Genomic DNA, 57,671 nt, shown 5'->3' with positions numbered 1-57,671 from the left:
GATGATACTTATTTATCGCGTCTTTCTTTGACATTTATGCAAGAAGTCTGAAAAAACACTTTAAAATCCAATACGCTAGGGTTAAGGGTTATTGGTATAGATAATTGGTTTTGAAAGACGCGATTTATCGCGTCTCAACATCAGGCTTTTGTTGCTTATTCTGAACTGTATTGCTTTAAAATCTGGATTGCAGTAATTGCGATCGCCCATAAAAGTTCAAGAGGTGTAGATTCCACTCTTTTGCTTATAAAGCCAGTTTGGGCTTTATTTAGGCTTGATTTTTGTTTAAGTCCCAAACTAAATCTGTAAAATTATTTTGCCACGCGGATGTTTGGTTTCTCCATAAGTATGTGCTGCTGCTACCTCACTTAGGGGAAAAATTTTCCCTACAATAGGACGCAGATTATTTTCTGTAACCATACGAGCAATGTTCGTTAAATCAGTACCGTCTGGGCGAAGGTCTAGAATTAGCGCTTTTTTACCAGTAAATGGTTGAGCGAAAACAAAGGCTAAAACTCCCTGGAAACTTGGTGCGGTAGTGATGTAGAGCCCTTTAGGATTTAAAATAGGAGCGCATTTGCAAAAATTACGATTTCCTGCAACATCAAAGATTAAATTGTAGCGATCGCTACTTTTGATAAAGTCTGTCTCTTTATAGTCCAGTAAACGCTCAGCTCCCAGTTGCTCAACTAAATTAAAGGCATCGCGGCTAGACACAGCAGTCACATGAACACCTATTATTCGAGCTAGCTGTACTGCAAACGTCCCTACCCCACCAGAAGCACCATTAATTAGCACAGACTGGGGTTGTACTTTATGAAGTAAATTACGTAATGCCTTCCATGCCGTACGTGCAGCAACTGGTATAGCAGCAGCTTCTTGGTCTGTCAAAACTGTAGGTGTGTGAGCTAACCACTCTACTGGCACACTGGCATACTCGGCATAACCCCCTCCTTTAAAACCATTAAGCATGCCAAATACGCGTGTACCTACTCCGAATTCAGTTTCAGTTGAGTTAGTATCCACAACTTCGCCAGCAAAGTCACAGCCAAGAATACGCGGAAAATTCTTCCCGGTTAGTAACTGTAATTGACCACTACGAATTTTGTAGTCTAAGGGATTAATACTTGCTGCTCGAATACGTACTAAGACCTCACCTAGCTTTGGCTGAGGTATGGGGATAAGTTCTACTTTCAATGCTTCTGGCCCGCCAAAGCGACGAATTACAGCAGCTCGCATTGTGTCAGTAGTCCTTAGTTTTGTTTTATCTGTGGTCATGCCAGCAGCTCCTTATTAAGAGATTCAAGATGGCTTTACATTAAAATTCACATTCAAAGATATACTACAACATTTATATTCAAACAATATGCAACTACATACACAATTGCTATGCAAAAACAAGCAATTAAAATGTTGATTTAGCAAACCTAACAAATATACACTCTGGTTATGAGGGAATACCACTAAATTAACGGCAAAACCATTATCTATAAAGCTTTTGGGTGTGAAGTGTGGCTGAGTGGGTGTAGTGAGAAAGAAATTGGCTTTGCAGAATAAAGATATGAATTAGTGTGATCGCCATCGAATGTCCAAGGTGTGCATCAACTCACAATACGGTTCGGTTAAGATCCCCCCGCCTGCGGCGACCCCCTTTTAAAGAAGGCTGTTTCATTCCACAAAGGATAAGAGTTTGTCAATATCATTAGAGATAAATCTCTGGGCTGAGGTGATGGAGGAATAACCATTTCGGCGCAAAATATTGAGTGCGATCGTTCGGAGTACCGATAGATTTGCAGGGGCGTTACCCTTATGTATAGTCGAATGATCTTCATTAAAAATCACATCCTTAACCCAATGAAGACGATTCTCAATCCCCCGTCCGCAAATACCTTTGGCAAAATCAGCCGCAGATTTTACTAGGGCGTGTTTTCAAACTATAACCATAATAAAATGCAGGCGATCGTTATCATGGCTGTATAATTGGCAGCAAGTTTTTCATATCGGGTCGCAATGCGACGAAACTGCTTGATTCGGTTGATAGCGCGTTCAACAACGTTGCGTTGACGATAGATTTCACGGCTAAAAGAACCGCGACGTGGTTCGTTGGAGAGTCGTGGAATTGTTATACGGATACCACGATGCTGGAGGGAATTTTTGGTTTACTGAGTTTGGCCTACATTTGGGCTTAATTTTTGTTTAAGTCCCAATATACCAAGATGAGGTGTGAACCAATCAGAAATCACAAGCTATTCTTTATGGTTCCCTAAATCTTCAGTTTACTTGGATGCAGATATATATTCTTCGCTTTTTATAGAAGTAGTTTCAGGACTACTAAAAGCTGCGAACATCGTGGCTGTATCTAAATATTCACGAAACTTAATAATTTTGCCATCATACAGAGTATAAACATGTACCCAATCGTATTCTAGTGAACTATTGGTTGGTTTAACACGACCAAGAGCGTGTCCAAACACAGCAACTCGATCGCCTTGAGCAATAAATTCTTGTGCTTGAAATTGATGTAGTTCTAAGTATTCACCCACTTTACTAAAAATTTGCGCTATCTGATCGCGTCCGTGATATTTACCTGCAAGCGGAATATATTTTTGAGAGCCAACTATATACCACTCTATATCTTCTGCTAAGGTTGCTAGCAAATAAGCAATATTACCTTGTTCAAAAGCGATACAAACTTGCTCTACTATTTGTACATTTTCTTGTTCACTCATTTTTAGATACCTGGTTTTTTAAGATAATTAATTTTTCACATGAACTGGCCAAACACCATAACCCATCAATGCGGCTGGTAGGTCACGCATGAATGGTAAAAGCATAATTTTTGGTGGTTTAAAAGGCTTACCTGATTGAAAGGTTTTCACAATAACTTGGTTATGAGATAAAGACTGGAACCATTGAATAATTCGTGTCGGTAATTCGCGTTGTCGTTGTACAGTTGCTAGATGACGCTGCTGTAGCTGTTTATTAATTAGAGGATTGCTGAGTACATTAGCTGTTACAACAGCATCTTGAATAGCATAGTTAATTCCAACACCACCAATTGGTGACATCACATGGGCCGCATCACCGATGAGTAATAAACCTGGTCTATACCAACGTTCTACAAGACCAGAAACAACTGGGAGTAATGCCACCTGCTTCCAATCTTTGAGATAATCCACTCGATCTGCCAACATTGGCATTGTCTGAGCAATAGACTGGCGTAATGCTTCTAATCCGCCTGCATGGAGTTGTTGATAATGGCCTTTAGGAATGATGTACCCCACTTGCCAGTACTCAAAACGATTAGTCAGAACTAACAGACAACCCTGTCCAAATTCACCTAATTCTTCTTCTGGTTCATCAGGGTAGCGTGGCAACCGGAACCAAAGAACATCTATTGGTGCCTCATGCTTATTCAATTTTAAACCTGCTAAATGACGAGTGCGGGAACTACGACCATCAGCACCAACTGTCAAGTCTGCGCGGACTTCGTGCCAACCACCTTGACCCCGGTAGCGCACGCCCAAAATTACACCATCTTCCTCAAGAATTTCTTGGACATTGGCACCCATGACCAACTGAAAATTTGGATATTGTTTTGCCTCCGCTGTAATGAATTCTAAAAAGCGTACCTGTTCCATGATCATCATGTAGGGAAACTTGCCTTTAAGCCGACTAAAATCAGCAAAGGTTACAGGACCATCAACTGTTTGAGTGATATATTTATATGTTTTTGTATGACGAAGTTGGAGTAAGCGATCAGCTAGACCAAGTTCATCCATGACTTCTAAAACAGATGAGTGAATCGTATCGCCCCGAAAGTAGCGATTAAAGTCTTTGTGCGCTTCCAACAGCATCACAGAAATACCTTGGCGTGCCAGAAGTAGTGCTAATACTGCTCCAGCTGGCCCACCTCCTACTATACAACAAGTAGTTTGCTTAGTATCAAGAATTTTACAATTTGTATCTAATGACTCAGTTGGATGATCAATAGTGTCTTCACCATCTACAGTGAATCTATGTGTAAAGTTAGTATGCATATAAATTATCCTTTTGCATCACTAAAAAATAATAGTTTTAAACGCTTTAGCAATAAAATTTGCTAAATTATCTGCCGTAATTGCATCTCGTTCTTCTGGAGTAAACAGATTGAAATGGAAATCAAAATGCGGTAATGTAGTTACTCATGCTGGTGCATGACCTAAAGGATTCCAGTTTAGTGCCATGTGAGTGAATGGTGTAGATGCAGCTGCTTTAGAAAAGAGCAACTCATATTCAAATGTCGAGTTACCAATACCATCCAATAACTTTAATTTCAAAGGATATTCTCCCAAATCATCATCATTGTTGGGCAAATCTGACAATGATGCTTTCGTAAATGTCACACCAATATCTGTCGGAATTCCCAGATTGTTCAGTTTTAACCTAGTCCGGACATTTCCATTTCCTAGGGGTTGTACGGCTCCATAAACTACGGAACCAGGACTGAAGCGAGGGTCTTGTGATGCAGTGATTGGTGTTAAAGGTGGCTGATAAGAGCCTGAGGGCATATCTTCTGGATCTGGATGTAAGTGCAGCCCATGAGCATATGCAGATTGCGTTCCTAAAAAGACAGCAGAACAAATTGTTCCGATACTTAAAAAAATTAATTTATTAATTATAGTCATACACATACCTATTTTTTTGATAGTTGTACTATTTATTTACTAACAGATTTTTATTTTTTGCTTTTCTAAATTGAGAATATGTAGTGATCGTACCCAATAATAGCAACCCAAATATACTAGAAAACTCAGGTACAGAACGATGTTTAAATTCAGTAAAAGCCAGTTTATATTCTTGACTAGTCGGATCAAAATTGATACTGTACGCAGTAGGATAATAACCCTTCTTAGAATAATAATTTGGAATTTTTATAGATTTACTAACACTGGTTTGCGTTTCCAAAAACGCTTTAGTACTTCCATAACCTGTTAAACTAACTTGTCCATCAAAAAAAGCATAATCATATAAGGTTGTAAATGGTTTTTGTCCCTGTATAATCGGAGGAAGTAAATCTGAGTCAAAATAACGCGCTCCTTTGCCTGGTTCTACAATTCCTGTAGGCAAAAATCCTGAAGGAACAAGTTCGGGTTTTGGTTCCTTGAGCGCTCTTGCTAGCTGATCGGGGTTACAAGTAGATTGTGGATTATTGATATCAGCATCAGGGCAAATTGATGCGCGCTCTTGGGGACTAATCAAAAAAGCATCTACTGTGAAACGTGGTACAGCAAAAGTTGGTGGGAGCCACGGATAGCCGTGCGGACGATAAGTTAACTCAATATGATTAAATGGTAATGATGAAGCCTCAGAAGGCAAAGACAAGAAAACAGGTATATCAACAGCGGAATCATCAACAGGCAGAGATAATGCTTGTTTGGTAAGTGTGACACCAAACTCTGAAGGATTTCCCAGTTCATCAAATGAAACAAAAGAGCGAACAAAACCCTCTCCTAACGGCTGAGAATCACCAAAGAACTGAGAAGCATTTGCCGTATCTGCTATTCCTAAAACAATCAACATTGCACTTAAAAAAGGCAATGATAAGTTTTTTAAAGCAAACATAAAATACCAATCTTTAGTTAATGAATATTACCTGTAAATAGCGAAAAAATTTGCTCAATTGTGTCGTAGAGGCATTTATTCTGCCAATGCTACGACACAATTCGCTAATTCTGGGAAAACTTAAGCTAAAATAGCATTCGATTTTGCTGGCTCAGAACTCGAATAATTTTGTTCTAAGTTCAAGCTTTGATGATAGATAGATGCAGAATCATTGCTAACTTCACTCACAGGAACTAGACCTAAATGTGGGTCTGTGAGGATTTGCAAACCATTTTCTTTTGGTAACGACCACGAGAATAGTTGATTCCACAAGGACGCAAATATACTATCCATTGATATGGCGTGGGTACTTCCTTCAGCAGAGGTTGATTCTACGCTTTCTAAAACCGCAGAACTAGTTGCAAGTATTTGGGTCATTTCTCCCGTCACCTGCTCACGTAGTTCAGCACTAGCCTTAGCGACATCTCCCATACCAGGTAAAAAGTTCCCAACAGGAGCCTGTGACTCAACACTTGGCTCTGGTTGAGAAGATAATCTAGTTTGGCGGATGATATCATACAAAGAAGATACAATCACCAACAGACGTAAGTATGTATGGCGGAAGCCTCTATCGAAGTAAGAATAGGCTTGGCTTTCTGTCACCTCATTTCGTAGCACACTTGATAAACTAGCTGCTGCCATCGTGGCACTCATGGTTGCTAGGTGTACTCCAGTGGAAAGCAACGGGTCAAGGAAACAAGCTGCATCTCCCAGAATAAAATAGCCAGGCCCTGAGAATTTATCAGCAACATAGGAATAGTCTTGTTCAACTTTGACAGGTGATACTAATTCTGCTGTAGCTAAGATTTCTGCTACACAAGGACAATTAGCGATTCCCTGATGGTAAATTGCCTCTAAATCTGCCTTAGCACGCTCTTCTTTGTAAAGATGTTTATTAATTACCAGACCTACACTGATAGTACCGTCACTGAGAGGGATTGCCCAAATCCATCCAGAACCATCGTTGACAGAAGCACTGACAGTGCTACCACTAGGACGGATCTTATCTACATCTGCATTCTTCCAATATCCCCAGATCCCGAGATTTTGAAACTCTTGGTGATACTGTCGGTTTTGCAGGTAGCGTGTAGACATCAGACCTGCCCGACCTGATGCATCAATGAGATAGTCGAAAGACACTTGTGCAGAACTACCGTCTTTCATAGATTCAGACCAAACTGCACTAGTTGGGCGCTCCCCATCAAAGGATAATTTACGAATTTCTATTCCCTCACAAACATTAACGCCTTGGCTACGAGCATGATCTAAAAGTAGTTTATCAAATTCAGCACGACGCACTTGGTAGCTGTAAGTATTGAGTACTTGTTCAAAATCAAGTTCCCATTTCAAAGATCCCCACTCAAAAAAGGCTCCTGATTTGCGATAGAAGCCGCAAGCATCTATCTTTTCTCGGATACCTAAAAGGTCAAAAACATTGAGTGCCGCAGGTAAAAGAGATTCACCAATGTGATAACGAGCGCCAACTTCTTTTTCTACTAAAGTAACATCAAAACCTTCACGGGCTAGTAAAGTTGCAGCTGTAGAACCAGCAGGGCCACCACCAACAACAAGCACTTGTGTAGACTTAGGTAGAGTAGACATTTGATTTATCTCCAGAAAATATATTTTTTGTATTTTTGAAAGCCTTGGAAACAGGACATGCCCTTGTCTTGAGTTAGAGCAAATATATCAACCAGTGAATTAATGCCAGCTGGTAAATCAAGTATTAACAAGCCTTATTTTACTTACTAGCAATGCTCAGGACAATTGCATATCCGTGTCTTTATTTACTTATCAGAGAGCAATGAAGTTTTTATGCAATATCTCCAAACTATATTTTTTGATGAAATTCTCTGCTGACGTTTAGTAATGGTTGTTTGCGTTTGACTAGAGAAGTGGCAGCTAAAATACTCACAGCCAATACACCTAATATAGTGGCAGGTTCAGGAACTGCAACTGGTGTTTTAAATAACAGGGTTCTAGCTGAAGAAGTTCCCATATTTTGAAAAGAGTATGGTGTTCCCTTGGGAAGATAAATATAGGTTCCAGCAATACCTTGTTTCGTCTCATTCCCGATTTGGAAAGTCAAATCTCCATCTAATACATAAAAAGACAGACTTTCTTTCTCATTTTTGACTACTTGTGTAGAGCCTGCTTGTGGTGCCAGTAGAACATCAAATAGTGAGAACTGGTTGCCTGTTTCTGCATCATTTGCCAAGGAAGTATAGACTCCACCTGCTTCAGTATACGAGTAACGACCAGGAGTATCTGCTTTTGTGATCAGGAAATCTAAGTCAGTTAATCCTTTAGATGGGGTTGCGGGATCGAGTGCAAGTTCGGTTCCATACTTTTGTGAGAGTTGCCCAATGACAGCGAGATCTTGTTCTGGTGGTGGTGGATTAGATCTGTCTATTACTGGTTTATTTTGATCTATGAAAAAGCCCTCAAATCCGGCTGGTGTTACACCTACGAGCATCTGTAGTGGAGTTGAGCCAATGTTGGTAAATCCGTGGCGATTACCTTTAGGAAGGAATATAAAATTCCCTGCTGTTACTACTTTGGTTGTACCTCCAGTAATGACATTAGCTGTACCATCTAGGATGTAGTAAAATTCATCTTGCCGGGTATGTAAATGTGGTATTGCTCCGTTGTTCGGTGCAATCACATCTTTAAAAAGCGAGAAAACATTATTAGTTTCGCCATCATATGCCAAAAAAGTTGTAATGCCACTTGTGACAGAATAAACTGGACGATCTGGTGCTTCTGGTGATATCACTAAAACTTGCTCAGTTGTTGCTGTGGAAAGTGGTGTAATTTCGTGGGGAACAAAGGGAGAGTGTCCCGGATGCGCTTGCACAACTTCTAGTCCGAAACTAAAGCTGGCAATGACTGTTCCAGCAATTAGTGATGATAATTTTTTTCTATCAATCATCTGATGCTATTCCTTTAACTAATCAATTTTCTAGAGAGATACATATTCAAAACTCAGTGAATCTAAATTAATAAGTCGTCAGCTAGATTCAACCACAGTCTGAAGGTGTTAGAGGTTGTTTGAAAAGTGTCAGCTTGAGCCTTAAATGCAACTCACAGAAGCGAACGCAAGTCCCAGAACCCCGATTATCTCGTTCAACTTCTCGATAGCTAGAGTAGTCAAACATACGTTGGATGACTTTTCAAACATCCTCTTAGACGAAAACAAAGTAGTTATTGTTTAAGCTTAAATTTGTGACACCTTGCAAACTACCAATCGGTTCTAGTGGCTGATTTGCTCTGTCTAAGAAAATTTTGGTAGACTCTTGCCCTGGAGTAGAACTAGAAACTAAAACATATTGACCATCGGTGATGGTTTTAAGTTGAATAAAATCTTGGTAAGGGTTGAAGTCAGTGATGATAGCTACACCGCCTGCCAACTCAGACCCACCACCATCGTAATAGACATGCCCTGCATCCCCCAGGACAAAGGTATCTCTGCCTGCACCACCTGTGAGCGTATCAATATCACTCTTGCCAAATTGATATGTGGGATCAAAGGGGTCAATACCAATTAAAGTATCGTTGCCACCTCCACCATTTAAAACATCATTGCCTTGACCGCCAATAATTTTGTCTTCACCTTCCTGACCCAAGATAGTGTCATCTCCTGTCCCAGCAACAGAATAGTCCTGCCCAGTTCCGGCCTCAAGATAGTCATTTCCTTCGCCTCCTATAAGTATGTCGTTGCCATTTCCGCCAAATATGGTGTCAGTACCGTTTACACCATTTAGTTTATCGTCACCTTCATTACCAAAGATTAAGTCATTGCCAAGATTACCTGTAGCAATGTCATTACCGATGCCACATAATATCGTGTCATCAGCAAGGCTTCCTATGATTGCGTCATCTCCTGTGCCACCATCGAGAAAGTTAATTCCGGCATCAAAACCTAAACGACCAATCAACAGGTCGTTTCCCTCACTTCCCAAGAGGGTTTGATTGTCTGGCCCACCATAAAGAATATCATCACCAGCACCACCAAACAGGATACTGTTTGAGAGTGTACTAACAATTAAGTCTTTCCCTTGCCCGCCATCGAAGTAGGTAGTTGCAGTACCTCCTAAGAAATCATTTGTTGCTGAACCAAAAATTTGTTGATTATTGCTGCCGCCAAGGGTTACGCTATCGCTAGGTTTAGCCCTCAGTGGACCTGTATTTTGCTGAGTATATTTAAAATAGCGATCGCTCAGATTTAAGTTAGTAACACCTTGAATAATAGCTATCAATTCTAGGGGCTGATTTGGTCTTTGTAAAAAAATCTTGCTGGATAATACGCCTGACACAGGGCTTGGTTCTTCTGTCAAAACATATTGACCGTCTTTGACGGTTTTAAGTTGAATAAAATCTTGGTAGCGGTTGAAGTCATTGATGATAGCTGCACCGCCTGTCAACTTAGACCCACCACCATCGTAATAGACATGTCCTGCATCCCCCAAGACAAAGGTATCTCTGCCTTCACCACCTGTGAGACTATCAATATCACTCTTGCCAAATTGATATGGAGGATTAAAGGGGTCAATACCAATTAAAGTATCGTTGCCACTTCCACCATTTAAAACATCGTTGCCTTGATCGCCAATAATTTTGTCTTGACCTTCCTGACCTAAGAGAGTGTCATCTCCTATACCACTAAACAGTTGGTCATTTCCTGAACCGCCACCTAGCAAATCATTAGCTTCATCACCGGTGATAAAGTCATTACCTTCATTGCCAAATAATACATCATCCTCAAGACCACCAAAAATTTTGTCATCTCCTTCTCCGCCTCGGATGAAATCTTTGCCCAGAGAACCCAGCATAATATCGTTCCCTGTTTCTCCATCAATATAGTCATTACCAGACTCACCACTGATGAAGTCATTTCCTGTACCCCCTAGTAGAATGTCGTCAGTATGACCATTGTCTGCGGGTGGATTAAAGAGAATATTATCCCCTGCTCCACCCACAATTAGATCGTTACCATCACCGCCACTTGCAAAATCATTACCTGGTAAAAGCAGTAGTACATCATTACCACTGGCACTAAAGATTGTGTTATTGTTTAGAGTGCCGAAAACAATATCATTGCTAGGTGTACCAAAGAAGAGACTTTTGACGGGAGTTTCAGCTAGATAGGGTTTCTGCACTAGATGCGATTTGTTCATTTGTGCCATTCCTTCCAAATTATGGAATTTTTCAAAGTCTTAAAAACACTGGCTTTGTAGCAAAATTACACTTCATATTGATACAACATTAGAATTAAACCATATGTTTAATATCATGTTTATGTAAAGCTTATAAGTGTTTGTATCAAAAAATTCACAAAAGCTTTGAGAGATAGAAGCATAATCATTTCGACATAATTTCTATCTTTTCGTAAAAAACTTGATGCTGTTTAGATCTCCACAAGGTTATTTTTTAGGAAAAGATTACGCTTATTTACCAACAACTGACTCGGCAAAAATAAAAACTTACACTCTGTCAAGGCTAACCTTGAATATTTCAATTCATTCAATAACTACCAAAAATCTTTAGCGTTTCTGTACAGCTTGTTAATTCTTCTAGGGCAGATTGCACAGCAGCCTCCCTAGGATCAGCTTCTAAATCCACGAAGAAAAGATACTCGCCGAGCGATCGCTTGGTCGGACGAGATACAATCCGACTAAGATTAATGCCCCGACTAGCAAAACAAAACAACGGTTTCACAAGTGCGCCAGGAACATTGGTGGGAACACTAAAAGCCAGGGAAGTTTGATTTCCACTCTTTGATGATTCTAAACCTAGCACCCAGAAACGGGTATGATTTTCTGGATAATCATTAATTGGGCAAGCCAGAACTGGCAAATTGTAGAGTTCGGCTGCTCTCAAAGATGCGATAGCGGCGGCTGTCTTGTCTTCTGACAAACAATGGAGTGCCTCTGTGGTAGCGTTGGTCGGAACCAGTCCCACAGATGGTAGAGACCGCTCCAACCACCCCTGACATTGGGCGAGGGCTTGGGGATGAGAATAAACGGTGCGGATAGTTGCCAAAGACTTCGCACATGAAATTAGGGCATGGGAAATCGGTAAGACTAAGGAGTGTTGAATTTGCAATGTAGGCAGTTGCCACAGAGTATCCAACGTGTTAGAGACACTACCTTCAACAGAGTTTTCCACTGGTACGACTGCCAGATAAGCCTGTCCTCGGGCTAACGCTCTTAATGTTTCGGCAATACTAGGATAAGGATATAGCTGGGTTGTTTGTGCCAGTTCCTCTGCCAACTGATTAGTATAAGCTAAGGCAGCAGCTTCTGCGTAAGTTCCCTTTGGCCCTAAATAGGCAACTGATACGACCATTTTTCTAGCCTTCATTATAATACCATCTTAAGGAATACACTTACCGAGTTAACAGGGGAATTTTATCTTCCTGTTGGTTATGGTAAAGTGCAGGAGCTGGAACAGTCCCAAGTTTGACATCACCCCAGCGCATGACGGTGGCAACAGCAGTAGAAGCAGAACCAATAGTGTAAACAAGCACTAAATCGTTTTCTTTGACTTTGCCCATTTGTGCGCCATAGTACATATTGGCGATGGGAAGTACTGGCCCAATGTTTGCATACTGCGCGTAGAGATTGATTGTGCGCTCAGGATCAATGCCTAAGGCGCGCACACACAAGTTTGCATACCAAGCAGTGGGTGTATTGAAAGCAAAGAATTGAATATCATTGAGACTGACTCCAGCAGCTTCAACCGCACCCAGACTGCAAGCACGCACAAACTCTACACCTGTACCCCGGATCTGCTGGCTGGCGTTTTTGCCATTCTGAATACGCATCCGTGGGTTGCCTTGAGCGTCTAATGTGAGTTCATTAAAGAAGGCTCCGCAGGTTGCAGCAGTATGAATGATTTTAGTTCCTAAGACTCCTTGGTTAGGTTTGAGCGCGCTGACTACAAAGGCTCCAGCACCGTCGCCCATAAACCAAGATAAAGTATCGTCTTCATCTACAAAGCGAGAATATATGCAAGAGATGACCACTAATACATTGCGGTACGCTCCAGTTTGCACTAGGGCATTAGCAGTCTGGAGAGCCACCAAAGCGCTAGAGCAAGTAGACTCAAGATTCCAGGCAGGACAACGCAAGCCCATTTCCCCCACCAAGAAGGAAGCATTCCCGGGGGCAATCCGTTCGGGGAATAGGGAAGTGACTATCATCAAGTCTAGATCATCGGTGGACATCTCTGCGGCAGCGATCGCATCAAATGCCACGCGCTTCTCCAAAGTCATAGAAGACTCATTTGCTGCTAGTACCCGGCGCTCATTGGCTCCACGGAATGGGTCTGACATATAAGGTATCATTTCTTGGTCAAACTCGCAAGTTTTTTCATTGGAGTTACTGGCGGAAAACAACTTGGCTAAGGCTTTTTGCTCGGCAACATTTACTAAGTTTGGGTATTTATTTTGCCAATAGTCGTTTGTACGTACAATGCTAGGGAAGGTTAGTGCAATTGAGCGAATGCCTACTGCTGGGTTAATCATCACAAATCTCCTGTTGATTACTTAGTATTTGTTTCTTTAGCACCTTGTTCAATCAAACTCTGAATACGGTTGCCAAACGGCGCGTGTTGTGTATCATTAATGATGACATCAACAACGAACGGCACGTTAGCAGCGAATGCTTTCTCTAAAGCAGACTGGAGGTCAGTTTCCCTGTCAACACGAATGCCATCGGCTCCCATACCTCGGGCAATTGCTACAAAATCCGTTGGTGGCATCTGCGTATCTACACCTTTAAATCCCAACAATGTCATGCCTTGAGCGCACATGTTATAGCTTGAGTCATTCAAGACAATCCAGACACAGGGAATCTGGTATTTGACAGCGGTGCTGACCTCATTGTTCATTAGCATCGCACCATCCCCAAGAATAGCGACGGCTTTGTTATTTCGTGCCAATGCAGCACCCAAGACACCAGTGGCCGCATGACCCATCGAGCCGAACCCAGTGCTAACCCGATAGCGATCTGGTCTAGTAAATCGCAGTATGTGGGTGCCCCAAGCAAAAGAGTTTCCTGCTTCGGTCATCACTACTGCATCGCCCCGATCAATAAATACTTGTTGAATTGTATCCATCAGTATATCTGGGCGCACTAGACCTTCGGCTTGGGGTAGGAGTGGGACACGCTGAGGATTAGGAAATACAGGGCTGTGTCCAGAACGCTTAGGAAAGTACTTGAGTAGTTCTTTGACGAAGACTTGCACATCTGATTGAATGGATAAAGTCTCAACAGATGGATATGCGGTTCCCGGCACTTCTGGGTCAATGTCTACATGGACAAATCCTTTTGCGGGAACCATCGCTGGACTCCAGAAGGAGGTAAACTCACCAAGGCGGGTTCCCAAAACCAGTACACGCCCTGGACGTTGCTCTTGCATATATTTTACAACCGAGTTATGCCCGCCAAAGCCAGTTACGCCCAAGTACTGCGGATGATTTTCAGGAAAGATGCCCTTACCACGCGGCGAAGACATGATGGCAACTCCGGTTCTCTCCGCCAGTTGGCGGATTTCCTCGGCTGCGCCTCTAGCGCCATAGCCTACCCAAATGGCAAACGGACTTTCCGAAAGTAACTGTACAGATTTGGCGATCGCATCCTCTCCGGCAGTGGACAGAGTTTGCGAGAAACTCACGCGAGGCAATGATGCTCTGAAGAAACTGGATTGGATAATTGTGGGGACACTCAAATGAGTCACAAATCCCCCTGGGCGTGCCAAACCTACAGCAAGTCTGCGAGCAATTTCTGGCAATTCATCACCAGTCTCAATACTAGTAGCATAGTTGAACAGCGAGCCAGAAGTACAAAAAACTTCACTTGGCATTGTGTAAGTACTAGTTTCTTGGAAAGCCCAGCGTCCACGTTGTGGGGCAGCAGTAGCAGCAGATAATAAAATCACCTTCGCACCATCCCAACGTGCCGCGAACAGTCCAGTCAGAGCGTTAGTAATGCCTGGGCCTGTGGTAGTAAACACAACAACAGGGCGATTATTTGCAAAGTACGACTCAATCGCGGCAAAGGCTGCTCCTGATTCGTGGCGGAAGTGTAGCACATCGATGGAGCTATGTTCTAAGCTTGCCCAGAGTGAGGCAATCGCACCACCAGAAACACCAAAAGCATGGCGTACTCCTAAATCTTCTAGCATTTTGACTAGAGCATCTGCAACTGTTAGCCCAGTAGATTCTGATTGGCTAGACTTTTCATTCGGAGATAGTACTAAAGAAGAGCCTGTATGTTGCGCGAAAATGGTATTACTATTAGATTTTTTAGTCCAGATTTGATTCGATTTAATATCAGACTGTTGCATGAGATGAACCTCTTTTTAGGTTACTTGAGTAGTTGGCTAAAATTCTGATTCAGGTGGTAATAGTAGCGTATTGAGGAATTAATTTCTGACGTAAAACTCGCTTGAGGACTTTCCCAGTCGGATTTTTGGGCAGTGAATCCACAAAGTTAATCACACGGGGAAGTTTATAAGTTGCTATCCGACGAGAACAAAAATCAATAATTTGTTCTTCTGTAACTGCGTAGCCAGACTTAAGTACGATGTTTGCTTGCACTATCTCACCCTTGAGCCTATCTGGAATTCCGAATACAGCAGCCTCGGCAATTGCAGGATGTTGATATATGACATTTTCTACTTCACTAGGATAGACCTTAAATCCAGAAATGTTGATCATATCTTTTAGGCGATCTACGATGTAGAAAAAGCCGTCTTCATCCATCCGACCAATATCGCCAGTATGGAACCAACCATTTTTAATGACTTGGGCGGTTTCAAAGGGGCGATTCCAATAACCAAGCATAACGTTTGGACCCTTAATAACGATTTCACCCTCTTCGCCTGGTTCTACTGGATGACCATCAGCATCAACAATCTTCATTTCTACATTCTCAATTGGCATCCCAATCGAACCAAGCTTATATTTCAGGTCGTGGTTATAACAAGCACATGGCGATGTTTCCGTGAGACCATATCCTTCATGAATAAATTTTCCATATTTCTCTAGCCAATTCTGGGCGACTTCCGTCGGCATGGGTGCCGCTGCTGAAAAGTAATAACGCACATTCTCAAGGCGATAGGCAGAGGTATCTGTATTTAGCAGATTGATGTATATCGTCGGCACACCAAAAAACATTGTCACTTGATTTGTGCTGATGTTTTCCAGAGCTTGCTCAAGCTTAAACCGACGTTGCAGGATGATACTTGCACAAACGTTAAGTCCAGCGTTGAGAATAGCGTTTTGACCAAAGCAATGAAATAGTGGTAAATAAAGTAGCAATCGGTCGTCCGGTTGCATTCCACAACAACGGTTGTGAGAATACATATTAGAAATGATGTTGCCGTGAGAAAGAGTAGCTCCTTTGGGGAAACCTGTGGTGCCTGATGTGTAAACGATGCTTGCAGGAGCGTGGCGATCCAATTCGACAGCACGGGCGTAAGGAGAAGCATTTTCCATGAGTTGTACTAGGCTAATTCCCTGAGTGACGCTACCTTCTGCAATTAAAATGTGTTGCAGTTCAGGTAAGTCTGCCTGTTGCACTTGTTCGCTTTGCAACTGAGTGGTAATGACAGCTTTGGCGGCACAGTCGTTGAGAATAAAGCTGACTTCAGCACTTTTGAGCATGACGTTGACTGAGACAGCCACTGCGCCGATTTTGAGAATGCCAAGATAGGAAATGACGAACTCTGGAATGTTTGGCAGAAATAGGGCCACGCGATCGCCTTTTTTGACCCCCAATCCACGTAAACCATTGGCCATACGATTGGCTAGCTGGTCAAGCTGATGGTAGGTAAAAGATGTATCTTCAAAAATTAGGGCGATTTTGTCAGGAAATAAACGTTGACCCCGCTCAACATGGTGTGCGATGTTCATACTATAACTAAATTAGAAATTTTTTATGGGGAGCAGGGAGTAGGGATTAACCCACTCTCTACTCTCTTTTTTTCGTTACTTTGCACTGCCCATTGCTCATTCGTTGGCGCAAAGACTGTTGTTAATCACGGTGACGATTTGCCCACCACAAGCAATATCATCTGCAATGCGGACAATGTGTTCGTCTAGAGCTTGTTCGTGGTCGTTCCAAATGTAAGGGCGGTCAGCTGAAGCTGGTTGTCCAACAACATCGCGCACTGCCATATACAAATCTCTAGTTGCTGGTGAGAGAGTAGCGCGGGCATCATAATGGTCAGCAACGACGTAAGTACGTAAATCAACCGCTTGCACCCCAAACATCAGAGCAATTGCCATGTATTTCTGGAAGATTTCTACTGACTGGCGCGCTAAGTTTGCAGAAGCAAAACCTTGGCTGTTGATATTTTGGTTAAATTGTTCGGCATGGGTAGGAAATCTGTCTGCGATCGAATTTCCATAGAAGGTTAACAATGGCATGATGGAGTTCCCAGATATTTGCAGACCTTTTAGCCCCATGTTGACACTGCGCTCTCGGTTCCCCACTAAAGATGCTGGCAGTCCATTGTTAAATTCTGGCGCTACCAGGTAGGCTATTTGCACATCTAAATGTTTAGCCAACAACCCGATGTAGTAGCGCAGCTGATCCATTCCTACACCGATGTACTGCCCTAAGAAATTACCGCCATGATAGCTAACTTGGTTCTCAACATCGATTAGCGGGTTGTCGGTGACAGAATTAATTTCTACTTCGATTTGTTTTTTAATCTGCTCGATCCCATCTACAATCGGCCCCATATATTGTGGTAAACAGCGCAGTGAATAACGGTCTTGAATTGGATCTCCACCCCGATAGTTGTGAGAACCATCTAGTTCTTCGCGGACTAAGCGTGAACCTGCTAGTAAGTTCAGCATTTGGTTCGCAGCCCATTTTTGCCCTGAATGTGGTTTGAGTTGATGAATAAATGGGTGGAATGATTGATTGGTACCATTCAAACCTTGAATTGCTAGGGCATGTGCCCCCATTGAGAGAGCTAATAAAACTCTGGTGTCGTAGACACAATTGGCAGCAATACCTGTCATGACTGAGGTGCCATTCATCATTGCCAATCCTTCTTTAGGAAGTAATTGCAATGGCTCTAAACCCAGATGACTCAACGCTGTCGGCGCATCGATTTCTTCGCCGTTAAAGTCAACAGTATAGCAGCGGTCTAAACCAACCAATGCCCCAGTGATGTAGGATAAAGGCACTAAATCACCGCTTGCACCAATAGATCCAAATTCATATACATGGGGTGTAACACCAGCATTTAAGAAAGTTTCCATACGCTGGATAAGTTCTAGACGAATACCAGATGCACCATGCAAGTGGGAGTTAGCACGCAAAAGCATGGCGGCTCGGACATCAGCTAGCGGTAATTTTTGTCCGGCTCCAGTTTTGTGATACCAAATTAGGTTGTTCTGAAGCAGTGCCGCAGATTCAGGGGAAATGACAACATTGGCCATGCCACCAAAACCACTTGTCACGCCATAAATTGGTTGACCAGATTCCACAGCATCACTAATGTAATCACACGATGCTTGAACTCCTTGGACAACATCTCGATTATCGGTTAGGCGTACTTGAACACCATGACGGGACACACTAGCTACTTCGTCTATCGTTAGGTCTTGGTTGCCTACAATTACAGTTTTGCTGGAATTTACTACGGAGGTTGCAGAAGATTGAAAGGTCTTGTTTTTGTTGAGTGATGTTGTATTCATTGAACTTCCAATTATTATTTAGATTGCACAGATGATGGACTGATTGGATGTCCTTGTTGGGAGTTGTGCCTTTGTTGCTTTGTCAGAGATATTTCAGGGAAATGGCACGCTTATAAAGCACTACTGGCGGTGGCAGAAACTCGTGCAGCAAACTTGGGGGTAACAGTGGTGCTATGTTGTTTAGACCAACGACCAAAGAACTTACCTAAAGAAGCCATTTCTAGCATTAAGTCTTCAAATGCTTCCGGTGTTAAAGACTGAGGGCCATCTGAAAGAGCCTTAGCTGGGTTAGGGTGAACTTCAATCATTAAGGAATCTGCGCCAGCTGCGATCGCTGCCAAGGTCATCGGTTGGACAAACTCTGATTTCCCGGTGGCGTGGCTAGGGTCAATCATAATTGGTAAGTGAGTCAAAGTCCGCAAGACAGGGATTGCAGATATATCAAGGGTATTCCGTGTATACTGTCGGTCAAAGGTGCGAATTCCCCGCTCACACAAAATTACATTGGGATTGCCTGCTGCCAAAATATATTCAGCTGACATCAACCAATCTTCAATTGTGGCTGACAGTCCCCGCTTCAATAAGACTGCTTTACCTGTAGTGCCTACTTTCTTCAGTAGGGAGAAATTCTGCATATTGCGGGCACCAATTTGGATCACGTCTGCTACTTCAACAATCTTGTCTAAATCAGCTGCATCCATGACTTCTGTGATAATACCCAAACCAGTAGCTTCACGAGCTTTTGCTAACAAACCTAATGCGCTTTCGCCATGTCCTTGGAATGCATAAGGTGAAGTCCGAGGTTTGTACGCCCCACCTCGTAGGAACTGTGCCCCTGCTGCTTTTACTATCTGTGCTGTTTCAACAATCATTTCCTCATTTTCAACAGAACATGGCCCAGCAACTACAACTAAAGGATGGGTTTGTCCAAAGGTAACAGCTCCATTAGGTGTGGGTACAACCACTTCACTATGTTCTCCATAGCGGAATTCTAAAGAAGCACGTTTAAATGGTTTTTTTACTCGGATCACTTGCTCAATAAAAAGGCTAAGATTTTGAATCTGCCTAGTGTCAATTTCTGCCGTTTCACCAACTAAGCCAATTACTGTTTTGTGTTGACCTTGACATACTTCTGGGGTGATTTCATAACGACTAAGTTCTTTAACAACACGTTCGATTTCTGTTGATGGCGTACCTAATTTCATAACTATAATCATTGCTTTAAATCTCCTAATTGCAACTATTGATTGAGTTGTAATGTCTAAACTTAAGAATCTTGTTTCTTTAACCCTTCCAATAATAATCAGTCTATTATTTGAGTTTTATGCAAGATTCTAGAAACTTTCTATTTGGTTATAATTTATCGAATTAATTATCCAAAAGTGTTTCTGAGCTTTATTGCTAAATTCCAAAGTTTTTCCCCGTATAAGCTTCTCGATTCGACGGCTAATTATTGAAATTTATCTTGTGTTAATTTTTGCAGCATTATCTACCAAAATAATTGCCAATACGTCTACATATAAAAACACTAAGCTTTTTAGTAGTGTGCTGCTTGGTTTTATATTTACCATCTTTTTCAAAAAAATACAAGTATTCTTCTTTTTATTTTTAATTTTTATAATTTTCAGGATATTGCCTTATTTACTTAACTTACCACATTCAAAAAAATTGTTTTTAAATATTTTTCTTTTCTTACTTATTTGAGCTTGTTCGTTTTTCATGCAAATCTAAAACTGGAGAATTTTTCCAGTTTAGGAATTTACCAAAAATAGATTTTCAAATAAAACGTAGATGTATAGAGGCTTGCTAAAGGCTAGCACTGGAAGAGATTGTAAAATAGTGAATGGCACTTTAGAAGACGTTTTAACATCAAAAAAATCATGGCTATGTAAATTATAAACTCACTCATTTCTGGCAACTTTTTATAATCGCAAGCTTCAAACGAGCATATTAGAAATATGAGTTTAAATGAATGTAGAGACGTAGCAATGCTAAATCTCTACAAGGTTTATGGATAACACATATTTAATTTTTGGAGATATCTATTGATTCTACTAGATGAAAGTTAGCTCAATAATTCAGGCTTAGGTAAGTATCAGAGGCTCCCCTAACTACTGTTAGCTTTACTAGTTTGTAATAAAGTTAATTCTGAACGAAGTTTTGCAATATCTAGCTGAAGTTTCTGATTCTTTATTTGCAGTACTTCTAGTTGTGCTTTATAAGTATCACGCTCCGCTACCAATTTTTGTAGTTCATTCGGTTGAAGTGGAGAAGAAAGTGGCAGATGAGTGGTTGTTTGTTCAATACTAGAAACCTCAGCCTTAGGTAAGACTAATGCCTCTACTTGATTTGTATCCCTCTGTTGACTAACTGAAGAATATTTTTGTTGCTCTTCTTTTACTACTTTAGGATTTCTATATTTTTTAATGAGATTTTTAGCAACATCTGGATCAACTACTTCGCCTGCCTTCAAAAGATTTATTGCTTCATCTATAGCAGCTTCAGATGTACTAGGAGCAGCTAGTTTATAGAGAGCAGTAGGAGTAATACCATTAATCAAATTTCCGATAATCGGAATTTTGGACTCAAATGCTCTGGCAACGTGAATAAACTCATAGGCTGAAGTTTTTCCCATTCCGAACTCTTGTCGTAGCCAAGGTAGAAACTCGCCATGTTCGGTAATTTTTTGAGCTTCTAACAAGTTGACACCAATGCAATAAATGTCCATAGCACTTCGTTTCAGCCTACGTCGTGTGTCTTCTGCTAGAATAGCTAGACGTTGTTGTTTTTCCTCTTTATTTTCAAGGTCTGAATTGTTCTTAGGTTCTGAAGGTCGGTCAATAATTTTTTCTGACTGTGTAGGTATTACTTGGATTTCTATAGGAAAATCTGTTGACTCATGCTTACTAATTTTCATACAATCTATTCCTGCTAGCATTTGTATTTTTTCCCAGAGAGATTTTTGCAAAGCAGTTTTTTCAGCTTGTGATTTTATGTTTAAGGGAACTTGTATTAAGTTACTCAGGTCAAGCTAATAACTTTACGCAACTTCTTGTTACATCTTTACAAAAGTACATAATCGACTACTACCCCAAATACTATTTTAAAAACGCTAATATGTTGTTATTTGCCAGTTATGCGGCTTTTTTGCGATCTGCAGAACTACTCGTACCAATTGACGATGAAGATGTACTTAATATTTAGAAACGAATTGCCAAGTACGCCTTTTCTTAGAAAGGGCTATGGATGCGGGTGATTTTCCCAATTGGCAGATGCTTTACACCGACTTCTGCAACTGGTGTAAGCGCGATCGCTTTTTTATCATTCATAATTGAGCCATTTTGTAAAGTCGCCAAACTCCTACTTCACTATGGCGACAGCCTGATGAACAGATCGGGTAAATTAAGATAAGTAAAGAAAACGCTTTGAACTAAATGGCAGCTCTAAGCTTACAAGAAATTTCTACTCAGCTAGAAAGTCCGAATTTACGCGATCGCATGGTAGCCCTTGCTAATCTGCGTCACGTTGCAGCTGAGGATGCAGTACCTTTGATTAAAAAGGTACTAGACGACGAATCTTTGCAACTGCGATCGATGGCAATATTTGCTCTAGGAATCAAGCCAACACCAGAATGTTATTCTATTTTGGTAAAAATTCTCGAAAATGATCCTGATTATGGTATGCGCGCTGATGCCGCTGGTGCTTTAGGATATTTGGGTGATGCCAGAGCCTTTGAGGTACTTTCACGGGCATTTTATGAAGATACTGATTGGCTAGTACGTTTTAGTGCAGCTGTTTCTCTAGGTAATATTAAAGATCCCCGTGCCCGTCAAATTCTTCTTCAGGCATTGGATAGCAAAGAAGTAGTGTTGCAACAAGCTGCAATCTCTGCACTGGGAGAAATTCAAGACATCGAATCTGTAGATAAGATCCTGCGCTTCGCCGAATCAGATGATTGGTTAGTTAGGCAGCGTTTGGCAGAAGCTTTGGGAAATCTTCCCACTCCCAAGAGTGTCTCAGCTTTAAAATACCTGGAAAAAGACAATCATTTCAACGTTGCTGAGGCAGCCAGAATTGGCCTGAAGAAGCTTGAGGAAATAGGCAATCAAGCTTAATATTAAAGCCTCCTGCTACCTTTTAATAATAATTAAGTGGGAATTTTAGCATTTTGATGCAGGGTAATTTCATTCATGAATATTGAAGAGTTTTTTCAGTTAAGTGCTGGTAAATGGTTTTCTCATCGTACTAGTCAACATTTGGCTTTTAACCAATCGGAACATAGCAAGTCAGATATCATCATTGAGGCGCTGGCAGTAGATCATCCAGAAGCCGTCAAGCTGTGTCAAAATTACAACATTAATCCTAGTTCTGCTTCCTGTGCTACCAAAATTACCTGGAACGGCACAATGGACAAGGATCAAACAAAACATAGTGGTTCAACTGTATTAGTTTCAGTACCTGATGCGGATAATCCGGCCCAAGGCAGGTTACTGCGAGAAATAGTTGATGTCAATAAAACTCCAGTTGCCGGACGCTATAAAATTGACAGTGATGGTGCTTTGATCCTAACTACAGAGGATGAAACCATCTTCTCAGAGGAACGCCTGTGGTTTGCTAGCCCCAATTTGCGAATGCGGGTAAATGTCCTCAAGAGTTTTGGTGGATTTAGTATCACTTCCTTCACTTCTGAGATTCGTATGGGTGGCTTTCCACCAGCCGAGAAGGCTTCCGAGGCGGTTAATTCAGTATCTAGTTAGTTTGATCGCAAAACATTCCGCCCGTTTCTGACTATGGTGTACACACAAGTCAAATTACCCCCCTTAATCCCCCCGATGCATTGGGGGAAAACCGGAAAATCTAGTTCCCCCCTTGGAAAGAGGGGAAACAGGAATCTAGTTCCCTCCCCTTAGAAAGGGGAGAGTTAGGGTGGGGTAAAACTGACGCGAAAAACCAGATTCATAAACTACTTCAGACTTGTGTGTACACCGTAGCCGTTTCTGGGGGAATAAAGTAGAGATGAATTAGCGTTAGCGTTAGAGAAAGTTTTGATTAAGCCTGTAATACCTTAAACCACTTATTCAAAACTGTGCTGATGGTTTTCTTAATCTGATGGTTACGACTCCACTTTTGGAATGCCATTTCATACTCTTCGCCTTTAATTTGAAAGGTATTCCAGACATCAAGCCCTACAGGCAATCCGCAGAATAGCAAAATGTAGAGCGACCAAGAAATTCCGCCACCAGTGATTAAATCAAGCAGTATAAAAAAGCCATTGAAAATTGCATATTTGCTTAAACGCTTCTGAAATCTTCTGATACGGTAGGCGTCAAAAGCTTTTCGCTGTTGAACTTGACCCTGTTGTAATACCCAATCGCGTTCTGCTAATTTTAAAGACTCAGGTGAAATTTCTAACTCAGCAGCAATTTCTAATATATGCTCATAAGAAAATTCTGTGTCTTTATCATCTGCTTGACGAGCGATCGCTAAGTGCAGAATTTGTTGGACATCTTCTTGTCTATACGAGCGGATGCTTTGAGGTTCAAACGCCGTCATAATTCTTTCTCTTATATTACTTTCAATAGAAATTTGCTGCCCGATAGATTTTAAGCAGCTACGCCAGTACTATCTCTATTATTCTTAGATTAACAAATCTAGATGCTGTCCGGCATCGAATGTATGGGATTTTTAACTTTGGGCATCGGGTACAAGAGGCAGAGGGGCAGGGGAGCAGAGGGGCAGAGGCGAAAAACTTACTGCAACTTCTCCCTTGCTGCCCTGCTCCCCTGCTTCCCCATATCCCTAGCAATATAAAGACTCTCCAAATATCCAGATATGATCAAACGCAGCAGAGCATAATAACGAAATAACAAGTATTAACAAGGATGTAACTCAATGGTTAAAGAAAATGGATCGATTCGTACCCTATCAGTTGATATTGGCGGTAGTGGCGTTAAGGCTATGGTTTTGGATATTACGGGAAATCCTGTAACGGAAAGGGCGCGTTTAGATACACCGCAACCTGCGACACCAGAGGTTGTAATTAATGCAATTGTGGTGTTAGCAGCGGCTCAAGGTGAATTTCATCGCGTTTCGGTCGGTTTTCCTGGTGTGGTACGATGTGGAGTCACAGAGACAGCGGTAAACTTACATCCAGATTGGATCGGATTTGATTTGGAAACAGCATTATTAAAACACTTAAACAAGCCTGTACGGGTGATTAATGATGCAGATATGCAGGGGTTTGGTGCGATCGCAGGTAAAGGTGTCGAATTGGTGATTACTCTGGGTACGGGGTTTGGTTCGGCTTTATTTCTAGATGGTAAGCTAGTACCAAATATGGAAATGGGGCATCATCCGTTTCGCAAAGGAGAAACTTTTGAGCAGCAGTTGGGGCGTGCAGAGTTAGAAAAAATTGGTGAGAAAAGATGGAATAGGCGTTTAGAAAAAGCGATCGCATCTTTGCAACATCTGTTTAATTATGACTACCTTTACATTGGCGGTGGTGAAGCTGTGAGAGTGAATTTACAGCTACCGTTAAATGTCAAACTTATCCCCAATATCACTGGTTTATTAGGCGGTATTGCTTTGTGGCGAGATGAAAAAAGGTAAAAATTTTTTCAATATCCACAACTAAGAGTACTAAGCGATATCTAAGGGCAGCCTACGCCTACACGCTTTTTGATTAAGGTACATCCTTTCTCAAAGTTTCAAAATGATCCCTCTTTACATCCTCAAATACCGAATAATAGTGTTGACAATAGTTATCTATGAAGCCCACTGTGCTTACTGCTTGTCTGCGCGGCGTAACATCCCTGTTACTTACTGTTTCCGGTTTTCTTTCTGAGAAAACTTTCCCCGTAGTAATAAAAGAGGGATAACATCACTCGATAACTGACTTTACCACCGAACCGCTCAGTGGTGCTGTGTCGAATGGTACTAAGAAAAGCTCTAAGCTATGCAGGATAAGCGCTACAGATTTTAAAGCTATTGAACAATGTCGGGATGGGGCAGACGATTGTCCTTGATGCAGTGCTGCTCCCCTCGCCGCCTTCTCTACGAGACGCTCCGCGAACGGCATCGCTGTTTTCGTTCAGCGCCCTTTGCGATCGCCTGCGGCGGGCGGGTACGCCATCGCTGTGCCTGATAGAGACAGTGGAATTAGATGTACGGGTTGCCCAAAATTTATTTTAGATAGGAAAAGCTTACTCGTTCATGAAATACTTTCATTGATACGAATAAGCCAACAACATAAATACCACTGTGACACTACGAGTACGAATTCTCAAGGATAAATTTACTCAAAGTTTGGGATTGCCTTTTAAAGAGCTATTATCATCTTCTGTAATTGAGCAAGCCATGAATGAGCTAAAAATTAGATATTATCAGCGATTGTTTGACCCAATCGTAACGATTTGGGCATTTTTATCTCAGGTTTTGGATAGTGATAAAAGTTGCCATAATGCAGTCAGTAAAGTCATTACTTATTTGGCTGGCTTGGAAGTAGAAATCCCCTCTCTTCGAGACGCTCCGCGAACGACGGATACAAGTGCCTATTGTCAAGCTCGGTCAAGATTACCAGAAACATTATTACAAAAACTTTTTCATAAGACTGGGGAAAGTTTGTCAGAAAAAGTGACAACAGAATATTTATGGTGTGGTCGAAACGTCAAGGTGATAGATGGGTCTACAGTATCAATGCCAGACACTATTGAAAATCAGAAAGCATACCCTCAGCCCAAGACTTCACTTGCCTGGATGTGGATTCCCCATTGCGAAAATTGGTGTGATATTCAGTTTGGCAACAGGTGCTGCTGTTGCTTTAATTATCGATGTTCTGAACACCCATGATATTCAACTAGCAAGAAAGGTGTACAGTTTACTCAAACCCAATGAGGTGCTTTTAGGAGATAGAGCATTTTGCGCTTATGCTGATTTAGTTGCGATTAAAAAATGTGATTGTGATGCAGTATTTCGTAAGCATCAAGCCCGGAAAACATCCATGAGAAATCCGAATTGTTAGCCGCAACTTCAACAAAACGTCTTCAAATTTATCGCACGTTACTTAAAGTTATTGCTCACAAAGCTGTGAGCGATCGCCCAGGTAGAAGTGAACCACGAGTCCGCAAACGTCGCCCAAAAATTTACCCCTTGATGACCAAACCCCGGCACGAATTACGAAATATGAAAGCAAACAGCTTAATTTACAAGTGTTTCAGCTTTTCTTAGTTCCATTCATCTGCCGCCGCTTATCTTATCGGTTTCACGATGCGTTTAATGTTGCGATGTCTTGCTCGATAACGTTGTTCAAATACTTCTCTGTCGTAATTCAGTTTCTGTCGAGAAGCAATAGGAGTCACTCATGGAACGGTATTTAGGTGCATTTGAACATTCATTTTGGCTCTACAACCAGTTTTATCCAATGGATTTTGCCACCGTTGCGAAACTTCAGGGGCAGTTCAGTGTCGATCAACTTTCGACGGTACTCAGGCAAGTTCAGCAACGCCATCCGCTGCTGCGAGTCCGCATCGCCCCTGACGCGATCGGACAGCCTAAATTTGTCGAAACCGACGACGAAATTCCGCTGCGGCTGGTCACGAGAACGGACAAGTGGCAGTGGCAAGCAGAACTCGAAGTCGAACTGGCTCGCTCGTTGGATTGGCAGGTTGCATCCTTACTGCGAGTCGTGCTGCTGCAATCGGGGGCTGAATCCGAACTGATGATTATTTGCCATCATGCGATCGCAGATGGGTTATCTGGCGTTTATCTGATGCGAGATATTGTCCAAGGATTAGGAGGCAAAATATTTGAGCGATCGCACCTTTGTGCGGCATTATCGCTCGAATCAGCGCTTCCTGGCATCGAACCCTGGAAAGAAGCTACTCCTAAGCCCACGGACTATATACCACCCCTGTCTCGTCGTCCCCCACCCCACATTCGCACCGTTGTCCTCTCTCCCGAACTCACCCAGCAACTGATCCAACGCAGTCGAGCCGAACACACAACCGTACACGGTGCAATCAGCGCGGCGTTCTTGCTCACGCTCACTCAGCAAGACGTTAAACCCAGCGATGTGATGCGATGTTTACACCCGGTCAACGTGCGATCGCATCTATCCTTGCCGATGCCAGATGGAGTTGGGCTTTATTTTTGCTTGTGTATGACGACTCATTTTCTTCAGGCGGATTCTGCGTTTTGGGACGTTGCGCGATCGGTCAAATCTCAACTCTCACAAATCGACATTGCCCAGCAGTTAGTCGAGGAGCGCCAACTCCGACAACCCGCAATGGCGAATCTCACCGATGCCACTGCCTTTGCTGAAGCAGCGCGATCGCAATATCCCTGTCAACTAACCATCACAAATCTCGGGCGCATCGAGATGGCTCAACAATACGGCAACATTCGGATTGAAGCACTCCATGCACCTGCTGTCATGCTAAGTGTGGTAGGGCGGATTGTTGGAGTTGCGACCTTGGGCGATCGCCTCGCCCTCACGATTTCATCTACACCACTGATGGATGTGGATCGGGCCCAGAGTGATCGGGCTGCAACTGCCTTTTTATCGGCAGGAGTGAAGCGTTTAGAACTTGCAGTAGTACAGGAAGTTGCATCCAAAGCTGCCTAGCGCACATCACGCAACATTCTGAAGTCACAACCTTCCGCAGCTCATCAATCACAAATTCGCCAGCACCATAAGAATCTGACAAATCATTGTAAGAATCTGAAAGAAGTTGGGCAATGGAACTCATTACGATTTAGATAGAAAGAACCAAGAGAATTCCACCCAGACAGTATCGCAAATAGAGCAATATACAACTGCGAAAGACTTGTACCACACAGATTGGAGTTGCTACAAACCCAATTGCGATCGCAAGAGAGCGGGCGGGTACGCCATCGCGACAGTCACATTAATATTAGAGATCAAATCATGAACGAATGGCACGCTTGAAAAGCTGAAACCCTTTTGGTTTAAGCAGTTTGCAATTGCTTGCGTAATTCATTCCTTGGTTTTGTCATTAAGGGGTAAGCTTTTGGACGACGTTTACGAACGCGTGGTTCGTTTCTAGCAGGGCGATCGCTTCCATGACACTGCATCAAGGACGACCGCCTGACTCCTCCTCCACTGTTCAATAGCTTTCAAAGCTATAGCCCTTATTCCGTATAGCTTAGAGCAATTCTTAGTGCCATTCGGTGCTGTGTCTTTAACCAAAGAGGGACTGCATAAAATTTAGTTAAGCTTCAGCAATATCTTTGTTAAGCCATCGCCTAACAGCTCAATAGATTCTTGCTGTTTCGGATCTTTTAACGTGCCATCAGCATTAAAGGCTTCGTAAGCTTTGGGTAAGGCTATCTGGTCAGGAAGTACTAAAACTTTGATGTTTCCCAAAATAGACCGCAGGTGAACCAACCCCCGCAAACCACCAAGAGCACCTGGGGAAGCGCTCATAATAGTAGCAACTTTACCTGCAAAAGCAGCTAACGGTGCTTCGTTTGGGGCTGGACGGGATGCCCAGTCAATGGCATTTTTCAAAACTGCTGTGAGTGAGCTGTTATATTCCGGCGAAGCAATCAGCAATCCTTGATGAGAAATTAGCAAATCCTTGAAAGTACGGGCGTTGGCTGGTAGTCCTTCTTGAGCTTCCAAATCTTCATCATAGAGAGGTAAAGGCAAATCGCGGAGGTCTATATAAGTCACTTCTGCACCTGCTGCCTTAGCGCCAGCCGCCGCGATTTTTACCAATTTTTTGTTGTAAGAATCAATCCGGGTGCTGCCTGCAAAGGCGAGGATTTTAGATGTAGATGCCATAATTCTAGGTTGAATGGGAAGGATTAACCTGTTCAGCTGCATTATCCTGTTTTCAGGCGATCGCTATTTACTACCTTTAGAGTTTCTTTACAAACTTTCTCTCAGATTATGGCGAATTGGTCAGATTCTTATCTAGGCAAGTTACGACAAGTTGTAGGCGATCGCCTACTTCTATTATTTGGCGCACGTGTGATTATTGAAGATAGCTTGGGGCGCGTTTTGTTGCAAAAGCGGAGTGATTTCAAACTTTGGGGGCTACCTGGCGGTTGTCCTGAAGTAGGTGAATCTGCTGAAGAATGTTCAGCACGAGAGGTTTTTGAAGAAACTGGTTTAACGGTTAAGCGTTTTGCAGCTGTGGGATTTTCTTCCAACCCAGCCTTTGAAGCTGTAACTTATCCCAATGGCGATCGCGTCCAAAACTTCATTTTAATTTTGCGAGCCGTTGAATGGTCAGGCAGTCTCGGTTGCTTAGATGGAGAATCGCTGGCGCTGGAATTTTTTGATTTGGCGGACTTACCTACGTTAATGCCAAACGATCGCCCCGTTTTGGAAAAGTTTCAAGAATACAAAAAAAGCGGCGAATTTCTGATGTTTTAAAGCATTTTTTCCAAGAATTGCTTGGCGCGATCGCACTGAGGATTTTGGAAAAACTCGTCAGGAGTAGTATCTTCTGCTAAACTTCCCTGGTCGAGGAAGATAATCCGATTGGCAACTTCTCTGGCAAAGCCCATTTCATGAGTAACGATGGCCATTGTCATTCCCGATAGCGCTAAAGCTTTCATCACTTCCAGCACATCCTTAACCATTTCTGGATCTAGCGCAGAAGTGGGTTCATCAAACAAAATCATCTCTGGTTCCATTGCTAATGCCCTGGCGATCGCTACTCGCTGTTTCTGTCCCCCAGATAGTTTGGACGGATAGACAGATGCTTTTGGCTCTAAACCTACCTTAGCAAGCAATTCTAAGCCGTGTTCTTCTGCTTTTTGCTTGTTTATTCCTTTCACCTTTATGGGCGCGTAGGTGACATTTTGCAGCACATTCATGTGGGGAAACAAATTAAAATGTTGAAATACCATCACCAAATGCTGGCGCACCTTAGCAATGTTTGCCTTGGGCTTGGTAATTTCTTGGTCGTGAAAGTAGATTCTTCCTCTAGTGGGTTGTTCTAGCAAGTTTATGCATCGCAAAAATGTAGACTTACCTGAACCAGAAGGGCCTAGTATGGCAACCACTTCCCCCTGATAAAACTCAGTGGAAATATCTTTGAGTACGTCGAGTTTGCCAAAGGATTTAGATAAGAATTCCGTGCGAATTACTACATTACTCACTTTCCCGTAACCTCTTTTCTAAAGCGGATGCACCCAAGGTCATACCCATTACCAAAACATAGTAGATTAACCCTGCAAATAGCAGTGGTTCAAAATAAATATACTTATTTGCACCAACGATTTGGGCGCTGCGTAATATTTCCACCACCCCAATGGTTGACACCAGCGCGGAATCTTTGAGCAATCCGATAGTTTCATTTACCAATGCTGGGAGAATGTTCTTTAATGCTTGGGGCAAAATCACATCCCACATCATCAACCAATAGGGAACACCCATAGACATCGCCGCTTCACTTTGCCCTTTATCCACCGCCTGAATCCCACCCCTGATGGTTTCCGACATATAAGCGCCAGAATTCAGCGTAAAAGTTAGCACCCCAGCCTCCAATGCGGAAATGTCATAGCCTGTAAGTTGGGGTGTTGCGTAGTAAACTAATGCCAACTGTAATAGCAAAGGTGTACCTCGAAAAACAGAAGTGTAGGCGTTAGCAACCCAGGTAAGCGGCTTGATGCCGAGAATTTTTAATAGAGATAGGATTGTTCCCCAGATTAACCCCAAGGTTACAGATAATAGGGTGAACAACAAAGTTAAAGGGATTCCCCGCAGAATAAAGGGAATATCTGGAAGAATTCTGGTGAAGTCAAGATTCAATCCGCCTTTGGCAGGAGTTGAGGATACAGGATTGGCGGTAACATTCTGTGAAAACCATTTGGCGACAAGTTTATTCAATGTGCCGTTGTCTTTCATTTGTTGAAGGACTTTGTTAAACGGTTCTACAAAAGAAGAACCTTTGGGAAAAGCGATCGCTGATCCACTTGCCTCCTCTGAAGGAATAGTATTAAATTCTAAATCTGGGTTAGCTTGAGCGAATCCCTTAGCGACGGTATCTTCAACAATTGCTGCATCAATTCGCCCAGATTTGATTTCCTGAACTACTTCCGGCACTTTGTTGAGTTGCTTTAGCTGAATACCCGCAACTTTTTTAGCAATTTTCTGAGCATTTTGTTCTTGTATAGTTCCTAGTTGTACCCCAACCTTTTTTCCTGATAAGTTTTGGGGCTGTTTCAGGTTGCTACCTTTAGGAGCGACAATTGTATCTTTGGCTTCGTAATAAATAATTGAAAAATCAATATTTTTCTGACGTTCTGGAGTCGGAGTCATCCCAGCCATTACAAAGTCAGCGCGATTTGCTTGGAGTGCAGGGATTAATCCATTAAAATCGGATTCCATTATTTGAAGTTTAAACCCTAGTTTTTCAGCAAGGGTTTTGGCAATATCTATATCAAAGCCAACGATTTGGCGATCGCCTCCTTTTGTATCATAAAACTCATAAGGGGGATAATCTGGGGAAGTAATCATCGTCAGCGTGTCTTTCCCTAAAGGTGAAGCAGCTTTTAGAGAATTACTATGTCCGATGATGCTGATTCCTACTACTGTTAGAACCAGTATCGTTAATAGCCATACTTTTTTTTTCATGAACTTGGTATTTCTTTAGAGACAGCCTCTAAGAAAGAAGGGTCATATTAGCAGCTAGCCAAATATTTTAGTGTATCTAGAAGTTTTGTGCAGAAGCTTTTGAATCTGAATTTATTTTTTAAACTACTTTATCTCTGAGCAGAAAATCTAGAAGACGGCGAACATAAGCACCCCACGATTCAGCACCAGGTGGAAAAACTGATGCATAAAGCATAATACTGCTGATTGTGTCGAAAAATAAATCAGAATCGGCATCTGCCTGAAGTTCACCTCGTTCCTTCCCACGTTGTAGCACGATCGCAAAAGCTTCCCGTCGAGGCTGTAGATATTTTGTCCAATACATCTGAGCGAACTGAGGATTGGTTAATGCAGTGCTAACAATCATAGCAACAGTCTGTTTTCCTAAAGAATTGAGTGTAAGTTGTGCAGCACTCTCAATCAGAGAATCGATGTCACCCCAGAAACTCCCTGTATCAGGTATCACAACTTCTTGTCTAAGACTTTCAATCGCATCTGCAATTAACTCTTCCTTAGAATTATATCGTCGATAAATCGTAGTTTTGCCTACTCCAGCACGGGCAGCGATCGCATCAACACTCATCTGAGTAAAACCAACCTCTATGAGTAAATCAATTGTCGCTTGCAGAATTGCCTGATGAGACTCAACACTGCGAGGTCTTCCAGGGCGCTTTTTAGCAGGTTCACTCATATAGCAATAACTTCATATTAATTTTTATTTCTGACAACTACCAATGTGATTGACATTTGTATTTAATATTATCGATACTAATGGTATCGATAATATTATTCACAGACCTATGTCTTTGCGAACTCGACCCCAATATACCAGCAAAAATAGCACTCAAACTTTACGTCAAGGGCTAGAGGAATACTACACGGTCAATTTCGATCTCACTCATCCCAGCACTCAACCAGAGGATTTTGCCAAAATATTGCTTGCCCATGATGCTAGTCACGTCATTTATGGCTGTGACACAGATATGTATGATGAACTTAAGATTTTGCCGCTAACATTTTGGACAAGTGACTTCAAATTTAGAGATTGGTTGCGTGAGCGCCAAAATCCATCTGTAGATGTGATGTATGAAGACTTGATCAAACGTCATGGTATGATTGGTTTGTACAGCTCCATCTTTTTGGAATTACTGCGATTAATGCCAGAGTTGATTTCAATGTGGCGAAAAACTCGCAATCATCAGATTTTCGTCCCGTTTCTTAACTTTGAACCAATGTTAGACCGTTCACTGTTAGAAATTCGTCAAGAGTTTGACCTTTTACCTTTCATTAAATAGACTTCTTTGTTTGGTCGCCTCCAGCAGCTTGACGCTGGCATAAATAGCATCAATATAAGGTGTGGGAATTTGAGTAAGTTTTCCCAATTCTGTGACTGCGCCAACAATAGCGTCTATCTCCGTAGCGCGTCCGGCTTCAATATCTTGTAGCATTGAGGTTTTATGGGCACCAACGTTTTCTGCGCCATTAATTCGCTGTTCCAAAGTAATGCCAAACTTTATACCCAAATTTTCTGCGATCGCTTGAGTTTCTGTCATCATTTGCCACGCTAATTCGCGGGTGAGGGGATAGCGGCAAATATCCTCTAAAGTAGCACCAGTTAAAGCACTGAGCGGATTAAATGCCACATTACCCCACAACTTGATCCAAATTTCGGTGCGAATTTGATTGCGGATTGGTGCTTTGAATCCTGCCTGTTTTAAAGTTTGTGCCAATAATTGGATGCGTTCTGTTTTAGTGCCGTCGATTTCACCAAGAGTAAAGCGATCGCCTTCAATATGTTTAATTACACCTGGTTCAATTATCTCAGTTGCTGGGTAAACCACACAACCGATAGCACGTTCAGCACCGATACTAGCTTCAATAATCCCATCTGGGTCAACAGATTGAATCCGCGTACCTTCATATTCACCGCCATGCTGACGAAAGTACCACCAAGGAACGCCATTTTGGGCTGTCACCACCATTGTATGAGGATTGTACAGTGCAGGGAGAAAAGGTGCGATCGCGGGTACACTGTGAGCCTTAACAGTTAAAATTACTACATCTTGTGTCCCTGCTGACTGAATATCACTAGTTGCCAAAGTTGGGGTAGCAATTTGGCTGGAACCGTCTGCCATGAGTAACTTCAGCCCATTTTTTTGAATTGCCTCCAAATGATAACCACGCGCGATTAGTGTCACCTCTTCACCTACCAGTGCCAGTTTTGCCCCTAAATATCCACCAATCGCACCAGCGCCAACAATACAGATTTTCATTTTGTCAAAAGAAATATTAAGTCGTAGAAGACGGTATCCAGTCGTTTGTGATCTAGACAGAATACCTTGAACTAGCTTACCTTCAACATCAACCTGTGGATGTAACAGTACCCATCGGTGAAAGGTTAAGATAAAGCACCTTTTGTCAATTGGTTAAAATACTCAAAATAGTTTTTGTGATAATGATAATCGTGTGTGGGTAGAGAATGGGGCAGGTAGGGAATTAAGTTGGGTTATTTCTAATTAATTGCAAAAGTATTGACTCAAGACTTTGTAATGCTGCGTTTGTGGTGCGCTGATGTTCTTCAAAATTCCGTTGATGTTCTTCAAAATTCCGTTGATGTTCTTCAAAATTACGCTGGTGTTGTTCGTGGCTATCGCGTAATTCAAGCAGTACGTCATCTAAAATCGCACTACGACTCAGAACTCGGTCAACGTTGTTGGCGAGTTCATTTAGTTGTTGTTGGGTGGCGGCTTGTCGCTCTGCCACACCTAAAAGGATTTCTTCGATGCGGTCGATTCGGTTTGGGAAAGGTGCGTCGGTCATTTGCTTTTTCTTCTGAACTCCTACAATTTTACTTTTTGATTTGATTTAAAGAAATGTCGTCAAACAGGCATACACCAAATAAAGTTCTATCGCGGTCATTGTCTAAGCCATGACTGAAAATTAGCTGTATCTCCATCAGTGAGAGGTTAGAATGATTGCACTAATGTCTGCGATGGTGCAGGAAAAGGAGACAAATCCAGCTTTGAGACTGGCTTTCGCAGCGCTTTGACGACTCCTAAATCTTGATTTTCTTTTGCAGCGAAGTACTTAATAGGGTCATCCGCCTTACCTTTGTCATAGGCGACACTAAAATGGTACAAACAATCGAAAAATCATCTCCAAACCGATATTGATTAACCCTCAAACAGCTACGCTTTGCAGCGCTGACAGCAGGTCTTGATGAACAGATTTTGAGGCAGCTACGAGCAATCCAGGCATACTATACTTTTGACAAGTATGCAGTGGCGGTAAAGTCGAACCGTCCAGAGTAGTTACAATCCAGCCAGCCTCTTTTGCAATAAAAGCGAGTGCAGCACTATCAAGAAATTTGCCCGATTTAATGACTGCTCCACTCAAATCGCCACTGAGAATACCATTGAGATTGGGAATTTGAATATCACTAGAGTAATCAGCCGCTATATCGATTACTTGATATCGATCTTTTAATAAATGTGCGATGGAATTCATTCCCCATCCCAACAAAATAGAAGGTTTGGCGGATGTTATATCTAATGGGGCACAAGCTTCTAAGTTCATCTCCAGCGTGCCTTTAAAAGCACCTTCACCTCGAAGGGCGTAAAAATAAATATTTTGGGCAGGAGAAATGGCAATTACTGCTTCAAAGTCATCTGCATTTAGAATACTGAGAATAATTTGGTAATTAGAATGTCCATCCATATAAAATTTCGTGCCATCAATCGGGTCAAGTGTTACTAAGTAATCACCTTCTGAACCGAGTTCGGTAGCCCGAAAATATTTGGTATTATTAGAACTTTCATATTCTTCACCATAAAAGCGAATATCTGGAAAAGTTCCTAGTAATACTACTTCTACTAGATTTTGAATAGCCACATCTGCATCAGTAAGTGCAGCACTAAAAAAGTTGTTTGCTTGTTCTTTGGCAGGAAGTGCAGCAATTTTTGGTTGTAGAAAATGGGCATAGGCTGCTGCTACTTTGAGATGGGGGAGTAAAGTCTCTAAAATTAATCGAGTAGTTGGGGTTGTGGACATTGCAGCAAACTCCTTTTAGAAATAATCTACCGTTGGCAGGGCGATAGAATTCTATATCTAAATAAAATTACGGTATCATTTTGATGCAATGATATCACCGTTGCTATATTACTTTAATCTGTATGTCTCAAAGAGCCTATAGAGAGATCGCAAGTTTTCTCGTAAATTTAAGGGTTTAAGACCGAACGTCAACACTTAGTACAGCATTTCATTAATTCATAGCGAATTAAAGAAAGGCAATACCCTACAATGCCAATGCGTCGGCTTGCATTGTTAATGCGGCGGCCGCCTTGTTAATGCGTTCTCCTGCATTAAAAACGCTACGCTTTTACGCAAAACTGTACTTAGTTAAAGTTACCCTACAAAGCGATCTAATAACCACGCCAAAGCAGCATCAACATTACTAACCTGCTCCCCTGGCGGTATGGCTGGACGATTTACCATCACAATCTTCACGCCCATTTCTCGCGCTGCAATAATCTTGGGCTTTGTAGCATTGCCACCGCTATTTTTACTGACAATGGTATCAATGTTATTCTGAATCAGAATTTGTCTCTCATTCTTGAGGGTAAAGGGCCCGCGATCGCACAATACCATCCCCGACGGTACTAAAGCATCATCGCCAGGAGGGTCAATCATCCGCATCAAAAACCAAATTTTCTCCAAGTGAGCAAAAGCGGCTAGTTCTTGTCTACCAACTGTCAAAAATACCCGCTGTGCCTGGTTTTGCAGGGCTGTTGCTGCGGCTGCAACACTATCAACTTCAATCCAGCGATCGGCACTTACTTTTTCCCAAGGCGGGCGAATTAACATCAGACGGGGTATTCCAACTTCCGTTGCCGCATCTGCTGCATTGAAGGAAATCTGAGTTGCAAAAGGATGGGTTGCATCAATTAATAAGTCGATTTCCATGACTTGCAGATAGCTAGCCAATCCAACCGCACCACCGAAGCCTCCAACTCGCAAATCGCCCAACGGTATTGACGGTTCGCGGGTGCGGCCAGCCAGAGAAGTGATTACTTCTAACCCTTGGATAGTTGTAACTTTGGCAGCTAGTTCTGCTGCATCACCCGTCCCACCCAAAATTAAAACGCGCATCATTAGATATCTTGCAAAAGTCCCTAACACCCCACAGCTTAATCCCTCCCCTTAGTAAGCTACGGTGTACACACAAGTCCTTCTGACCCCCTCTAGCTCCCCCTTAGCAAGCAGGGCTGTTTCATTAGACCTCTTGCATAAGTCGAATAGACCCCCCTTAATCCCCCCGATATATTGGGGGGAAACTTGAAACTTTGCCCCCTCCCCTTCACAAGGGGAGGGTTGGGGAGGCGTGATTCAAGGATTTTTGCAAGAGGTCTATTCCATTTCAAACAGGATTTGTCAAGATGGTTAGCAAGAAAATTGTAAGTAAGGGTGACGATGAGATGAACATTTAAGCACTTAAATACCAGTAAAATAGTTCATTATCTCAGCACGCTGGTAACAAAATAACCAATTTTTAATTGCTAGAACCCTTGATTTTTAAAGCTCTTTGGGGAATGAAACAGCCCTGCCCTTAGCCTTGGGGAGAACCGGATATTTCCCCCCAAGGCATCGCGGCGCGGGGATTAAGGGGGGTAAATCCAGGGAGTGGGGTTCAAATTTTGTGATTTCTGCAAAAGGTCTATTGAGATAAAGGTGGAATCTTTGCTAAAACGCCCTTTTTCATTGCTTCTGGACGCTCTGACCAAGGCAGTAAACCATCTGCTTTAGCATAGTATTGACTGGCACATTTCAGTACCGCAGAAGCACTCCCATCAACGGCTAAATCACCAAATAAATATGTTAATTTGCCTTTGGCACTAAAGGCGACTACACAAGAACGATTACAAGCACTCATGCATTCAACTTCCTGAATCGGAAATTCATCTCGTAAGTCCCAATCTTGTGCAAGCTCCTGAAGTTGGTGTAGAAGTTTTTCACCACCACTTTCACCTAAGCGTTTTCCATTTTGCCAAACACTGGCACAGGTTTTGCAAACAAATAAAGTATGTTCAGCAACACCCAAGGGACTAGTTGGGGAAATATTTACAGTAGTAGTCATCTGTACCTCGCAGATATGTGAAACTAATAAATCTATTTCGGCGGGCATCCTGACTCACTCAATTTGAGATTTTCGATTTAGTTTTTTAATCTCAAATTGGTTCACAGTTGCGGGACAGCGCCGGATTTGCACCGAACTTTCCCCGTTACCTCTGGTAGCTGACTCCCACCAGAACCGAATAACCTTATCGATCATACACTAGCGTTATCGGAGAATACGAAACAATAAGCTTTGCGCCAACACAGCAATTTTCATTATGATAATAATTATCGCTATCATTAAAAATTATACAAAATTTCCAGTAAAAGATATGGTTTTTGTATCTCTTTAATTTTGATGAATTAGGAGCTTGCGAAGGCGCTTGCATACGAAAATGGAGAAGCAGTTATTAGACAAAGAACTTGTTAAAAAATAGAACCAGGAAATAGCGATCGCACTCGAAGAAGATGTTTGTTTGAGTCGCTTGCAGCTGAAAAAGTTGAGAAACACCTGTCGTTTGACATCGCCGGAAGTTTGCACCCAAAACTTCAAAGGAATAAGAACATGACATTGAAAAACTGGAATCGCCGCGAATTATTATGGGGCGCAAGCCAATCAGCATTGGCATTACTCGTTCTCGGTCGGGCATCTGGGCAAGTGGTGGCGGCAAGCAAACCGACCTCAGTGCTGGTTCTCGGTGCGGGTCTGTCTGGTTTATATACAGCATTGTTGTTAGAAGCCAAGGGTTTCTCTGTGACGGTTTTAGAGGCACGCGATCGCGTCGGTGGTCGGGTCCATACTTTAGACGATCTCCCCGGTAAGCCAGAAGCAGGGGCACAATCTTTGAGCGAAAAATATCGGCGCTTGTTAGCATTGGCGGAACGCTTGCAAGTCCCAACGGAGCCAAGCCTTGGCTTAGACAAGGAATCGCTGCTGTATATTAGAGGACAAGCAGTACTGCCAAAAGACTGGGCTATTTCTGCCGCTAACCAGTTAGCAAACAGCGAACATTCTCTACTTCCCCAAGAATTGCTAAGTCATTATCTCCGCAAACACAATCCCCTAGAAAATGCGATCGCTTGGCTCAACCCGAAATATTCATTTCTAGATATTCCCCTAGACAAGTATCTCCGCGCTCAAGGTGCCTCAAATGAAGCTTTACGATTAATCAACTTTAATCCAGGTTCTTTATTCAACAATATAAATACTACCTCTGCGCTATGGGCATTACGGAATGACCAGCGCGCCCAAACTCGCAGCCAGCACCCAATGCATATACAGAGTGGTAACAGTCGTTTGCCAGAAAAGATGGCAGCCTCTCTCAAGTCTCCTGTGCAGCTAAACAAAGTGGTAGAGTCGATTCGTTCTCAGGCAACGAGTGTAAAAGTTTACTGCTCAGATGGTTCAAAGTTCGATGCTGATTATGCTGTGGTGACGTTGCCGTTTTCGGTGCTGCGCCAGGTAGAAATAACCCCACCATTACCAAAAATACAGGCACAGGCGGTACAGGAATTGCCCTACACAGCAGTGACGCAAATTCGCTTTCAGGTTGGTCATCCATTCTGGGAAACTGATGGCTATCCGCCGATGATGTGGACAGACTCACTACTTGAAAGTGTATTGCCGGTTCGGGATAAGCAGGGGCGAGTGCAAAGCTTAGTCTGCTGGGCAAATGGAACTAATGCCAAGCAGTTGGATGCCATGAGTGCAGACGCATTAGCCAAATATGTTTCGTCGCAACTGACGCGAATTCGCCCTGGAACAGAGGAAAATGTCGAGATTCTGCGCGTTGTTTCTTGGGGACGCGATCGCTATGCTCTGGGTGCTTATTCCCACTTTGCCCCCGGACAAATCCGGCGCTTTCAAGACAAAATGGCTAAACCCTGGCAGCGAATTCATTTTGCAGGCGAACATACTGCGATCGCATCTCCGGGGATGGAATCGGCACTGGAATCGGGAGAGCGAGTCAGCAGCGAGATTTTGGCTCGCATTGGTTTGTTATCGCCCCAAGCATGACAATCAAACTGGACGACAACCAGATAAAATACTGTGCATATTCACTACTTGTCCAATAACTGCGATCGCAGGCGCACCAAATCCAGTTTCCTCTACCTGTTTGACAATTGTCTCTAAAGTACCAATCAATTCTTCTTGTTCTGGTCGTGTACCCCAGCGCACCAAAGCAATGGGCGTTTCTAAATTCAACCCAGCTGCACTTAATTCTTCCACAATATAAGGCAGATTGTGAATTCCCATATAAATTACAATCGTTTCGGAACCGTGAGCGATCGCACTCCAATTCACTTGCGGTCTATACTTACCCACCGCTTCATGGCCAGTGACAAATGTCACTGACGAACTATACAGCCGATGCGTCAAAGGAATACCTGAGTATGCTGCTGCTGCAATCCCCGAAGTGATACCTGGCACGACTTCCGTTGAGATTCCAGCTTTGACTAATTCTTCCATCTCTTCGCCACCGCGACCAAATATAAAGGGATCGCCACCCTTGAGTCGCACTACAATTGCATGATCCTGCGCTTTATCAATCAGCAATTGAGTTGTTTCTGACTGCAACAACGAATGTCTCCCCGCACGTTTACCAGCATTAATTTGCTCGGCTTGGGGATTAATCATTGCCAAAATTGCCGGACTCACCAAGGCATCATAGATGACTACATCTGCACATTCCAACAAACCTTTCGCCTTCAAGGTTATTAGTCCTGGATCTCCTGGCCCCGCACCTACTAAATAAACCTTTCCCAAATACTTGTTCCTCTCTGTCATTGTGCGGTTCATCTATCTGTTAAATCCCAAATTAGCTCGGCTAATTCTGCACTTGCTCCCAGTGGTTTTGCCAGTTGGAAATTCACCGCAGAAAATTGTAATTTTAGCTCCTCTATTGAGGTGGCGATCGCATCGGTTATTCCACCAGCGAATAAAAAGTATGGCAATATTGCAATTTCCCGATAACCAGCAGTTACCAACTCTTTCACCCGTGATTCTAAACTAGGAGGCCCAGCCCAATAAGCAGTCACAGCTCCCAAACTCGCCGCCATTGCTTCCACAGTTTTTTGCGAACCTGGGCGACGGCTACCATGAGCTAAGAGAATCCATGCTTCTGCTTTTATAGCAGCTATTTGCTTTGCCAGCAATTTCTCTAAATTGGGATGAGAACCTAAATATGGTTGCAACTCAATGATCATATCTTGACCAGCAGCCTGTTGTGCGAGTGCTACTTCGGCGGGAATGTCTGTCATGACATGCACTCCCGGCAGTAGAAATAGCGGTACAATTTTAAGGCGATTCTCATTTTGAGACAGTGGGCAATCGCCAAAAGCGCTTTTAGCAAATTGTTGAATCTGCTCGTGTAAAGGCTGAGGACTCATTTCTAGAGCAGCGATGCCAACCAAATGTTCCCTATTTACTGAGTTGTGGTTTATTGGCAATTTGTGACGTACAAGCCTAGCTAGTTGCTGCATAGCAATTTCTGGGCGCGGGTCACGACTTCCGTGAGACAATAGCAAATAGGCAGATGACATCGGCAAAGCTTGAACTCTCAGTTACTATCCTTATTTTAAGATGAAGCTGGGGATAATTAAGTAATCTGGTAATTATTGAAACTGCGATCGATTGCTAACAATGCCTTCGCCAAAAAAAGAGATGAAGAGAGAGCTTATGTAGTAGAGTTGTTATCTTCCACAACGACAACTCAAAACTTTCTTCCAATTTTTATGCCTTATCCATCGTTTCTTCATCAACAGCTTTAACTATTACATTTGCATACCTTTGAAGAATGTAAGCAGCTTGGAATACATCTAAAATTGCACCTTGAAGCTGATTTATATTAATTTGTAAACCTTCTATGTTAGAACCTCGAAAATCTGTATTTTTAAATTTAGCATCAGTAAGGATAACATTATTCATTTGGCAATTTAGAAATTTTACATTCATTAGAGAAGATTCTATAAATGTAGAATCTTCAAGGATACAATTTTCAAAAATAGCATTATCAAATTTACTTGAATTAAATTGTGATAATCTTCCTTGACAGCCTTTAAAAATAACATTTTTAAATCTAGACTTTATTGCTTGAAATCCCAGCAACCTACAGTTAATAAATTCAACTCTATTAAGTGAACCTTCTTCCCATTCAGTATTGGCAAAATCACTTTTGGCAATTCTAACATCTTGTAGAGTAAGTTTTTTAAAGTAAGTATTTATAGCTTTAACATTATCAAAATATGCATACTGAAAATCTACTCCTTTAGTTCCCTCAATCTGGAAATTTGATAAATGTACATTTTTATAGCTCTCTAATTCATATAATTGATTATCTGGTATACCCTTATTCATTGTTTCATATAAAGGTAAATTAGGAGGATCAATAGCTTTATGTTTGCTAGGCATATTTTTTTACTTGAAATAATTTAATTTAGAAAATACGTTATAAATGCTCTAATAGTCAAGTAAAATTATTCAACATCGCCACCATCAAAGTGCCTGTTGTCAATGCAAGCACAACTCGCTTGGGAAGATCAGTTTGTCTGCGCAATCCCCAATAATCCAGCATCGCCCCCAGCCAAACAGGAATTAGAAATGCAGCAAGTAAGAACAATAGCTCTGTTCGCGGCATATTTTGACTCTTAAACTGTGCGTTGGTTACAAATCCTTCTGGAATAGCCACAAACCATTGGTGTCAGCTTAAGCCCAAACCCTTTTAATACCTACTTTCCAGCCTCAATACGCTTCAGTTAAGGATAATCGTAGGTTAGGTTTCACTTCGTTCAACCCAACATCAAGCATTAATTGTTGGGTTTCGTTCCTCAACCCAACCTACGCAGTCTTCTTAATCACTTTTATATTCTCCCCTTACTCCTTATTGTTCTTCGGCAGTGTAAGTATAAAATTGATTAAAAGCTCCTACCGTTTCAAATTTGTACGAAGGTATCCAGGAATTTATTTTTAAATCTGTACGGTAAACACTAAAAATAACGTAATTTTGTCTTTCTGTAGTCTTGGCAATAACTTCTTGGATTTGCGGGCTAGCCGAGTCAACCAATTTATCGCAATTAAAACGGATTAAATTTTCTATAATATTCGTAGTTTTTTTACATACATCGGTTTTTAAGTATTTTGTCAGGCGTTGAACTGCATATTCTTCATATTCAACCTGACCGGGATTGGTTTTCGCCATTGTCACACCCAAGGCGGCGAGGCCTACTGCTGCTCCAGTATACGCGATGATGGTCAATGGTTTCATATTTCCCAAGTAAAATTCATTGTAATCGTTAGATTCCAGAGACTCTAAATCAACTAAGTCCGTTCCTTGAACAAAAACTCTTGATCGATTGCCAAATTATTGCTATAATTCAAATTGTTGAATGGCGAGCGTAGCCAAGTGGTTAAGGCAGTGGTTTGTGGTACCACCATTCGTGGGTTCAATTCCCATCGTTCGCCCTACATAATTTCATATTGATATATAGATTCCTATATAAAGATCGGTTGTGGTTCTGAACATTCATAACCATTACTTTAGCAACGATCTGTCGTCTACGAGTTCATAGACTTGCAAGGATTACAAACCTACGACAATTCATTATTTTATCAATAAGTTAATGTTTATAAGCAAATCTACTTTCTAAATGAAAATTAGGTGTGCAATGTCTTATGATAAGCTACTTCTCTACGAGATGGGCTAAGGATAGAGAACCTGTTACTACGCTATCGAACTAAGCAGATGCTCATACTTTTCTGGAGCATGAGCTATTTATATTAAGATTCCCGATTTCTTGGAGAAGTCGGGAATTTGAGTGTCAGAAGTTCTTGAACGCACATTTAACTGTTAAAAAATGCCTAGAAGAATGATCAAAGTCAGCCCACAAAAGGCAAGTAAAGAGATAATCAAAATATTGCCTATACTGTGGTCAGAAGCTGTTAACTTATCTGTATTGGTAGCCATATAAATCGACCAACATTTAAACAACTTTTGCCTAAATTATAACTATGGCAAATAAACATTAGTCTATCTTGGAACAAAAATTGATTTTAATTAATTTAAGTTTAACTATTTAGTTAAATTTTCAGCAAAACCATTAATTTTTGTTTCAACTATTTAAAAAGAGATTATAGCAAGACTATTACTTATTCCCCAAATTAACACAATATAGGAATCATATAGAACTCATATCTGATTTCTGAACAAGATTTCAGATCAAACCCTGATAAAACAGGCTTTTGAGTCTCAGTATGTTTTCAACAATCAAATCGGAGTCCTATATTTGATTTTTGAAATTATTTACCTTACACACAGCAGATTTCAAGTTGGTGAACTACACAAGCTAAGTCTCAAAGCCTAGTGCCGCAAGGCGGAAGTCAAAAGTCAAAAAGCTTGTGTTGTCAGCTTTTCCCTGATTGTGAATGGTATCTCTATTTACGCCGTGCTGTACTAGTTTACTTCTGGTAGCGCAGCCCATTGTGACTACTGAATTTTGAATTCTGCTGTATGTGCTGATAATCAAAATATACGCAAATAATAAATGATATAGTAAAGATTAAATCAAGCAATTGAGGGTGTGATAATTTGTGCCCTAACTATTATGATGCAGTTATTTACTAACATCTATCAAAAGAAATAAAAATTGTATTCCTTTAGTGAGATCCAAAAATACTGAGTCATAGATACTTTAAGTAAAGTAGAACATGATTTAAGTGCCTACTGAAAAGTTGATACTTGTAGGTACACAGATAAAAATAATTTATCTGTGTTGTTTCGTGTTTATATGTGTTTAACAAAAGGTCGAGGCTTATTTGTCTCGCCTAAAAAGTTAACAATGCAAACATCGTCATTTAGTGGAGTTGCTATGTCTGAATTGCTTCAAGCAGTCTTAGATAGTGAAGAAAGAAGTGATTTACGTTCCTTTATTAGTGAATTACGCCAACAAGAAAAGAAGTACTTGCTGCGGAACGACATACTCAATGTATATAGTGAATATTGTTCCAAGTCCGAGAAACCTGAGACTTTTTACACTTCCTCTGAGTTGGGAAAACTCATTTACTATACTCAGGAAATAATTCAGGAGGACTCAAACTTTTGTTTCATCATCCGTTCTAAGATTGCCAGCCAAGAAGTTTATTGGTTGACATCAGACTTAAGCATTGAGCCGATGACGGTGCAGGATTTGTTGGATCTGCGCGATCGCTTGGTGAACAAATTTCATCCCAACGAGGGCGACTTGCTAGAATTGGACTTCGGCCCGTTTTATGACTACTCCCCAACCATCCGCGACCCCAAAAATATTGGTAAAGGGGTACAATACCTCAACCGCTATCTTTCCAGTAAACTATTTCAAGACTCCAAACAATTGTTGGACAGCTTGTTAAATTTCTTGCGCCTGCACCACTACAATGGTGTCCAGCTGCTAGTCAACGATCGCATTCAATCACAGCAGCAACTTTCCGAGCAAGTTAAGAAGGCTATCGGTTTTGTTAATAATCGCCTCGAAGATGAACCCTACGAACAATTCCGCTTCCAATTGCAGTCAATGGGTTTTGAGCCGGGTTGGGGTAACACCGCAGCGCGAGTGCGGGAAACTTTAAATATTCTCGATGAATTGATTGATTCTGCCGATCCCCAGACCTTAGAAGCTTTCATTTCTCGTGTTCCGATGATTTTTAGAATCGTCTTGGTGTCAGCTCACGGTTGGTTTGGGCAAGAGGGAGTTTTAGGGCGTCCCGATACCGGTGGTCAGGTAGTTTACGTCCTTGACCAGGCAAAGAGCCTAGAGAAGCAGCTACAAGAAGATGTTCTGCTTGCGGGTTTAGAGAAATTGAATGTCGAGCCAAAGGTAATTATTCTCACCCGCTTGATTCCCAATAGTGATGGCACCCTTTGTAATCAACGGTTAGAAAAAGTCCTTGGTACCGAAAATGCCTGGATTTTGCGAGTGCCTTTACGGGAATTTAACCCTAACATGACTCAAAACTGGATTTCTCGGTTTGAGTTTTGGCCTTATCTAGAAACCTACGCCATTGATTCCGAAAGAGAACTACGGGCAGAATTTCAAGGCACACCTGATTTAATAGTTGGAAACTATACAGATGGGAATTTAGTGGCATTCTTGCTGGCGCGACGGCTAAAAGTTACCCAATGCAATGTTGCCCATGCTTTAGAAAAATCTAAATACTTGTTCAGTAACCTCTACTGGCAAGAATTAGAAGATAAATATCATTTTTCCTTGCAATTCACAGCTGATTTGATTGCCATGAATGCTGCCAATTTTGTGATTAGCAGCACCTACCAAGAAATTGTCGGAACACCAGATAGTGTGGGACAGTACGAATCTTATAAGTGCTTCACTATGCCAGAGTTGTACCATGTTACCAATGGGATTGAATTATTTAGTCCCAAATTTAATGTCGTACCACCTGGAGTAAACGAAAATAATTACTTTCCCTATACTCGGACTAAAGACCGCGTAGAGAGCGATCGCCAACGCCTTGCAGAAACACTCTTTACTCTGGAAGATCCCACGCAAATCTTTGGCAAACTCGACGATCCTAACAAGCGCCCTCTCTTCTCAATGGCGCGTCTTGACCACATTAAAAACCTCACAGGTTTAGCTGAATGTTATGGTCAAAGTAAAGAATTACAAGAGCATTGCAACTTAATTTTGGTAGCGGGTAAATTACGCGTCGAAGAATCAGGTGACAACGAAGAACGTGACGAAATTATCAAACTCTACCAAATAATTGACCAGTACAATCTCCACGGTAAAATTCGTTGGTTGGGTGTGCGCCTCTCCAAAACCGATTCCGGTGAAATTTACCGAGTCATTGCCGATCATCAGGGAATTTTTGTACAACCAGCTTTATTTGAAGCTTTTGGTTTGACAATTTTAGAAGCGATGGTTTCAGGATTACCGACTTTTGCCACACAGTTTGGTGGGCCATTGGAGATTATTCAAGATAAGGTAAATGGCTTTTTGATTAACCCGACAAATTTAGAGGAAACAGCCACCAAAATTGTGGAATTCATCACTAAATCCGAACAAAGCCCTAACTATTGGAGTGAAATTTCCCAGCGAGGAATTGACCGAGTTTACAGCACCTATACTTGGAAAATTCACACTACCAAGCTGTTATCATTAGCACGAATTTATGGCTTCTGGAACTTTACCTCAAAGGAAAATCGGGAAGATTTATTGCGCTATATCGAGGCTTTGTTTTATTTAATTTACAAGCCAAGAGCGCAACAGTTATTAGAGCAGCATAAGTACCGTTAGTTTGTCATTTGTCATTTGTCATTAGCTAAAGACTAAAGACAAATGACTAAAGACAAATAACTAAATTGTTAGCGCACTCCAAGTTCGTTGACCAACTACTCCATCTACTCCTAAATTTCGCTGGTTTTGAAAGGCTTTGACAGCAGTCTCTGTTAGTGCGCCAAAAATCCCATCTACTCTCACAGCATAACCGTTAGACACTAATAGCTGTTGTAAGGCTCTGACAGCAATACCAGAACTACCGAAATAAAGAGTCGGTAGAGGTTGGCTACTAAACTTCTGGAACCGTCCTGTAGCCTTTGTACGGACTTTACCTCCAGACTGAAAAGACTTCTTAGGCTTACCTAACTTAGAAGAAACTAGTCCCAGATTCTTTTTGCTGATTTTCTGAAGTATATGTTCTTTTTCTAGTTTCAGCGCTGAGAGAGAAGCCTGGGAAATCCCATCTGTCTGCATGAATTCAGGTGGTGTGACTTTAGCAGTTATCTCTAACTGACTCTGTTTTGACTGGTTTACCTCATTTTCCATCTGAAATAATTGCTGCTGTGGCAAATTGGCCCCAGATGCTTGTCTTATTGTTAACACGCCCGTCATCATCAGGCCAATTTCAGTCATTTTAGTTTATTTTACTTCAACCAATATTTATTTTAACCAACAACATTGTTGCTGTTCAGGATAGTACATACTAACCAAACAAAAAAGTCATGTACTAATTTTTCCAGATAATATTTTCATGTTCATATTTGCTCACCTCCGATTCCATTTAATCCGATTAATATACTTAATCAAGCCATCAAGTTATCAGACATACTATCTAAATCAATGGTTTAGACAATAACATACTATACGATCATCTGGGAATGCCATCAAATAAATTTACCTAGTTATATTTGGATCGTGCTTGGTGTGCTGATGTTGCTTTTATTCAGCCAAATTGCCCGAATCTGCTAAGTTTATCCTCGCTGTATATCGCTTGTCGTGTGGACGCGATCGTGTAAAGTTGTACCTTAAATTGTGTATTGATTATCGGTAAATTCGCCTGCACAAAACATTTGCCAACAACGATGCGGACAATAGGCATCTTGATTCAATGCCGCAATTGAAATATATTCAGTTTGATTCATAACTGAGGTGGTTTTTAAATAATTATTAGAATTATGGAGAATATAGCCGCCGTGTCATTCCCATTCCCATAGTTGTTTTGCGACCAATTCCTGCATACAAAGCAAAATTAGCTAAAGCGTTAAGTTGCTTAATTTGTATAGGTTCAATTTTTCCCAAAATCTTGTAGTTAACTTCGCCAAGAATGCCAATAAATTTGCTGCGGTAGTCGGCTAATATTTCTGTGTGAATGTTGACAAAAGAAGGAAAGATTGACTCGATCGCAATGTGATTAAATTCTATGCCACTGTATTTATTCCACCGCGAAAGTAGAGAATTAAAGACAGATTCTCTGGTAGGAAGGGTAGTATCATACTGTCCTTGACGGAAGGCGGTAGGCGTGCAAAAGCTAAGGTTAATGGAAGAATTGCACTCGCTAGCTTCTTCGTATAATTGAGCATAAGTACTGGCATTTGCCCAAGGTTGGATAGATTGGGGTGTGCCTTGAATGCTGGTAATATACAAGTCAGCCGGGCCAAGATGCCAAGGATGATTAGGATTTAGATTTAGCCAGAGTTGGGTAAGTTTGCCAAATAGAGTGTCATCTAATAAAGAGATGCGCCACCAACAAGGAGTCCCGGTGGGAATGGGTTGTTGATATGAATATTGCAATTTAGATCCCCCTTTACCACCCTTTAAAATGGGGGAGTTTATATTACTAATTTGTAGAGGGGAGAGGGTGAAAGCTTTATCAGCAGTGGAATCGTGCAAGCGATCGCCTAATGTGCTATCTACAGAACTAACAAGGGTTAAAAATAGGGCGTGGAGATGTCTACCTGTAAGATACTGTGGTGGAATAGGCGATTGAGGTAGCAAATTCAACACTAAACTATGAGGCATACTTTCTCTTTTTGGTTGTAGACTGAGTGCTTCTTGACTCAACAGTAAACTCAGGGATTTCCTGAAGTTCAGCTTCACTCAAACTATACTGTTCACAAACTAAACTTAAGCGATTTCCTGGGGTTTTGACAGCGTTAACCGAATGGGTTAAATCACCTTGAAAATAAACTAAAGTATTGAATTGGGGCTTAATTTGCCCAAGTTGGCGTTTGTGCGATCGCAATACCAATTCTCCCCCTTCCATATCCGCAGGTACGCGCACATAGAGAACACTGACAACCGCAGGTGGTTCAATGGTTTTGGAGTAGGAACGCAGGGAGCGATCAATATGCGGATCGACGCGGGAGCCTTCCTTTAGCTGTAAAGGATTGAGGTAAAAAGCATTACAATTCGGCTGGAGAGCTAAATCTAAGTAAGGCTTGAAGTAGGGAAACTGCTGTTCTACTTTTGGTAATCCAGAACGCTGGAACACTACAGAAAATCCTTTAGTGGCGACAAAATCGCGGTTGAGGTTGTTGATAGCAAAGTAAGGACAAGCTTGGATTTCTCCCCACAAGTTGTTTAGGTAATCGCTGGGGAAGGCGTTGGTTTGTTGTTGATAGTGTTTCACTGGGGATAGAGGAGCGATCGCTAAATGTGGTATCTAAAATTTTAAAGACTGTCAAGTGATGATAGTAGTATTCTTTTAGGTGAGAAAAACTACGTATAGAGAAAGACCAATGAGAATTGATGATTACAATGCAGCAAAGGCACTAACTGAAAAACTCAAAGAGAACTTACCCATTAAAGCACGAGCAGGGAAGGAGTTTTTGAAGACATTAAGGCAAAAAGGGGAAAACGCTGATCCAGACAGAGAATTTGAAATTGATTTCGTTGGCTATTCAGGAGATGAAGGTGGGATTATGTGCGGACTAAAAGAGCCGAATAATCCCGAAAGTAAAGAAAAATATGTTTCTTCTATTACTCACCTAAGAATTGACTCTAATCATCCCCTAGCTACTGAAGTGCAGGCTTACCAACGCCAGCGAATTCGTAAGTTAATGTTGCAAAACTCCAGAGGTTTTAAAGCAGAGCTAATGACACTAGAGCCAGCAAAAAATAAAAACCGTGGTAAAGGTTTTGGGAAGTAATTAACTCCGAAAACGATATTCTATCCGAGTCATTCTGATATAGAATTCCCGTTCTAGGTCATCTTTGCACTTCTCTACAATGACCAGATTGTGACTCCATCCAATTTCTCGCACCAATGGTGCGAGTTTTTCATTGTTGACATAAAATTCATAAAAAAGCCTCATCCGCCAGAGGTTAGCAGTAGAGAATCCACTAATTCCTGGAAACTCTGCTTGTAAGTCTTTTGCTAACTGTTCTACTACGGATTTTCCCCAAGTAGCGCCCTGCTGTTGAGTATCGGTATGATGTGGGGAGAAGACCCTAATATCTCTAAGTTAATTAAAGCGATCGCTCAACGTAAGTTACTCATCGGTAACAATAACGATTGGAAAGAACCACGCATCAGAGCATTACATAGATGTATCAATGCGTTGACAGACATCGGGCAAATTGAACAAGCCCAAATCATTGCAAACTTACTTCTCGAACGCAGCGAATTATCATTACCGTTGCGAAGCGAAATCGAACGTTTTCTAGAGAATTTGCCCCCAGCTTGGCACTTAGAAATAGACCGCTATATCTTGCGCAAACAGCCCTTTCAGCTTTCCTATCAAGATGCAGCAGAGCGTGTGTTTAATTTTACCGTTCGCTATGCCAAAGTTACACCCCACGAAAAGAAGGACATAGTTGCATCAAATGCAAGAGCCAAATATTAACTACAATATCAACTTTAATACAAGATAGAACTAGTAGTTGATATTTAGTAAGATTACGAAAAAATCTTGTCTTTTCCCACTGCCTATTTCCTGTCCTAACCAAGGTTTATAAAGCTGAAAATTGCTATAACTTAAGTTGACTGACTCAGAAGTTTTACTTTTACAATACTTCTAAGTAAGTTTTGAGTGACGATCACCTTTTCCTATGCTTAAAAACTACAAAGTTGTACAAGAATCATTATCTAATACATTTTTTCACAAAGCGCAATTATTTATTTTGATGAAATGCTAATAATGCAAGCAGCAACATTTTGCCAAATTGGTTGAGTATACGGTATATTATTGATTATTTGTTCTAAATTTTCAGTGTTAAGTAAAATATTGTGAAATTCTTTATCTTCTTTCAAGTCATTTAAACTAACAATTTGTCTTTTGTATTTTCTGTCTTGGCGTTTGTCAAATAAATAAGGATTAAGTATATCAAGCCATTGCTGTGAAAAAAGATAATAATTGATACTATACTCTGAGTCTATTGAAGTTGGTTTAAATAGCTCAAGTACTTCTTCATATAGACTCTTTTTAGAGGCATTTTTAGTTATCTGTAATTGTCTTTCAATTATAAACTGGACAACTTCTAATGCTCTTCTTCTCTTATTTGGTAAGAGTTTAATTTCATTGTTTTTAAGAAGCTGAAGACATCGACTTAGAACTTTAGTTGTTGTGTCAGTCCACATCTCTGGTTTAATTGATGTGTTCAATTTTGCTCTTAGTTCTCTACATATCTCTGGTAGCTCTGAATAGATACAATCTTTTGAATCAATAAAATACCATCTGGGTGGTGATAATTTGCCTCCTCTCGTTGCTATAAATAACCAACTTTCTTTAGATTCTAATATACTTATTTTGACTTTTATGCTTGCATTCACATCTTTAAAATATAAATAATCCTTTTTTTGTATAAGTGAATTTTCTCCTTCATATAAATCATGAACTGGTTTAAAGGCATCTTGTATCCCTTCCCAAATATAGTCTTCTTGCTCAAGTTCTTCCAAAGCCTCTACAAAGTCTTTAGGACGTACAATTTGATCCATGTGTTTATCTAAAATTTGAGGTGGGATGTCAAAGTTTAATCCAATTAAACTCTCTGCATCTAAAGAAGTTTTAATTAATTTTTTATCTGTCCTCAGCGCAAATTCATCAGAGTCAGATGGCCAGAAAACTTGAATTTTTTTATGAGGACTGTCCAATCTATCAATTCTACCAATACGTTGTTCAGCTATTCGGAGAACAGTTGGCATATCTAAAAATAATACAGCAGATGCCTGCTGTAAATTAACACCTTCTGACATACAGTCAGAAAGCAATCCCAAAATATTTTTCTCTTTTGAACCTAGTTCAAATTTTTTTAATGCTGTATCTTTTGTTGTTGTTCCAGTCACTATATAAGTTTCGATATTTGTGTGATTTTCTGTAATCAGCTTTTTCAAATAATCTAGAGTTATTATAGTACTATCAAATGCAATAACTAAATTGTGATTTTCAAAAAGTTTAACTAGTTTATTGACTTTTGAATTTTCGCGTGCAGGTGAGATTTTTCTTACTAACTGTGCTATTTGTGTGTATATTTTAATTTCTTCATCACAAAGTTTTTGATATTCTGCTAAATTTGTTAGCCAGGATGGGAGCAAATCATCAGAAAGCTTATTGTCAGGAAGTTTTATTTTATAGGTTTCTAATTTTTCAATAATGTTTCCAGAGTGTGTTTTAGAAGTTGTAAATTTGAATTCATCTAGAACTACTTTTGTTCCTTCTATAAGTTCTATTAAAGCTACTCTCGAAGACCTCAATGTTGCTTGTACAGCAAATATTGCTAGCGTGTTTGCTGTATTTAACCTCATCTTAATATAAGCTTCCTCTCCAATTTCAAAATAATAGTCAGTCTTTTCTAACTTTTGTAAATATATAATTCCCTTTAACTGTTTAGCAAGATTATTAATTTCTAAGGCTATTGATTTGTCCTTTGTTGTTTCTTTAGTAGCATAAGTGTGACTCTCAGTTTTGGGATATCGACATAATCTTCCGAATTTATCTTTATACTTCTCTGGTTCTTGTTCAATTAAATTTTTAAATTGCTTTTTAGTTCTACGTAGAATAAATTTTTTAATATATTTTCTTAAATTCTCTGTTTCTTTAGCATTCTTCAATAATCCACCTTTTTTCAGTCTTTTTAACTGATTTAATTCATCATTATCTAAGTTATCGACATCAAGCATTTCTATCAAGCGTAATAAATCTCTGACTTGCTTGCTAATAGGTGTGGCGGTAGAAAGAATAACATAGTCAGCTTTATGCTTTGAAATATTATCACTTCGCTGAGATTTTGAATTTAAATAATTATGAGCTTCATCTATCGTTAAGATATTAGCTATTTGAATTTCTTTCAAAATATTTTTATGTCTAGAGTTATGAGAATGGCTTAATAATCCCATTGAAACCTGTGAACTCTGAGCAAAGCCTATATCAACAGATTCTTGATGCCAATTGTTTTGTACTATTGGCGGACATATTGTCAATATATATGATTTATTCATTCTGTCAGACTCCCACAACCAGTAAAATAGTAATAATTGAAGTGTGCTGATGAGCTTAGTCTTACCAGAACCAGTTGGATCGGCAATCAAGACACAACCTTGAGTTTGTAATATATATAATGCTTGTCCTAAACCATATCTCTGTGCAGGCCACAAGCTAATATTATTTAATTTTTCATATAGTTGAGGAAATTCTTTGAACCAATTGCATTCTAGGATTTCTGCGATCGCTCTTGCCAAAGCTTCTTCCCACGATGTTATTGACATTAATTTTTCTAATAAACCTATGATTTCATCTTTATAGTCTTGCCCCAATTTATAATAATTTTCCGCAATCTGATCCATTCCTTCATACTGTTGTTTTTCAAAAAGTATAATAGAATTCTTATAAACCCTGACATTAGCTTCTAACTGTTGGGATAAACCATTTTTGCTAAAATTAGAGGAACCTGAAATTGCATGACTTTCGCCAATATAGAGTTTTGCATGAAAATTATCCAAAATTTTAAAATGGAGTTTACCAGTTCTAATATACTCAATAGTTTTAATAATGTTTCCGCCCTTCAATAAAGAATATCTACGCTCTAACCAATAGTCTTTTATTTCTTTTTGTAAATCAACTATTTTCCAAAATTTTCTGGGGCGGTTATCAGGCTCTGAACCAAGAAGAATACGCACAGAATTAATTGTCGACATATCAACCTCAGTATTAAAAATATCTATGATATTTCCCAGCGAACTAAATCCTGTGTTTATTAAATAATTTTCACTTGAATTAATATCTTTAATAACTTCTTGCTTAACATTTCTCTTTTCACTAGGAAGATTAAGAGGAAATAATGCATTAGGAGGCCATTTCATGTTAGTGTTTTCGTTATCTAAATTAGACTGTGGTTCAGATTCATTACCTTTTGATTTTTTAGCCATTTTTATTTATTATTAATATTTGTGACAAAATGACAGGCCAACGGAGTAGTGCCAAGCCCAAAAATTAATTTCTATTAATTATGAATCTTGCCTCTCCGACTCTTGAATACTTTCAAAATCAGTAAACAAAACACTGATTTGGTACAATAGTACTATAAAAGTGGAATCATACAAAAAAATTAGTCACTCGCACATAAGATTTAGTGTGAGTGACCATCGCGCTCTCTAGAATTCTAATTTTTTAGAATGTTATGCTAGGTTATAGGTAGTCTACATACTGCTGGGCATTAACGCCAGCATTCCACTACAGGCAATTGCTTTTCTACGTGCTTTTGTTGTGGAAGAGCGATTCGGACTATTGGGACTTTGTAAAAAAGTGAAGTTCAATGCAAAATCTGGTCAATCATCTGATTTGCTTGAGAACTATAACCGCCACCAAATAAATTGAAGTGATTCAATATGTGATAGAGGTTATAAAGTGTTTTTCTCTGCTCATAACCTGGCTCTAAAGGAAAGACTTCGTTGTAACCCTTATAAAACGCTGCTGGGAACCCACCAAACAATTCTGTCATGGCGATATCAACTTCGCGATCGCCAAAATAAGTTGCTGGATCAAATATCACTGGTTCTCCCAACGCAGTACATCCAGCATTTCCGCCCCATAAATCGCCATGTACCAACGAAGGTTGCACTTGACGATCTGCTAATAGTTCAGGAATCACCGCTAATAACTTATCTTCTTTAGGGAAATTACCTCCCCTCCGCCTTGCTAATTGAAATTGATAACCCAGGCGATGTTTAACATAAAATTCCACCCAGTCTGCTGTCCAAGTATTAATTTGTGGCGTGGAACCAATAGTATTGTTAATTTTCCAACCAAAACCTTGACTGCTACTAGCTTTGTGCATCGCTGCCAACTTCCGCCCCATCTCTTCCCATCGCGGAGCGTCTCGTAGAGAGGATTCAGTATTACCGCTACCAAGTTCCAACCATTCCAGGACGATATAGCTAGAATTATCAGCAGTACCCCAGCAAATTGGTTTGGGGATGCGAATACTAGCTGTTGCGAGCATTTGCTCTAAACCCAACGCCTCAGCTTCAAACATTGCAACTTGAGATGCAAGGTTTTGTTTGACGAAGTAGGTTATCTCACCATTAGAGACAGCATAACCTTGGTTGATGCACCCGCCACCAACCGATCGCCGTTGCTGACTTTGAAATTTTTCGCCAGTCACCTGGCTAATATGCGCGTCGATTTGAGTCCACATGATTAAATAAAAGTTAGGAGTTAGGAGTTATGAGTTATGAGTTAGAAGTAAGGAGCTAAATAAAACTTAGGAGTGAGGAGTCTCAATCATGGTTTTTTACTCATAACTCCTCACTCTTAACTCTAAAAGGGCTTGACGAAAACTACACCATAAGCATCTGGAGATAGATACTCTTTGGCTGCTTGCATCAAGTCTGTTGCATCTTGGCTCTGAATTATCGCTGGGTAGTTAAAGGCGGGTTCCAAATCTCCCACCAAAGATTGATAATAACCATACAACCCAGAGCGATCGCTTGGTGTTTCGTTACCAAAAACAAATTTGTTAGCTACTCTGAGCCGTATACGGGCAATTTCTGATTCTGTTACCAACTCTGTTTGTAGTTTGCCAATATGTTGAGCGATCGCATCCTCTACAACTGGTAAATTTTCCACTGCACATTTAGCTGAAATATAAAATATCCCTTGTAGCTCATTGCTCATGTTGCTCACAGAAATTGAAGAAACCAATCCCCGTTCTTCTCGTAAATCCCTCACCAGTCTTGATGTCCGTCCGTGTCCCAAAATTCCTGCTAAAACATCCAATCCATAGGTGCGATCTAACTGGGTCATTCCTGGAACCCGCCAAACCATCACTAGCCTTGCTTGTTGCAGACTTTCATCGATAAATTCTCGACGGACAATTTCTGTAAATGGTGACTCAGGAGGGAGTGGGGAAGGTGGTGCCCCCTCTGGGGATAAGGGGGAATGTGGGGCCCCCTCTGGGGATAAGGGGGAATGGAGAGTTTTATTAGCTTTTGTAAATCCTTCAGTAACAGTTGCAATTAATTCTTCCACGGGCAAATTGCCCACAGCTACAGCAGTAATTGACTGGGGTTGATACCAATTAGCATGAAAATCTCGCATCTGCTGGGGTTTAAGTTCAGCAATCACCGATTCTGGCCCCAATACCGCACGGCGATAGGGTAGATAATCAAAGGCTGTCTCCATCGCCCGCCGATATGTACGCCGTTGGGGATTATCCTCTGAACGTCTAATTTCTTCTAAAACTACCAATCGCTCACGTTCAAAGGCATCATCAGGAATACTCGCATTCGATACTACATCTATTTGTAGTGGCGCAAGCTCGGCAAAATCTTTGGGGGCAGTAGTTATATAGTAATGAGTATAGTCTTGGCTAGTAGCGGCATTGGTAACAGCACCCCGTTCTTCAATTCGACGTTCAAATTCGCCGCTAGCCAGTCGTTCTGTTCCTTTAAAAATCATGTGTTCTAAAAAGTGAGCCATGCCGTTAATGGCATCAGGTTCTACAGCAGAGCCAACTTTTATCCATAAGTTGAGGTTTACAGCTTCAACTGGCATTTGCTCGACAATGATTGTCAAACCATTGGGCAACTTGTGGAGCGTCGGAGCATTGAGACGGGGAAATTTCCGCAGGGTTGAGGTCATTGCTACTTGTGTGTGAGGAGCATGTTACTCTCTTATCTTATCTGCGACTATAAAATAAACACTGCGATCGCTTCTCCTGTCGAAGACACTTCTCCTTTTATAGAAAAGCGATCGCATTAGCAAGAGACGCAAAGAAGACTTGACAGGGCATCTGCCTTAAGTTGACGCTAAGGGACTTGCGAAAAAATAAAGTACCAGCCATTCGAGAATATTTAGGAAGCGCGGA

The 57,671-nt window shown here is 41.1% G+C and carries 51 protein-coding genes, 1 tRNA gene, 6 pseudogenes and 1 riboswitch; of the genes and pseudogenes, 14 read left to right on the top strand and 44 right to left on the bottom strand.

Features of this window, described 5'->3' with window-relative positions:
• Nucleotides 1-297 precede the first annotated feature (297 nt).
• The 19 genes and pseudogenes from HWQ40_RS34160 to HWQ40_RS34070 form a co-directional block, all read right to left on the bottom strand.
• On the bottom strand, nucleotides 298-1,278 hold the full coding sequence (locus tag HWQ40_RS34160; protein WP_292786777.1) for an NAD(P)-dependent alcohol dehydrogenase: 981 nt from the start codon (nucleotides 1,276-1,278) through the stop codon (nucleotides 298-300).
• A 465-nt stretch (nucleotides 1,279-1,743) separates the two neighbouring features.
• Nucleotides 1,744-1,875, bottom strand: a pseudogene (locus tag HWQ40_RS34155) (ISAs1 family transposase); the annotation flags it as partial.
• A 59-nt stretch (nucleotides 1,876-1,934) separates the two neighbouring features.
• A pseudogene (locus HWQ40_RS34150) lies at nucleotides 1,935-2,144 on the bottom strand (transposase); the annotation flags it as partial.
• Nucleotides 2,145-2,276: 132 nt separating this feature from the next.
• Nucleotides 2,277-2,729, bottom strand: a complete 453-nt coding sequence (locus HWQ40_RS34145) for a nuclear transport factor 2 family protein (RefSeq protein ID WP_292786775.1) — start codon at nucleotides 2,727-2,729, stop codon at nucleotides 2,277-2,279.
• Nucleotides 2,730-2,756: 27 nt separating this feature from the next.
• Nucleotides 2,757-4,040 carry an FAD-dependent oxidoreductase gene (locus HWQ40_RS34140; RefSeq protein ID WP_292786772.1) on the bottom strand — a complete coding sequence of 428 codons (1,284 nt, stop codon included), beginning with the start codon at nucleotides 4,038-4,040 and terminating at the stop codon, nucleotides 2,757-2,759.
• Nucleotides 4,041-4,184: 144 nt separating this feature from the next.
• Nucleotides 4,185-4,667 carry a DUF5602 domain-containing protein gene (locus HWQ40_RS34135; protein WP_292786770.1) on the bottom strand — a complete coding sequence of 161 codons (483 nt, stop codon included), beginning with the start codon at nucleotides 4,665-4,667 and terminating at the stop codon, nucleotides 4,185-4,187.
• Between the two features lie 28 nt (nucleotides 4,668-4,695).
• Nucleotides 4,696-5,604, bottom strand: coding sequence for a hypothetical protein (locus tag HWQ40_RS34130; RefSeq protein WP_292786768.1), 909 nt, complete (start codon nucleotides 5,602-5,604; stop codon nucleotides 4,696-4,698).
• Nucleotides 5,605-5,724: 120 nt separating this feature from the next.
• Nucleotides 5,725-7,245 carry an NAD(P)/FAD-dependent oxidoreductase gene (locus HWQ40_RS34125; RefSeq protein WP_292786767.1) on the bottom strand — a complete coding sequence of 507 codons (1,521 nt, stop codon included), beginning with the start codon at nucleotides 7,243-7,245 and terminating at the stop codon, nucleotides 5,725-5,727.
• A gap of 229 nt (nucleotides 7,246-7,474) precedes the next feature.
• Nucleotides 7,475-8,575, bottom strand: a complete 1,101-nt coding sequence (locus HWQ40_RS34120) for a cupin domain-containing protein (protein WP_292786764.1) — start codon at nucleotides 8,573-8,575, stop codon at nucleotides 7,475-7,477.
• An 88-nt stretch (nucleotides 8,576-8,663) separates the two neighbouring features.
• The gene (locus HWQ40_RS34115) at nucleotides 8,664-8,801 is read right to left on the bottom strand and encodes a hypothetical protein (RefSeq protein WP_292786761.1); all 138 of its coding nucleotides are present in this window, start codon (nucleotides 8,799-8,801) and stop codon (nucleotides 8,664-8,666) included.
• 27 nt (nucleotides 8,802-8,828) lie between these two features.
• Entirely contained in the window at nucleotides 8,829-10,820 is a 1,992-nt protein-coding gene (locus HWQ40_RS34110; RefSeq protein WP_292786758.1) for a calcium-binding protein, read from the bottom strand.
• Nucleotides 10,821-11,166: 346 nt separating this feature from the next.
• Nucleotides 11,167-11,991, bottom strand: a complete 825-nt coding sequence (gene pheA, locus HWQ40_RS34105; protein WP_292786756.1) for a prephenate dehydratase — start codon at nucleotides 11,989-11,991, stop codon at nucleotides 11,167-11,169.
• A 40-nt stretch (nucleotides 11,992-12,031) separates the two neighbouring features.
• Nucleotides 12,032-13,171, bottom strand: coding sequence for a 3-oxoacyl-[acyl-carrier-protein] synthase III C-terminal domain-containing protein (locus HWQ40_RS34100; RefSeq protein ID WP_292786754.1), 1,140 nt, complete (start codon nucleotides 13,169-13,171; stop codon nucleotides 12,032-12,034).
• 17 nt (nucleotides 13,172-13,188) lie between these two features.
• On the bottom strand, nucleotides 13,189-14,994 hold the full coding sequence (locus HWQ40_RS34095) for a ScyA-related TPP-binding enzyme (RefSeq protein WP_292786752.1): 1,806 nt from the start codon (nucleotides 14,992-14,994) through the stop codon (nucleotides 13,189-13,191).
• A gap of 49 nt (nucleotides 14,995-15,043) precedes the next feature.
• Nucleotides 15,044-16,564 (bottom strand): long-chain fatty acid--CoA ligase, encoded by a 1,521-nt coding sequence (locus tag HWQ40_RS34090; RefSeq protein WP_292786749.1) that lies wholly within the window; start codon nucleotides 16,562-16,564, stop codon nucleotides 15,044-15,046.
• 96 nt (nucleotides 16,565-16,660) lie between these two features.
• Nucleotides 16,661-18,364 carry a histidine ammonia-lyase gene (locus HWQ40_RS34085; RefSeq protein WP_292786746.1) on the bottom strand — a complete coding sequence of 568 codons (1,704 nt, stop codon included), beginning with the start codon at nucleotides 18,362-18,364 and terminating at the stop codon, nucleotides 16,661-16,663.
• Between the two features lie 110 nt (nucleotides 18,365-18,474).
• The gene (aroF, locus tag HWQ40_RS34080) at nucleotides 18,475-19,581 is read right to left on the bottom strand and encodes a 3-deoxy-7-phosphoheptulonate synthase (RefSeq protein WP_292786744.1); all 1,107 of its coding nucleotides are present in this window, start codon (nucleotides 19,579-19,581) and stop codon (nucleotides 18,475-18,477) included.
• An 890-nt stretch (nucleotides 19,582-20,471) separates the two neighbouring features.
• Nucleotides 20,472-21,281 (bottom strand): DUF3102 domain-containing protein, encoded by an 810-nt coding sequence (locus tag HWQ40_RS34075; protein WP_292786742.1) that lies wholly within the window; start codon nucleotides 21,279-21,281, stop codon nucleotides 20,472-20,474.
• 313 nt (nucleotides 21,282-21,594) lie between these two features.
• A complete protein-coding gene (locus HWQ40_RS34070) occupies nucleotides 21,595-21,720 on the bottom strand; it encodes a hypothetical protein (RefSeq protein ID WP_292786739.1) in 126 nt (41 codons plus the stop codon).
• 78 nt (nucleotides 21,721-21,798) lie between these two features.
• Here HWQ40_RS34070 and HWQ40_RS34065 point away from each other — a divergent pair, with 78 nt between their 5' ends.
• Together HWQ40_RS34065 and HWQ40_RS34060 are read left to right on the top strand one after the other, a co-directional pair.
• On the top strand, nucleotides 21,799-22,479 hold the full coding sequence (locus HWQ40_RS34065; RefSeq protein WP_292786737.1) for a HEAT repeat domain-containing protein: 681 nt from the start codon (nucleotides 21,799-21,801) through the stop codon (nucleotides 22,477-22,479).
• A gap of 75 nt (nucleotides 22,480-22,554) precedes the next feature.
• Nucleotides 22,555-23,121, top strand: a complete 567-nt coding sequence (locus HWQ40_RS34060; protein ID WP_292786735.1) for a phycobiliprotein lyase — start codon at nucleotides 22,555-22,557, stop codon at nucleotides 23,119-23,121.
• 292 nt (nucleotides 23,122-23,413) lie between these two features.
• Here the strand turns inward: HWQ40_RS34060 and HWQ40_RS34055 are convergent, their stop codons facing one another.
• Complete coding sequence (locus HWQ40_RS34055) at nucleotides 23,414-23,917, bottom strand: 2TM domain-containing protein (protein WP_292786733.1); 504 nt, start codon at nucleotides 23,915-23,917, stop codon at nucleotides 23,414-23,416.
• A gap of 339 nt (nucleotides 23,918-24,256) precedes the next feature.
• On the opposite strand from HWQ40_RS34055, the gene HWQ40_RS34050 reads away from it, so the two are divergent.
• The 5 genes from HWQ40_RS34050 (at nucleotide 24,257) to HWQ40_RS34030 (ending at nucleotide 27,986) form a co-directional block, all read left to right on the top strand.
• Nucleotides 24,257-24,973, top strand: a complete 717-nt coding sequence (locus HWQ40_RS34050; protein ID WP_292786730.1) for an ROK family protein — start codon at nucleotides 24,257-24,259, stop codon at nucleotides 24,971-24,973.
• A gap of 393 nt (nucleotides 24,974-25,366) precedes the next feature.
• Nucleotides 25,367-25,555 (top strand): hypothetical protein, encoded by a 189-nt coding sequence (locus tag HWQ40_RS34045; RefSeq protein ID WP_292786727.1) that lies wholly within the window; start codon nucleotides 25,367-25,369, stop codon nucleotides 25,553-25,555.
• 69 nt (nucleotides 25,556-25,624) lie between these two features.
• Nucleotides 25,625-26,212, top strand: coding sequence for a hypothetical protein (locus HWQ40_RS34040; protein ID WP_292786724.1), 588 nt, complete (start codon nucleotides 25,625-25,627; stop codon nucleotides 26,210-26,212).
• A gap of 165 nt (nucleotides 26,213-26,377) precedes the next feature.
• The gene (locus tag HWQ40_RS34035; RefSeq protein WP_292786815.1) at nucleotides 26,378-26,590 is read left to right on the top strand and encodes a hypothetical protein; all 213 of its coding nucleotides are present in this window, start codon (nucleotides 26,378-26,380) and stop codon (nucleotides 26,588-26,590) included.
• Nucleotides 26,591-26,723: 133 nt separating this feature from the next.
• The gene (locus tag HWQ40_RS34030; RefSeq protein WP_292786722.1) at nucleotides 26,724-27,986 is read left to right on the top strand and encodes a condensation domain-containing protein; all 1,263 of its coding nucleotides are present in this window, start codon (nucleotides 26,724-26,726) and stop codon (nucleotides 27,984-27,986) included.
• 344 nt (nucleotides 27,987-28,330) lie between these two features.
• Here the strand turns inward: HWQ40_RS34030 and HWQ40_RS34025 are convergent, their stop codons facing one another.
• The gene (locus tag HWQ40_RS34025) at nucleotides 28,331-28,456 is read right to left on the bottom strand and encodes a hypothetical protein (RefSeq protein ID WP_292786812.1); all 126 of its coding nucleotides are present in this window, start codon (nucleotides 28,454-28,456) and stop codon (nucleotides 28,331-28,333) included.
• 133 nt (nucleotides 28,457-28,589) lie between these two features.
• Complete coding sequence (locus HWQ40_RS34020; protein ID WP_292786720.1) at nucleotides 28,590-29,168, bottom strand: NAD(P)H-dependent oxidoreductase; 579 nt, start codon at nucleotides 29,166-29,168, stop codon at nucleotides 28,590-28,592.
• A gap of 108 nt (nucleotides 29,169-29,276) precedes the next feature.
• On the opposite strand from HWQ40_RS34020, the gene HWQ40_RS34015 reads away from it, so the two are divergent.
• Nucleotides 29,277-29,765 carry an NUDIX domain-containing protein gene (locus tag HWQ40_RS34015; protein ID WP_292786718.1) on the top strand — a complete coding sequence of 163 codons (489 nt, stop codon included), beginning with the start codon at nucleotides 29,277-29,279 and terminating at the stop codon, nucleotides 29,763-29,765.
• Here the strand turns inward: HWQ40_RS34015 and HWQ40_RS34010 are convergent.
• The 3 genes from HWQ40_RS34010 to HWQ40_RS34000 form a co-directional block, all read right to left on the bottom strand.
• Nucleotides 29,762-30,496, bottom strand: a complete 735-nt coding sequence (locus HWQ40_RS34010; RefSeq protein ID WP_292786716.1) for an amino acid ABC transporter ATP-binding protein — start codon at nucleotides 30,494-30,496, stop codon at nucleotides 29,762-29,764. The two genes, HWQ40_RS34015 and HWQ40_RS34010, sit on opposite strands and share 4 nt — an antisense overlap.
• Nucleotides 30,489-31,973, bottom strand: coding sequence for an ABC transporter permease subunit (locus tag HWQ40_RS34005; protein ID WP_292786714.1), 1,485 nt, complete (start codon nucleotides 31,971-31,973; stop codon nucleotides 30,489-30,491). Before HWQ40_RS34005 ends, HWQ40_RS34010 begins: the two co-directional genes overlap by 8 nt.
• A 118-nt stretch (nucleotides 31,974-32,091) precedes the next feature.
• Nucleotides 32,092-32,682, bottom strand: coding sequence for a TetR/AcrR family transcriptional regulator (locus HWQ40_RS34000; RefSeq protein WP_292786711.1), 591 nt, complete (start codon nucleotides 32,680-32,682; stop codon nucleotides 32,092-32,094).
• Between the two features lie 49 nt (nucleotides 32,683-32,731).
• On the opposite strand from HWQ40_RS34000, the gene HWQ40_RS33995 reads away from it, so the two are divergent.
• Nucleotides 32,732-33,286 (top strand): hypothetical protein, encoded by a 555-nt coding sequence (locus HWQ40_RS33995; protein WP_292786708.1) that lies wholly within the window; start codon nucleotides 32,732-32,734, stop codon nucleotides 33,284-33,286.
• On the opposite strand, the gene HWQ40_RS33990 is transcribed toward HWQ40_RS33995, so the two are convergent.
• The 6 genes and pseudogenes from HWQ40_RS33990 to HWQ40_RS33965 all read right to left on the bottom strand — a co-directional run bounded on the left by HWQ40_RS33990 (nucleotide 33,269) and on the right by HWQ40_RS33965 (nucleotide 38,124).
• Nucleotides 33,269-34,264: a 2-dehydropantoate 2-reductase gene (locus tag HWQ40_RS33990; RefSeq protein WP_292786706.1), complete on the bottom strand. Its 996-nt coding sequence runs from the start codon at nucleotides 34,262-34,264 to the stop codon at nucleotides 33,269-33,271. The genes HWQ40_RS33995 and HWQ40_RS33990 overlap by 18 nt on opposite strands.
• Before the next feature lie 223 nt (nucleotides 34,265-34,487).
• A complete protein-coding gene (locus tag HWQ40_RS33985; protein WP_292786704.1) occupies nucleotides 34,488-34,811 on the bottom strand; it encodes a hypothetical protein in 324 nt (107 codons plus the stop codon).
• Between the two features lie 179 nt (nucleotides 34,812-34,990).
• Nucleotides 34,991-35,162, bottom strand: a pseudogene (locus HWQ40_RS33980) (IS4 family transposase); the annotation flags it as partial.
• 9 nt (nucleotides 35,163-35,171) lie between these two features.
• Nucleotides 35,172-36,041 carry an inositol monophosphatase family protein gene (locus tag HWQ40_RS33975; protein WP_292786701.1) on the bottom strand — a complete coding sequence of 290 codons (870 nt, stop codon included), beginning with the start codon at nucleotides 36,039-36,041 and terminating at the stop codon, nucleotides 35,172-35,174.
• 354 nt (nucleotides 36,042-36,395) lie between these two features.
• Nucleotides 36,396-37,139 (bottom strand): cobalt-precorrin-6A reductase, encoded by a 744-nt coding sequence (locus tag HWQ40_RS33970; RefSeq protein ID WP_292786809.1) that lies wholly within the window; start codon nucleotides 37,137-37,139, stop codon nucleotides 36,396-36,398.
• Between the two features lie 565 nt (nucleotides 37,140-37,704).
• Nucleotides 37,705-38,124 carry a DUF1636 domain-containing protein gene (locus HWQ40_RS33965; protein ID WP_292786699.1) on the bottom strand — a complete coding sequence of 140 codons (420 nt, stop codon included), beginning with the start codon at nucleotides 38,122-38,124 and terminating at the stop codon, nucleotides 37,705-37,707.
• Nucleotides 38,125-38,145: 21 nt separating this feature from the next.
• Nucleotides 38,146-38,318, bottom strand: a riboswitch (cobalamin riboswitch).
• A 349-nt stretch (nucleotides 38,319-38,667) separates the two neighbouring features.
• Between HWQ40_RS33965 and HWQ40_RS33960 the strand changes: the two genes are divergently transcribed.
• A complete protein-coding gene (locus HWQ40_RS33960) occupies nucleotides 38,668-40,119 on the top strand; it encodes an NAD(P)/FAD-dependent oxidoreductase (RefSeq protein ID WP_292786696.1) in 1,452 nt (483 codons plus the stop codon).
• A gap of 3 nt (nucleotides 40,120-40,122) precedes the next feature.
• Here HWQ40_RS33960 and cobA read toward each other — a convergent pair whose 3' ends face one another.
• From cobA to HWQ40_RS33935, 5 genes are all read right to left on the bottom strand, one after another.
• On the bottom strand, nucleotides 40,123-40,902 hold the full coding sequence (gene cobA / locus HWQ40_RS33955; protein ID WP_292786693.1) for a uroporphyrinogen-III C-methyltransferase: 780 nt from the start codon (nucleotides 40,900-40,902) through the stop codon (nucleotides 40,123-40,125).
• Nucleotides 40,899-41,645: a sirohydrochlorin chelatase gene (locus tag HWQ40_RS33950; protein ID WP_292786690.1), complete on the bottom strand. Its 747-nt coding sequence runs from the start codon at nucleotides 41,643-41,645 to the stop codon at nucleotides 40,899-40,901. Before HWQ40_RS33950 ends, cobA begins: the two co-directional genes overlap by 4 nt.
• A gap of 190 nt (nucleotides 41,646-41,835) precedes the next feature.
• Nucleotides 41,836-42,513 (bottom strand): pentapeptide repeat-containing protein, encoded by a 678-nt coding sequence (locus HWQ40_RS33945; RefSeq protein WP_292786687.1) that lies wholly within the window; start codon nucleotides 42,511-42,513, stop codon nucleotides 41,836-41,838.
• Nucleotides 42,514-42,568: 55 nt separating this feature from the next.
• Nucleotides 42,569-42,790, bottom strand: a complete 222-nt coding sequence (locus HWQ40_RS33940; RefSeq protein ID WP_292786684.1) for a hypothetical protein — start codon at nucleotides 42,788-42,790, stop codon at nucleotides 42,569-42,571.
• 192 nt (nucleotides 42,791-42,982) lie between these two features.
• Nucleotides 42,983-43,366, bottom strand: coding sequence for a DUF4359 domain-containing protein (locus HWQ40_RS33935; RefSeq protein ID WP_292786681.1), 384 nt, complete (start codon nucleotides 43,364-43,366; stop codon nucleotides 42,983-42,985).
• A gap of 124 nt (nucleotides 43,367-43,490) precedes the next feature.
• Here HWQ40_RS33935 and HWQ40_RS33930 point away from each other — a divergent pair.
• Together HWQ40_RS33930 and HWQ40_RS33925 are read left to right on the top strand one after the other, a co-directional pair.
• A tRNA-His gene (locus HWQ40_RS33930) sits at nucleotides 43,491-43,563 on the top strand.
• Nucleotides 43,564-44,966: 1,403 nt separating this feature from the next.
• The gene (locus tag HWQ40_RS33925) at nucleotides 44,967-47,387 is read left to right on the top strand and encodes a sucrose synthase (protein WP_292786678.1); all 2,421 of its coding nucleotides are present in this window, start codon (nucleotides 44,967-44,969) and stop codon (nucleotides 47,385-47,387) included.
• Nucleotides 47,388-47,447: 60 nt separating this feature from the next.
• On the opposite strand, the gene HWQ40_RS33920 is transcribed toward HWQ40_RS33925, so the two are convergent.
• The 4 genes and pseudogenes from HWQ40_RS33920 to HWQ40_RS33905 form a co-directional block, all read right to left on the bottom strand.
• Nucleotides 47,448-48,002 carry a peptidoglycan-binding domain-containing protein gene (locus tag HWQ40_RS33920; RefSeq protein ID WP_292786675.1) on the bottom strand — a complete coding sequence of 185 codons (555 nt, stop codon included), beginning with the start codon at nucleotides 48,000-48,002 and terminating at the stop codon, nucleotides 47,448-47,450.
• Nucleotides 48,003-48,343: 341 nt separating this feature from the next.
• A pseudogene (locus tag HWQ40_RS33915) lies at nucleotides 48,344-48,511 on the bottom strand (CRISPR-associated protein Cas4); the annotation flags it as partial.
• Nucleotides 48,512-48,542: 31 nt separating this feature from the next.
• Nucleotides 48,543-49,388 (bottom strand): CRISPR-associated endoribonuclease Cas6, encoded by an 846-nt coding sequence (gene cas6 / locus HWQ40_RS33910; protein WP_292786673.1) that lies wholly within the window; start codon nucleotides 49,386-49,388, stop codon nucleotides 48,543-48,545.
• Nucleotides 49,378-49,998, bottom strand: a complete 621-nt coding sequence (locus HWQ40_RS33905; RefSeq protein WP_292786670.1) for a 2OG-Fe(II) oxygenase — start codon at nucleotides 49,996-49,998, stop codon at nucleotides 49,378-49,380. The genes cas6 and HWQ40_RS33905 overlap by 11 nt, the downstream gene beginning before the upstream one ends.
• Before the next feature lie 109 nt (nucleotides 49,999-50,107).
• Here HWQ40_RS33905 and HWQ40_RS33900 point away from each other — a divergent pair, with 109 nt between their 5' ends.
• On the top strand, nucleotides 50,108-50,518 hold the full coding sequence (locus HWQ40_RS33900; RefSeq protein WP_292786667.1) for a hypothetical protein: 411 nt from the start codon (nucleotides 50,108-50,110) through the stop codon (nucleotides 50,516-50,518).
• 24 nt (nucleotides 50,519-50,542) lie between these two features.
• On the opposite strand, the pseudogene HWQ40_RS33895 reads toward HWQ40_RS33900, so the two are convergent.
• Nucleotides 50,543-50,794, bottom strand: a pseudogene (locus tag HWQ40_RS33895) (DUF1016 N-terminal domain-containing protein); the annotation flags it as partial.
• A gap of 3 nt (nucleotides 50,795-50,797) precedes the next feature.
• On the opposite strand from HWQ40_RS33895, the pseudogene HWQ40_RS33890 reads away from it, so the two are divergent.
• Nucleotides 50,798-51,178 (top strand): annotated as a pseudogene (locus HWQ40_RS33890) (WYL domain-containing protein); the annotation flags it as partial.
• Nucleotides 51,179-51,486: 308 nt separating this feature from the next.
• Here HWQ40_RS33890 and HWQ40_RS33885 read toward each other — a convergent pair.
• From HWQ40_RS33885 to HWQ40_RS33875, 3 genes are all read right to left on the bottom strand, one after another.
• Nucleotides 51,487-54,732: an SNF2-related protein gene (locus HWQ40_RS33885; protein WP_292786664.1), complete on the bottom strand. Its 3,246-nt coding sequence runs from the start codon at nucleotides 54,730-54,732 to the stop codon at nucleotides 51,487-51,489.
• Between the two features lie 383 nt (nucleotides 54,733-55,115).
• Nucleotides 55,116-56,000 carry a fructosamine kinase family protein gene (locus HWQ40_RS33880; RefSeq protein WP_292786661.1) on the bottom strand — a complete coding sequence of 295 codons (885 nt, stop codon included), beginning with the start codon at nucleotides 55,998-56,000 and terminating at the stop codon, nucleotides 55,116-55,118.
• Between the two features lie 122 nt (nucleotides 56,001-56,122).
• A complete protein-coding gene (locus HWQ40_RS33875; RefSeq protein WP_292786658.1) occupies nucleotides 56,123-57,445 on the bottom strand; it encodes a pitrilysin family protein in 1,323 nt (440 codons plus the stop codon).
• Nucleotides 57,446-57,671 lie beyond the last annotated feature (226 nt).

Source organism: Nostoc sp. NMS9 (assembly GCF_017114995.1).
In the GTDB taxonomy this organism is placed as follows: Bacteria; Cyanobacteriota; Cyanobacteriia; order Cyanobacteriales; family Nostocaceae; genus Nostoc.
Note: the sequence above shows the minus strand (reverse complement) of the source record. Positions and strands in the feature narration are given on the sequence as shown.

Coding starts and splice junctions, on each gene's coding strand:
- HWQ40_RS34160 (WP_292786777.1), bottom strand. CDS start 1,278: ATGACCACAGATAAAACAAAACTAAGGACTACTGACACAATGCGAGCT.
- HWQ40_RS34145 (WP_292786775.1), bottom strand. CDS start 2,729: ATGAGTGAACAAGAAAATGTACAAATAGTAGAGCAAGTTTGTATCGCT.
- HWQ40_RS34140 (WP_292786772.1), bottom strand. CDS start 4,040: ATGCATACTAACTTTACACATAGATTCACTGTAGATGGTGAAGACACT.
- HWQ40_RS34135 (WP_292786770.1), bottom strand. CDS start 4,667: ATGACTATAATTAATAAATTAATTTTTTTAAGTATCGGAACAATTTGT.
- HWQ40_RS34130 (WP_292786768.1), bottom strand. CDS start 5,604: ATGTTTGCTTTAAAAAACTTATCATTGCCTTTTTTAAGTGCAATGTTG.
- HWQ40_RS34125 (WP_292786767.1), bottom strand. CDS start 7,245: ATGTCTACTCTACCTAAGTCTACACAAGTGCTTGTTGTTGGTGGTGGC.
- HWQ40_RS34120 (WP_292786764.1), bottom strand. CDS start 8,575: ATGATTGATAGAAAAAAATTATCATCACTAATTGCTGGAACAGTCATT.
- HWQ40_RS34115 (WP_292786761.1), bottom strand. CDS start 8,801: ATGTTTGACTACTCTAGCTATCGAGAAGTTGAACGAGATAATCGGGGT.
- HWQ40_RS34110 (WP_292786758.1), bottom strand. CDS start 10,820: ATGAACAAATCGCATCTAGTGCAGAAACCCTATCTAGCTGAAACTCCC.
- pheA (WP_292786756.1), bottom strand. CDS start 11,991: ATGGTCGTATCAGTTGCCTATTTAGGGCCAAAGGGAACTTACGCAGAA.
- HWQ40_RS34100 (WP_292786754.1), bottom strand. CDS start 13,171: ATGATTAACCCAGCAGTAGGCATTCGCTCAATTGCACTAACCTTCCCT.
- HWQ40_RS34095 (WP_292786752.1), bottom strand. CDS start 14,994: ATGCAACAGTCTGATATTAAATCGAATCAAATCTGGACTAAAAAATCT.
- HWQ40_RS34090 (WP_292786749.1), bottom strand. CDS start 16,564: ATGAACATCGCACACCATGTTGAGCGGGGTCAACGTTTATTTCCTGAC.
- HWQ40_RS34085 (WP_292786746.1), bottom strand. CDS start 18,364: ATGAATACAACATCACTCAACAAAAACAAGACCTTTCAATCTTCTGCA.
- aroF (WP_292786744.1), bottom strand. CDS start 19,581: ATGATTATAGTTATGAAATTAGGTACGCCATCAACAGAAATCGAACGT.
- HWQ40_RS34075 (WP_292786742.1), bottom strand. CDS start 21,281: ATGAAAATTAGTAAGCATGAGTCAACAGATTTTCCTATAGAAATCCAA.
- HWQ40_RS34065 (WP_292786737.1), top strand. CDS start 21,799: ATGGCAGCTCTAAGCTTACAAGAAATTTCTACTCAGCTAGAAAGTCCG.
- HWQ40_RS34060 (WP_292786735.1), top strand. CDS start 22,555: ATGAATATTGAAGAGTTTTTTCAGTTAAGTGCTGGTAAATGGTTTTCT.
- HWQ40_RS34055 (WP_292786733.1), bottom strand. CDS start 23,917: ATGACGGCGTTTGAACCTCAAAGCATCCGCTCGTATAGACAAGAAGAT.
- HWQ40_RS34050 (WP_292786730.1), top strand. CDS start 24,257: ATGGTTAAAGAAAATGGATCGATTCGTACCCTATCAGTTGATATTGGC.
- HWQ40_RS34045 (WP_292786727.1), top strand. CDS start 25,367: ATGGGGCAGACGATTGTCCTTGATGCAGTGCTGCTCCCCTCGCCGCCT.
- HWQ40_RS34030 (WP_292786722.1), top strand. CDS start 26,724: ATGGAACGGTATTTAGGTGCATTTGAACATTCATTTTGGCTCTACAAC.
- HWQ40_RS34025 (WP_292786812.1), bottom strand. CDS start 28,456: ATGCAGTGTCATGGAAGCGATCGCCCTGCTAGAAACGAACCACGCGTT.
- HWQ40_RS34020 (WP_292786720.1), bottom strand. CDS start 29,168: ATGGCATCTACATCTAAAATCCTCGCCTTTGCAGGCAGCACCCGGATT.
- HWQ40_RS34015 (WP_292786718.1), top strand. CDS start 29,277: ATGGCGAATTGGTCAGATTCTTATCTAGGCAAGTTACGACAAGTTGTA.
- HWQ40_RS34005 (WP_292786714.1), bottom strand. CDS start 31,973: ATGAAAAAAAAAGTATGGCTATTAACGATACTGGTTCTAACAGTAGTA.
- HWQ40_RS34000 (WP_292786711.1), bottom strand. CDS start 32,682: ATGAGTGAACCTGCTAAAAAGCGCCCTGGAAGACCTCGCAGTGTTGAG.
- HWQ40_RS33990 (WP_292786706.1), bottom strand. CDS start 34,264: ATGAAAATCTGTATTGTTGGCGCTGGTGCGATTGGTGGATATTTAGGG.
- HWQ40_RS33985 (WP_292786704.1), bottom strand. CDS start 34,811: ATGACCGACGCACCTTTCCCAAACCGAATCGACCGCATCGAAGAAATC.
- HWQ40_RS33975 (WP_292786701.1), bottom strand. CDS start 36,041: ATGTCCACAACCCCAACTACTCGATTAATTTTAGAGACTTTACTCCCC.
- HWQ40_RS33970 (WP_292786809.1), bottom strand. CDS start 37,139: ATGCGCGTTTTAATTTTGGGTGGGACGGGTGATGCAGCAGAACTAGCT.
- HWQ40_RS33965 (WP_292786699.1), bottom strand. CDS start 38,124: ATGACTACTACTGTAAATATTTCCCCAACTAGTCCCTTGGGTGTTGCT.
- HWQ40_RS33960 (WP_292786696.1), top strand. CDS start 38,668: ATGACATTGAAAAACTGGAATCGCCGCGAATTATTATGGGGCGCAAGC.
- cobA (WP_292786693.1), bottom strand. CDS start 40,902: ATGAACCGCACAATGACAGAGAGGAACAAGTATTTGGGAAAGGTTTAT.
- HWQ40_RS33950 (WP_292786690.1), bottom strand. CDS start 41,645: ATGTCATCTGCCTATTTGCTATTGTCTCACGGAAGTCGTGACCCGCGC.
- HWQ40_RS33945 (WP_292786687.1), bottom strand. CDS start 42,513: ATGCCTAGCAAACATAAAGCTATTGATCCTCCTAATTTACCTTTATAT.
- HWQ40_RS33935 (WP_292786681.1), bottom strand. CDS start 43,366: ATGAAACCATTGACCATCATCGCGTATACTGGAGCAGCAGTAGGCCTC.
- HWQ40_RS33925 (WP_292786678.1), top strand. CDS start 44,967: ATGTCTGAATTGCTTCAAGCAGTCTTAGATAGTGAAGAAAGAAGTGAT.
- HWQ40_RS33920 (WP_292786675.1), bottom strand. CDS start 48,002: ATGACTGAAATTGGCCTGATGATGACGGGCGTGTTAACAATAAGACAA.
- cas6 (WP_292786673.1), bottom strand. CDS start 49,388: ATGCCTCATAGTTTAGTGTTGAATTTGCTACCTCAATCGCCTATTCCA.
- HWQ40_RS33900 (WP_292786667.1), top strand. CDS start 50,108: ATGAGAATTGATGATTACAATGCAGCAAAGGCACTAACTGAAAAACTC.
- HWQ40_RS33885 (WP_292786664.1), bottom strand. CDS start 54,732: ATGGCTAAAAAATCAAAAGGTAATGAATCTGAACCACAGTCTAATTTA.
- HWQ40_RS33880 (WP_292786661.1), bottom strand. CDS start 56,000: ATGTGGACTCAAATCGACGCGCATATTAGCCAGGTGACTGGCGAAAAA.
- HWQ40_RS33875 (WP_292786658.1), bottom strand. CDS start 57,445: ATGACCTCAACCCTGCGGAAATTTCCCCGTCTCAATGCTCCGACGCTC.